A 56,506-nucleotide genomic window follows, 5' to 3' on the forward strand; every position below is an offset into this window, starting at 1 on the left:
ACGTTCTTCCCCCATTAAAACCAAAAACTTACTATGCGCAAAACGAGGGACAACTTCCACGAAACCGTTGTTTCTATACCTAACCGGGACGAGATCATCCTGAGTGCCGAGCGGTTTCCGTTCAAGGCGACCCTCAGCCTGTCACCGCTGGTGTCTTACTGGGAAAACAAGATCAAGACCGACCCGAATTGCAATGTGGCCCGTGTAAACGAGCTGGCCGGGCTGCTGCGCCAAACCCCCGAGCTGCTGGAGCCTATTGAAGACGTGTCGATCATCGACAAATACATTGACACAGTCGACATCCTGATGGAAGACATTTTCCCGAGTGCGCTCTGGGAGAATGACCTGCGCGCCACGGTGCTGCCCTTTCACTTCGACAGCTTCTATGCCACGCCGCGCCTGGAGGAACTGGACCTGCTGGGAGGTGGCAACTATACCCAAAAGCTGAACCTCGACCTCAAAACCCTGCTTTTCCGACAGACACTCTCGGCCTATACCCTGATACTGGAGAAGTTCTACAATGCCAATTTCTTTGTGGACGAGCCCTTTATCTTCAGCATCAAAGACAAGTTTACCAGGCTGGACCGGCACTACAAACTCATCACCGACCTTAAGTTCATGAAAGTGAAGGCCAAAGGCCCGATCAAGAAACTCAGCACCCAGGAGATCAACTTCCTGATCAACCGCTACAACGACCTGGACCTGTGGATGCAAAAGATCCCGCCGGAAAACTTTGAGTTCAGCGGCTTTGCCATTTACGATTTCACGGACGTGACCAACGAGGCCACCATCTCCTCGCTGCGCTACGACCTGCTCGACCAGGACTCTGTGACTACCACTGAAGGCTTTGATAGCCTGCAGCAGAAGCTGCGTGTGCTATTTGGGCTGCCGGGGCTGCGGCTGGGCCTGGCTTCGCTGCCTGCCCTGCACGAGTTCGACACCAACTATACCCGCAAAACCTGGAACGGTTTGGTGCTGCAGAAAGACTCCCGCATCAAGCTCGAAGACCTGACCGAGTCCATTTACGCCCCTGTGCTTATCAAAGGCAACACCATTATAGTAGACGACCTGGAGCAGTTGGACGAACCCAACCGACTGGAGCAGGAACTGATCAGAACCGGCCTGCGCAACCTCATCATCGCACCGCTGCAATACGAAGGCCAGACGATCGGGATGCTGGAGTTGGCCTCGCCTATACCTGGCGAACTGAATGCCCTTTCCACGATCAAGCTTAAGGAGATACTGCCACTCTTTGCGCTGGCACTCAACCGCATGCTCGACGAGTTGCGCAGCAGCATCCAGAACATCATCAAAGAGAAGTATACCGCCATACACCCCATTGTGGAGTGGCGCTTCACGCAGGCTGCCATTAACCTGCTCGATAAGATGGAGCGCAACGTGCCGGCCGAGATAGAGCCCATTGTGTTTCGCGACATCTATCCGCTTTATGGCGTATCGGACATCCGCAGCTCGGCTTCGGAGCGCAACAAGGCCATACAGGGCGACCTGCTCGACCAGCTGGTGCTGGCCAAAGAGGTGATTCTGGCCGCCAAGGACAAGCTGCCGCTCTCCATCCTGGATGAGCTGGTGTATAAGATCGATAAGTATTCGCAAAACATTGTGCAGGAACTGAGTTCGGGCGATGAGGCGGTCGTGCTGGAGTTTTTGCGCAGCGAGATCGAGCCGCTCTTCAACCACTTTACCCAAAAGTACCCCTCTACCCAGCAAGCTATTGAGGCTTACCGCAAGGCCACCAATAACCCGAACGGAGTGGTATACAACAAACGGCGGGCCTATGAGGAGAGCCTATACCTGATCAACGACACCATTTCCAGCTTCCTGGACCGGGAGGAAGAAAAGGCGCAGCATATCTTTCCGCACTATTTTGAGAAATACAAGACCGATGGACTGGAGTATAACATTTACATCGGGGCATCGCTTCTGAACAGCGGCCATTTTGAGGAGCTATACCTGAAGAACATGCGCCTCTGGCAATTGATGCTCACCTGCGAGATTGCCCGCCGCATACACAAGCTACGCGCTAACCTGAAACTGCCACTCGAGATCACACAACTGATCCTGGTGCACAGCAACCCGATCTGCATCCGTTTCCGGCTAGACGAGAAAAAGTTTGACGTGGAGGGCGCTGACAACATCCGCTACGAGATCATCAAAAAGCGCATCGACAAAGCTACCCTGCGCGGCACCGAAGAGCGCCTGACCCAGCCTGGCAAAGTGGCCATTGTGTACACACAGCCAAAAGAGGCGCAGGAGTACCGCCGCTACATCGACTTCCTGCAGGCAGAGGGCTACATCGAACCGGAGGTAGAAGACCTGGACATTGAGGAACTGCAGGGAGTGCAGGGCCTGAAGGCGCTCCGTATCTCTATCAACTTCCAGGAGCAGTTGCGCCACGACATAGATGCCGGCGACGAGTTGCTGCAGATCGCTCAAGAGGCTTCGCTCAATTAAAATTGCACTTTTATACGCAACGAAACTTTTTTCATCAGAAACCACAAACAACAAACAGCTAAATATCAACATCTTACAAAAATTAACAGATTGTAAAATTCTATCAATCATAGCTTTTACTGTAATTTTATCAGCAGCAGTGCAATTATTTTAAAGAAAAGGGCGTTTTACCTGAGACTGCCGGGGAAGCGCCCTGTGCTGTTTATTTATTTTCACTTTTCAACTTTTAGCCAAATGAAATTGAAAAACCGTTTTTTACCCGCCATGCTCGTATGTGGCGTGGTAGCCCTATCGTCTTGCGAGAAAAATGACCACGAGTCTGCAGCACCTACTTTCGACAAGGGCAGCCTGTCGCACATCCTGCTGGACTCTACTGAGGTTACTTCTTACAAAGTGGTGAGCAAGCAGCTTAGCCAGGTGAACCACTACAACCAGGAAACCGGCGAGGTGGAGAGTGTGGACAAGTACGAGCGCGACGAAAAAGGCCGACTCATCAAGAGCACAACCTACGGCGGCAAAAGCCAGACACTCCTGACAGAGCAGCACTATACCTACAACGACAAGGGCGAGTTGAGCAAGTCGGTATCAACCTACTACACAGGCGGTAAGCCGGAATACCAGACTTACAGCACGTACTCCTACGACGCTGCCAACAAACTGAGCAAGAAATCAGTGTATGAGGGCACCGAGGAGAAAGGCAAACTCAAGTCTTTCACGACCTATGAAGTATTGCCGAATGGCAACTATGCCCAGGAGAAGCAGTTTGTGATCGACGGTAGCGGAGAAGCCAAGCTTTACGCCACAACTACGAACTCTTACGATTCTAACCCGAACCCACTGCATGATTTCGCAGAGCCAGGCTCGGCCAGCAGCCCAAACAACCTGGTGCGCTCTTCTATGGCGGTACACAACAGCCAGAAGACCTTTACCCGCTCTTACTCTTATAAGTACGACGAAAGCGGCATGCCGACCAGCCAGACGGTAACGCTACCAAATGGCCAGTCTCAAACGTTCAATTACGTGTACAGCAACTAATTTTGCACGCTACAACGTGAACGCCACAGCCTCCGGCCACCATGGTCCGGGGGCTGTGGCGTTTCTGGCCCTCCCCTTCTGCAAGTAGTCCGCTGGTAATTATGCCGCAAAAAAGCTATATTTGTTTCTATACTAAACACAAGATAATGGCGAAGACAAAAATAACAGTGAACAGCAACGGCTCACTGCGCGTGGAAGGTGAATTTGAGATTGTGGACAAACATGGCAACGTCTATGGCCTGGGCGGCCGTGAGCTAGTCTCGATCTGCCGCTGCGGGATGTCCAAGAACAAACCTTTCTGCGATGGCTCGCACAAAGGGCATTTTGAGCACGAGGCCGAGGCCTTTGATCTGCCGCCGAAAAAACAGTAGCCACACCCCGACCTAACACTACCTGTACACCATGGCAGAGCGCCTTATCACCGTCGCCACTTTCAGCCAACCCACAGAAGCCCACATTCTCAAAGGCCGCCTCGAAGCGGAGGGAATTCTGTGCTTTCTGGGGGACGAGCAGATCATTGCGGCGCAGCCACTTTACTCGCTGGCGGTGGGCGGCGTGAAGCTACAGGTAACGGAAGGCGATGTGGAAGAGGCCCTGGAATTACTCGCGCGCATAGAGCGCGGCACCAGCGAGTACATCCTCGATGATAACATTGAACTAGCGGCTCCCGCTCAGGTATACCCGGAAACCGAGGCCTGCCCCATCTGCGAGTCAAAGAACATGTCGGCCCGTGGCTTTCTGGGTGGCACACTCGGCATCAGTTTGCCTTTTTTGAGTCGGCGCTACGGGTGCCACGATAGCGGCTATACCTGGAAAGAAAACTAAAAAAGCGCCCCGTGGGGCGCTTTTTTTATACCTGCTGCTTTTAGCGGTTAAGCATTCCGCAGGCTGTTTACCAACTGCACATACTGCGCACGGGCATCCTCCTGGCTCGTTCCCTGCAGGCTTTTCCAGGCATCCCATTTGGCAATGTTCTTAAAATCAAAGCCACCCGGACGCTCCGTGTTCACATCTCCTTCGGTAGCCTGCTTAAATAGGCCGTAGAGTTGCAGCAAAATGTTGTTCGATGGTCGTTCCGTCAGTTCCTTTGACTGAGCCACTGCCTGCTCAAATTCTTCTTGTGTTGCCATAGTGCGTCTGAATTAAGTTTTAAGGTATAGCAAGGTATAAAAATTTACGCTGCATGCATAACTTTTATTTCTGTTTAACTTCTCTGTTTTTTCCTTATTTTTATAATCTGTATAAAAAATACTCTCTATGAAAAAAGCACAGAACGGCACAACGGCTCCGGCCCTACTGCTATCCGCCTGCCTGCTGGCGGGCACAGCCTGCAGCACCACGCAGCCAGGCACAACAACTGAGACCGCCACAACCGAGCAAACCACCGAAGCCCCGGCAAAAGCAGATGCGCCGCAGCCACCGGTAGCTGCCAAAAAACCAAAAGAGCTCACCGCGCACGGACACACACGCATCGACAACTACTACTGGATGAACGAGCGTGAGAACCCGGAGGTGATTGCCTATCTGAACGCCGAAAACGCATACACCAAGCAGGTAATGGCCGATACCGAGGCGCTGCAGGAAAAACTATTCAACGAGATTGTGGGCCGCATCAAGCAAACCGACGAGTCGGTGCCTTACAAGAAGAACGGCTACTTCTACTATACTCGTTTCGAGGCTGGCAAAGAATACCCCATCTATGCCCGCAAAAAAGGGGGCCTGGATGCCAAGGAAGAAGTGATGATCAATGCCAATGAGCGTGCCGAGGGCAAAAGCTACTACGCAGCGGCCGGCATGAACGTGAGCCCCGATAACAGGCTGCTGGCTTTTGGGGAAGACACCGTGAGCCGCCGACAGTATACCTTGCGCTTCAAAAACCTTCAAACCGGTGAGCTGCTGCCTGACCGTATACCGAACACCACGGGCGGAGCGGTATGGGCCAACGACAACAAAACCGTCTTCTACACCATGAAGGACCCGGCCCTTCGCTCTTTCAAGATCTTCCGCCATACCCTGGGTACCCCTACCTCGCAGGACAAAGAGGTATACCACGAGGCCGACGAAACCTTCAGCACCTTTGTGTATAAGACCAAATCGGAGAAGTACATCATCATCGGCTCCAGCAGCACGCTCTCACAAGAGTACCGTTTCGTGGATGCCGCCAACCCAACCGCCACGCCTAAGGTTATTCAACCACGCGAGCGCGGTCTGGAATACAGCGTCGACCACTACGGTGATAGCTTCTACATCCGCACGAACAAGGATGGCGCGACCAACTTTAAGCTGATGAAAACGCCGGTTGGCAAAACCACCAAACAGAACTGGAAGGAAGTGATTCCGCATCGCCCGGACACCTACCTGGAAGAGGCTGAGATCTTCAAGGATTACCTGGTGCTGCAGGAGCGTAAAAACGGACTGACGGAACTGCGCGTGAAGAAGTGGAACGATCCGAAAACCGACTACTACGTGGACTTCGGAGAAGAAGCCTATACCGCCGGTATCAGCATCAACCCGGACTTCGACAGCAAAGTGCTGCGCTACGTCTACAGCTCTCTCACTACGCCTAGTTCCACGTTCGACTACAACATGGAAACCAAGCAGAAAACGCTGCTGAAAGAACAGGAAGTGGTAGGCGATTTCGACAAGAACAACTACGAAGCCAAGCGCATCTACGCCACCGCTAAAGACGGCACCAAGATTCCGGTTTCGCTGGTATACCGCAAAGGCCTGAAACTCGATGGCAACAACCCGACCTTGCAGTACGCCTACGGCTCCTATGGCATCAGCATGAACCCGGGCTTTAGCTCCGTGCGCCTTAGCCTGCTCGACCGTGGCTTTGTATATGCCATTGCGCACATCCGGGGTGGTCAGGAAATGGGCCGCCAGTGGTATGAGGACGGCAAACTGATGAAGAAAAAGAACACCTTCACGGACTTTATCGATGTATCCGAATACCTGATCGAGCAAGGCTACACCAATCCAGATAAGCTGTTCGCACAGGGCGGCAGTGCCGGTGGCCTGCTGATCGGTGTAGTTGCCAACATGCGTCCCAACCTGTACAAAGGCATGCACGCCGCCGTGCCGTTTGTGGATGTGGTCACGACGATGCTCGACACCAGCATCCCGCTGACTACCGGCGAGTTTGACGAATGGGGCAATCCGGCCAACAAAGACGCCTACGACTACATGCTCTCCTACTCGCCTTACGACAACGTGGAGGCCAAGGACTATCCGAACATGCTCGTGACCACTGGTCTGCATGACTCGCAGGTGCAGTATTTCGAGCCGGCCAAGTGGGTCGCTAAACTGCGTGAGATGAAGACAGATGATAATCTGCTGCTCTTCCAAACCAACATGGAAGCGGGCCACGGCGGCGCCTCCGGCCGATTCCAGCCTTACCGTGAGACGGCTTTGCAATACGCCTTCTTTTTGAAGTTGGCCGGAATAACGGAGTAATCAGTAATGAATAGAGTAGGCTTCTTCCTGCTCAAATAAACAGGCGACCCCGCTGCAAAGTCATTTGCAGCGGGGTCGCCTGTTTTTAGCCCTATCCTGTCATTTCGAACCGGGGTAGGGGCCCTCTACTGGTGAGAAATCTGAATTGCTGGTTCGGCTTTCGATCATTCAGATCTCTCCTTTCGTCGAGATGACAAAGGGAGTCGGGATATTCGTGCGAATGCTAATAATGAAAGAAACCTAACTCACCTTCACCACAATTTTGCCGAACTGTTTGCCGGCTTCCATGTAGCGCATGGCTTGCTCGGTTTCTTCGAGCGGGAACACAATGTCCACTACCGGCTTCACTTTCTTTTCGGCTACAAAAGCGATCATCTCTGCAAAGTCCTGGTTAGTGCCCATGGTGCTGCCGTGAATGGCCAGTTGCTTCCAGAAAATCTCGGCCGGGTTGATCTGGCCGATCATTCCGGTGGTGCCCCCGTAGATCCCGATGCGGCCTCCTGGCTTGGCCAGCTTTACGAGTTGCACAAAGCCTTCGCCTGCAGCGCCGTCGATGCTCACGTCGAAACCGCCTACTTCGGCTTTCAGCTCTTTGCCCCAGTTTTCTTTTTTGTAGTTGATGCCGCCGGTTGCGCCCAGTGCTTTGGCTTTTTCGATCTTCTCGTCTGATCCGGACGTCACCCATACCTCTGCTCCGGCCGCTACCGCAAACTGCACGGCAAACAGGGCCACGCCGCCTCCTGCACCTGTTATCAGCACCCGCTCACCGGCTTTCAAACCGCATTTCGTAAACATGGCGCGCCAGGCTGTTACGCCTGCCAGCGGCAAAGCAGCGGCCTCTTCAAAGCTCAGGTGGGCGGGTTTGCGGTGCAGGTTAGTGGCTTTTACTTTCACGAAGTCGGCAAACGTACCATCCTCTGGCATGCCCAGCACTTTGTACTCCTTGCTGTGGGCCTGCGGGTTGTCTCCCCAGTCAGTAGAGGGGTCGATGACTACTTCCTGTCCCAGCCAGTTCTTGTCCACGCCCTCTCCTACTTCCGTCACCACACCGGCTCCATCCGAGCCCAGTATGGCGGGGTAATCTTTGGTGAAGTACCGGCCGTACTGTATCCAGACGTCACGGTGGTTAAGGGCGGCAGCTTTCACCTGCACTATCGCTTCACCAGGTCCGGCGGTAGGTATCGCTTTCTCGATCAGTACAAAAGGGCTGTTAATGGCTTCCAGGTAGATGGCTCTCATAGTTGATGGTTTTAAGGTATGCATACAAAGGTATAACTTCTGCCCTTAGTGGAAAATCTCTGTTGCCAGGCACTGGCATTTTATACGGGAGCGACTATCTTCGTTGTCAGCACCATAACGTCACAATCTATGCGCCGTAATTTCAGCATACGCGAAGCTTCCACCGCCGACATTCCGACCATCAACCGGTTGGCTGCCGCCATCTGGGAACCTACATACCGCCCTATACTTTCGCAAGAGCAGATCGACTATATGTTTGAGGTGATCTATACTCCTGAAGCCCTGGAACGCCAGATGCAGGAAGGTCAGACTTTTCTACTGCTGCTTGATGGCTCGGGGCCCATCGGCTTTGCGGCCTTTTCTCTGAAAGACGCTGCCGACCAGGTATACAAGCTGAACAAGATATACCTGCTTCCGTCGCGGCAGGGCGGTGGGTTGGGCAAACTTCTGCTCGAAAACGTTGAGGAAAAAGTGAAGCAGGCGGGTGCCCGCTACCTCGATCTGAACGTGAACAGGTATAACCAGGCGAAAGCATTTTATGAGCGCTGTGGATATCAGGTACACCAGGAGGAGGACATCCCGATCGGCCCTTACTGGATGAACGACTATGTGATGCGTAAGCAACTGGCATAAAAAAAACGGGCAACTTTTCAGCTGCCCGTTTCTTATCACCTTCCTTAACAGTTCGGATTACTTGATCGCGATCGGATCTGGGTTTCCGTCCGGATCATTCTTCACAGTGCCGCTTGTTTTTAGAGGACCGTGCAGCAAAAGACCCGCTACGTGCGGAGATGCCATAGATGTACCGCTAATCGTGTTATAGCCACCACCTTTCCAGGTAGAGTTGATGTTCACACCAGGTGCGCAAACGTCTACTGGCGGGTTGCCATAGTTAGAGAAGCTAGCCCATGAGTCAGAAGAGTTCATGGCAGAAACAGTGTAGATGTTAGCGTGGTTAGCGCGGGCTGGAGATGAGTTGCCAGCATGTGTAGACTCATTACCAGCAGCCAAAGCGAACTTGATGCCTTTGCTGGCAGCTGCAATCACAGCATCATCCAGTGCCTGCGATGCCGGGCCACCCAAGCTCATGTTGGCCACGTCGCCTGACTGAGCAGCAGAAGCCACATAGTCTACACCAGCGATTACGCCAGAGTAAGAGCCGCTACCGCGGGAGTCAAGTACTTTAACAGCTACCACGCTTGCATCGTGGGCTACACCGATCACACCGATCGAGTTATTTTTAGCAGCGATTGTACCTGCTACGTGCGTACCGTGGCCGTTGCCATCGTTTGCATCGCTGGCATCTCTTCCAGAAGTGAAGAAGGTTCTGCTTCGGGCTACGTCCACATTCAGGTCAGGGTGCGTCAGGTCTATACCTGAGTCAATTACCCAGGCAGTTTTGCCAGTGCCGTCGCCATAACCCACACGGGCGATGCCATAAGGTACTGTCTGGCCTGTAGAGCCACCGCCACCTGTTCCAGGCTTGGCCAGCATCACTACTCTATCTGGCTCGATATAGGCTACACGGCTATCACGACGGAGCGCATCCACCTGATCGTCTGTCAGTCTGGCTGCCACACCAACAATCGCCTGGCCATAGGCCTGCTCTATCGTTGCATTGGCAATGCCATTAGAAGAAAGCAGTTCGCGGCCCATCTCACGCACTGCACCCACGCGCTCGGCATAAGTGGTAGTACCATCGAGACGCTGATTTCCGTCTTTCTTAAATACAACAATGTACTGACCTTTGATGATGGCCCCGTTCTGGGTATCGGTCTGTAGATTTTCCGCAACCTCAGTCGCTTCAGGAGCTTCAGAGTCGCAAGAGGTAAAGGATACGGCAGCAGAAGAGAGGGCTGCGCCAAATAGTACAGAACGCAGGACGTTCTTTACGCGTAAGGTGTTTTTCATACTTGTAAAAGATGTTAGGTTAGTTAAAGTTTTAAGGTTTATTATAAGGATAGTGAAGTCTAAACTATTGAACAGGATTTATATATCCAAATAAAAGTATAATTTTTTTTAACGATTTTTTTGAAAAGGCACCTGGCGCTGGCTACAAGCCGCACGCTGTTGCAACATTTAAATTGCACGGATTTCAGACACTTTAATTGCCTATACAGCTACTCAGGATAGTTTTGAGAGAATAAACAAAGAAGCATCTGCAGAAAGCCCGCCTTATACGCTTTAGGAAGTATCCGGTTTGTATAGACTTTGCATTATCTTTGAATAATCAAATTTTAATCCTGTTTTAACAGGCTAACAATACAATTTTATTTGTACTTCGTTCTTAACTTTTGCTATATTAACAGACGCACAAACTCTCACCTTATGAACTACATGAAAAAAACAATCACCATCGATGCACTGCTATTGATGATCTTTCTCTTGATAGGTATAGCAGGATGCCAGCCCAAGACAGAAGAACAAGCCACCGCAGACAACCGCGAGACCGACACGGCAGAAAAACTTGAACCACTCACCTCCGAGAGCGCCGTGGAAGTGCTTACCGCTTACGAAAAGGCACACCCCGATAGCCTGATCCTTATTAGCACCCGTCATGGCGACATCAAACTACGCCTGTATCCCGAAACGCCACTGCACCGTGCCAATTTTGTGCGCCTCACCAAAGCAGGTTTTTATGACCAGGGCGAGTTTTACCGGGTCGTAAAGGGTTTTGCCGTGCAGGGTGGCGACTCCGATACACGCACCATGAAAAACGGAGCCTACAAGATTCCGCAGGAGTTCAACCCCAGGTACATTCACAAACGTGGCGCCCTGGCCATGGCCCGCTACGGCGACGAACGCAACCCCGAAAAAGAGTCTTCTTCCCACAACTTCTACATCGTGCAGGGTGAGCCCCAAACCGTACAGGAGTTGAGAGCCTTTGAAGCCAAGCACAACATTAAGTATACCCCGGAGCAGATTAAACTTTATACTACCATTGGCGGAGAACCTTCGCTTGATCAGGAGTACACGGTATTCGGAGAGGTGATAGAAGGCATGGAAGTGATCGACAAGATAGCGGAAGAGCCTGTAAACGGGCAGAACTGGCCGCACAATATCGTGCCGCACAAAATCAAGACGATTGCGCAGTAACTGCTTTGATAACCCGGGTATAAACAAAGAGCCCCGACCTGTATTGGCCGGGGCTCTTTGTTTAGAAAGCAAGGTATAGCTTGGCCTTACTGCACCTGACGGTTCTTCACATAAGTGTTCAGCCAGGTATCCATTTCCCACAGCATGTGCAGAATGGACTCGCGCGCAGCGTAACCGTGACTTTCGTGCGGCAAAAACACCAGGCGGGTCGTGGCACCATGGCCTTTCAGGGCATTATAAAAACGTTCGCTCTGGATCGGGAAGGTACCGGAGTTGTTGTCGGCCTCCCCGTGGATGAGCAGAATCGGTGTTTTTACTTTATGGGCAGCTGAGAAAGGCGACATACGGTTGTATACCTCCGGCGCCTGCCAGTAGGTGCGCTCCTCCTGCTGGAAGCCAAACGGTGTGAGTGTACGGTTATATGCACCACTGCGGGCTATACCTGCAGCAAACAGGTCGGAGTGTGCCAACAGGTTACCGGTCATGAAGGCGCCGTATGAGTGTCCGCCTACGGCAATGCGCTTCGGATCGGCTACACCCATGCTCACGGTTTTGTCAATGGCGGCTTTGGCGCTGGCTACCAGCTGCTCTACATAGGTGTCGTTTGGCTGCGCTTCGCCTTCTCCTACAATCGGGAAGTCGGTGCGGTCGAGTACGGCGTAGCCCTGCGTTACCCAGAACAGCGGCGAACCGGAGCTGATGCGGGTGAACTCGTAAGGCGAGCTCTTCACCTGGCCAGCGGCGGCGGCGTTCTTGAACTCACGCGGGTAGGCCCACATTAGCATCGGCAATGCACCACTTCCTTTTTTATAGTCTTTTGGCAGGTATAGCACGGCCGTCAGTTTCACGCCGTCGTTGCGCTCGTACTGCAGCATCTCTTTCTGCACGCCCTGCAACTGCGGGTATGGGTGCGGGAATTTGGTTACCTGTGTGAGTTGCTTCTTGTTGAGGTCGCGCACAAAGTAGTTAGGCACCTCCTGCTCCGACTCGCGACGGGTAATGATGCGTTTGCTGTTCAGGTCGATGATATCCACCGGACGTTCGTAATAAGGCGCCTCGGAACGGAACAGAATCTTCGCCTTTTTCGACTTCAGGTTGAACTCGCTCAGAAACGGACGGTTGCCTTCCGGCGAGCCGCCTTCGCTGATCATGTAAATGTTGTCGCCCTTCTTATCGGTGAGCAACACGCTGCGGCCGTACTGGTTCTGGGTGAACACCGGGCTGCCCGGATCGTTGTAGCCATCCTCGTAAGAGCGCTCGATCAACACGGTACCGGCCTGGCCTGGCTTGGACGGGCTTACACGCAACACACGTTCGGTACGCGTCTTCCAAAGGCGTTCGTTCACCAGGGCCAGGTCGTTGTTGCCCCATTGCACACCGCGGTAGCGGTACTTGGTACCCGCCAGTTTTGCAGGCTTTCCGGAAAAAGGCGCATCAAGCATGAACACCACATCGCGCTCAGCCACTTCTTTAGTAGCATCGCCGCCGTCCTGTGCCTCAGCCCAATAAAGTGTGGCAGGCTTGTCAGGGCGCCAGTTGTAACCACGCGGGCCTTTAGCCACGTTGTCGAATCCGATCGGAATATCTTCGGCTAGTGGCAGTTGGGCGAGTTGTTTTACCACCTTGCCGTCGCGGCCCCATACCTCCACATTATAAGGGAAGTAATAGTGCGGCACCAGGTATGAATAAGGTTTCTGGATAGTTTCCACGAGTAAGAACTGCCCGTCCGGCGACACGTCGGCACTCTTGATGATGCTGGCCTGCCCAACAGGTTGCTGCTTGCCATCGAGGCTCACCAGTTTCAGCTGGGTTTGCGTGTAGTAATCGAATAACTGCTCGTCGTACTTGTTCTTGAGCAGATCCTGGTAGGTGCGCGATGGGTTGGCCTTGCCGATGTTCTCCTGAATGTTCGGACCATTTGGCACCAGGTTGGCTTTCGGCATCTCGCCGCGTTTCTCATCCACAATTTTCACGAGCAGCGACTTGCTGTCCGGCATCCACGAAAACGGACGTCCGCTATACGCATCGTTCAGCGTAGCTTCGGTGAGTTTACGGGCCTGGCGGTCGGCTATACCTGCCACCCACAACTCAATGCCGTTGGCCTTGGTAATAGTAAAAGCAATCTGCTTCTCATCCGGCGACCAGGTCACGTAAGAGATCTGCGCCTTTTGCGGTATACCTGCCAGCTCAAACTCCTGCCCGCCATTCACCTGCTTCAGCTTGATGTTGTTGATGAAAGTGGCCCGGCTCTGCCCATTTGTGGCAGGATTTATGCGGAGGCCAGCCAGACGACTTTCGGGTTGCGCCAGCTCCTCTATGCTGGGGTAACCTGCCCGCTCGAGCAGCAACATCCAGTCGCCTTTGGAGTTAATGCTGACACCCGGCGTAGAGGGTGCGTCAATGATAGAGGCGATGGCCTCGGGTGGTCGCTGGTAGCCGGTGGTGGTCTGTTTTCCGTCCTGCGCCAAAACGACAGGAGCCGGCGAACCCGCCAGCAGCAACAGGCTCAGCATCGAAGCGGCTAATCGCTTCGAGTTTCTCAGAGTCTTGATGTGCATGTTTCTTTTAAGGTTAAGATAGGTTAGATGTGGGGTTAGACAATAGGTATCGTGTAAGGTTTAAACTTGTATAACCGCCACTGCTGAAAGCAATTATAGGTTTGATGCGGCGTCCCGAACAATAGCATACAATATAATAGATATACTCTTAACTTTATACTATGCCGAAAACATTACTCATACCCATCGCCTCTGCCCTGCTGGCGCTTTCTTTTTCCACCACATTTGCGCAGCAACGTCCACTCTCTAAACTGGTTGTAGCCAAAGGCGAAACCTATGTGGCAGGTCCAGACAATATTATCCTGGTTGACACCCTGATCATGCAAGATAGGGCTACGATCAAATTTGACCCTTCACAGTATGGTGTACTAGAGGCCAAAGTAGCTTATATCGGTCAGAAGTGCCTCATCAGCTCTAAAGGCACGAACGGGAGCAAAGGCAATCGTGAGAATGCTGGCAGTAATGGAGCAAACGGAGGGGATCTAACGGTATCCGTTCACCTTGCAGCGCTGGGTAGTCTTATTATTGATACCAGCGGAGGGGACGGTGGTAGAGGTGCCGACGGGAATAATGGTGCCGCAGGTATAAAGGACCGCCATGAAACGCGCACTGTAACTGACCCTGTTACAAAACAGACCACAACGACTACCGTATTGGTGCCCGGGCAGCCCGGCACCGCCGGCTCTGATGCCACCATGGGTGGCAGTGGAGGCAATGGCGGTAATCTTACCCTGCAATACAGCACCGGTGGCTTCATCCCGATCTTTAACAACGAAGCCGTTAAAAAGAACAGTATCAGGATACATACAACAGGCGGTAGGCAGGGACAATCCGGGCAACCTGGCAAAGGGGGCTTTCAGCGAGCCGATGGAGGTATAAAATTCTCTGAAATCATCCCGAGCAGCGAAGGTAAAATCATGCTGATCAATAGAGATGCTTTATAAATGTGGCCACTGCATCAGGCGCAACTTAAATTAGCTTTTTCGCTCTATGGAAGCCACTGTATTTCATTATTAATTTTTACATATACATGCTGGTGTGCGGTCAATAATTGCTAAAAATTAAATTGCTAAATTGCCTGTAAATCCAGACGACTAAGACTCGAGTATAACTGGTATGGACCCAGCATGAAATGAAAGTACAGGAGCTTACATCTTCCACAGGCAAAACCTACCTCACCATCCACTACGATGAGCAGCACAAGTGGGTGTACAACGACTGGACCGGTTATGTATCGCCTGAAAATGTAAAACAGGGCAGCTTGGCCGTGCTGGAAGCCATCCGGCAATACAATGCCGCCTGCGGACTGAACGACAACAGGAAACTGGTGGGGCGTTGGGACGAGTCGGTGGGGTGGATCGAACAGGAGTGGATACCGATGGCCGCCGAGGCCGGCCTGCGCTACTATGCACATATTGTAAACGAAGATGCTTTTGCGGCGGCCTCTTCGGCCGACATGCTAAGTCGTGTGCAGGGCCGCTTCGAGATGCGTATATTTGAGGATGCAAGCGAAGCGCGCGCATGGCTAACAGCTTGCCAGCAGCAGTAAGCGAAGGTATACAACGTGAACCTGCATGAACTAATTCACAGTTTTTCTCCTTTAAAAGAGAAGCAATTCAAACAGATACATGAGCAAAGGATTTGAGGTACCTGACAAGGTGATCTATGTGTGCACAGGCAGCAAATGCAAGAAAAAAGGCGGGAAGGATATTGGTAAAACGCTGCGTGAAATGATCAAAGACCTGGGCCTGAAAGGAAAGGTGGAAGTTGTGAAAACAGAGTGTACCGACCGCTGCGACTTTGCCCCTGTCATGAGCTTTCAGCCGGACAATGTGTGGTTGCACCACACCACGGAAGAAAAGGCCAAGCAGACCTTTAAAGAACACATTCTGAAGCCGGATCAACAAGTATAGCTGCTGTAACCTACACCTTTTGTGTGCTACTGAGATATAGTGCATAAAAAAGCCTTTGGATTGCTCCAAAGGCTTTTGCTTTTTCTGCTGACGTGGCTTATCCCTCGTAGGTGTCCTCGTACGTGATCTTCGGCACACGCTTGTCGATCTCGTACTGGCCTGTTCCCTCCTCGCCTATCACGTCGAACAGCTCGAGCGCACGGCGGGCCACATATTCTTCTTCTATCTGCTCTTTCAGGAACCACTGCAGGAATGTGAATGTCACGAAATCCTTTGTCTTCATGCATTTGTCAGCCATGCGGTTGAAAGACTGGGTTACGGCGATCTCCTGCTGCAGGGCCTGCTCAAACACGCTTCTGAAAGATTCGAATTCGATCTGGATGCCCGAAATATCCGGTGACACGGCACGGCCGCCCATATCAGACACGTATTTAAACAAGCGCAGCATGTGTTCGCGCTCTTCGTCGGATTGCTTTTTGAAATAGCCCGCGCTGAAGTCGAAGCCATTGCGGTCGCACCACGCCGACATGGCCAGGTACATGGCCGATGCCTCAGCCTCCATTTTGATCTGGTCGTTCAGGACTCTTTCTATCTCTTCTGTTAGCGAAGTTCTTAGCCTTAATAAATCCTTCATAGGTATAGGGGTGTTTTTCGTTCTAAATCCAGGGCACGCTCCGAGTAGAGCATGCGTCCTTTATTCTTACCATTAAGGTAAGTATAATGTTCTGAAAACAGATGAATGAAGCGAAATATGGAAAAAGTCTAAATAAAAAAAGCACGACTGGCGGGCCGTGCTATCAGGTATAAGCCGTGCTATCAAGTATAACTCGTGTTTCGGAGCTAAGCCTCAAGCGGTGTCAGGCACTCGTGCAGCATGCGGTTCAGTTCCAGGCTGAACTTGGCACCTGCCAGCAGGTCACGCAACGCATAAAGTTCCGTCAGCGATAACATGAAGCAACGCTCACAACCACACACCGACACGATTTCGAAATCAGAAGAGCGGGACGGGTTAGCAGCCATCTGCTCGAGGTCGATGCTGGCGACGGCTTGCTTTAAGCGAAGAAAAGTATCTACCTTGAGCACGTTGAACGTTCCGGCGAAGTAGAGCATCAGGCGGTTCTTTCGGTCGCACTGGTAAACGGCTCCGGCTTCGTTTGCATAAATTTCGACTAATTCAGTGGCGGCTGATCTCTTCTCTCCGGGCTTTGCAATCGCTGCTATCATGGTGGTGGCGCTTGTATCAATTATCGAATGACACAAAGGTAAGCCCTATTTAGAATCAGTCCAAATAAATTTAAATGATATTCGTCACCTCACTTAAAACAGGTATACCATGCCACAACAACCAGAGAAAATAAACCTCGCAGAAAAGTTCGCCCTGATACCGGATCACTGGAATCCGCGCATTGCCGGGGAGCTAAACGGGCAGCAAGTCAAGCTGGCCAAATTCAAGGGTGCCTTCGACTGGCACCACCACGAGCACGAAGACGAGTTGTTTCTGGTCGTGAAAGGCAGTTTCGAAATGCAGTTCCGGGATAGGGCCATTACCCTGCAGCCAGGCGAGTTTCTGATTGTGCCACGTGGCGTGGAGCACCGCCCTGTGGCATCCGAAGAGGCCGAGGTGCTGCTGTTTGAACCAGCCACTACCCTGAACACCGGCAACCTAACTGACAGCGAGCGCACCCGCACCAACCTGGAGCGACTCTAACAGGTATGGGAAATTGACAAAGGACTGTTTGATAAAGGACAAAAGACGTTCGCAGGCGATTATACCTTGAATCAAAACAGTCCTTTGTCAAATAGTCTTTTGTCACAAAGTCCTTTACCCTAACACCTACCTGATCTTCGCCTTTTTCATCACGGTTTTGAGGTTGAGTCGCACCAGATCGCCCATACCGCGGCACTTTAGAAACTCGTCGGAATGATGGTGCTGGGCCAGTTCTTTCTTGAGCTGCTCAATTTTTTCGGGTGTAGAGATCGTGTCTTTGCGCATGCAGTCGATCAGGTCTTTGAGGCGGTAGCGGGCCGTGCGCAGGCGCCTGAAGATAAGCGTGCGTTCTTCGTTCTGGTACTGCTTCACTACATCTGGCTTAAGGAGTTTGAGCACCAGATCCACAATCATGTTGTTGTCCTTGAAAAACTGCGGCAGGTACATGCTCTTGCGCCCCTCATAGGACTGCTGGTCAAAGTCGATGGGGCGCACACGGTACTGCTCGTCCTCAAAATCGGGGGTGATGTCCACCACGTAGTTATAGGAGCGCATGTCGCCGAGCAGGCGCACAAAGCAGCGTTCGTTAAACTTCACAAACTCCTTGGCAATGCGCACTTTGTTGGAGGCCGGCCGGTTGAGGAAGTCTTTTATGAAAAGGTCGCCTGGTATACCTGCAATGTGCTCTTCGATGAGCGTATCGCCATCCACGAGGTAATTTATGCGGTTCGGCGACAGAATATACTCCAGCTCCAGCCCGTAGATGCGCGAGGCATCGGCCCGCTTCACATAAAAGTAGTCGTAGTTGTCGTTGAGCTGGTTCATGATCTGCACCCGGAAGGGATTGGAGTTACCAAAGGTGCAGTAATCGATGCGCGACACGTAGAGGTGCTCCATCACCGACATGTCTCCGTCGGTTTTGAGCAGGGCGTAGATCTGGGTGAGGCCGCTGTTTAGTTCTGCCTGCGATTGCTGGTCAAACATGATCGTCTCCCACAGCGTGTCGTGTCCTTTTTTGTCGTAGTACGGGAAGGCGTCGGTATAGTGCACCAAATCCTCGTAGCGCACCGGCAGCTTTGTTTCGCGATCGTACTCGTGCAAGTACTTGCGCAGGCAGGCCGCAATCGGGTAAAACAGCTTCTTCTTGGAGATGGAGTTCAAGGGAGTTTAGGAGTTAGAGAGTTTGGGAGTTTAAGAGTTAATCATCGGGAGTTAACAGTACAGCCCCTGCCGTGCCTTTACGGGAAAGAAGGAAACTATGCTACGAGTTAAGGTATAGAAGTTTTACCTCATTCGCTATACCTGCCTGTGTCGGGCCAATCAATAAAACGGAGTAAACACACTTCGCTTCTGTCAATCCAATTCCTTACCTCTTAAACTCCTAAACTTCTCAACTCGCTAACTTTCCAGCAGGTTATTTTGCCCGAGCACCTGCAGCACTTCGTTTTTGTAGAGGCGACCAATCGGGATTTCGGCTTTGCCTACGTCTACGGCGGTAGCAGAGAAGGCCTGCACTTTGTCGAGCGAGATGATGAAGCTGCGGTGGATGCGGAGGAACTTATCGGTGGGCAATTTTTCTTCCAGAAACGAGATTTTCTGGTAAGAGATGATTTCTTTGGTTTCAGTCTTCACCCGGATATAATCCTTCAGGCTTTCGATGTACAGGATGTCCGCCAGCATCACCTTCACCATTTTCTTATCGGCTTTCAGGTAGATGAAGGCATCTTTGTAATCTGGTTCGGCGGGTGCTATACCTGTGCTTGGCGTGGCTATACCTTTGGGCTCGGTAGGGGTCACCTTGGCCACGGCTTTCAGGAAGCGGTCGAAGGCGATGGGCTTGAGCAGGTAGTCCACGGCGTTGAGTTCGTAACTGTCGAGGGCGTAGTCGCGGTAGGCGGTGGTGAAGATTACCCTCGGCGGATTAGGCAGTGACTTCAGGAAGTCTATACCTGTGAGTTTGGGCATCTGTATGTCGAGGAACATCAGGTCGATGTGCTCGGTCTGCAGGCAGGTGTAGGCCTCCACGGCATTGTTGCAGCGACACACCAGTTCCAGGTTGTCGAGGCGTTCCACAAAAGTCTCCAGCACATCCAGCGCCAGGGGTTCATCGTCTACTATCAGGCAGCGTAGTTTCATGTTTTATTCAGGTATGGCACAAGGTATAGGTATAACAAGGTGTACGAAATTGGTTGTGTGTTAATATTTGGGATGCTGCTTAAGGTATCTATTACAAACCCCGAAGAGCAACGAAAATATCGTGCAAGATTCGGACAGGTCGCGACCTGTCCCTATGGCAAAGCCCTGCTACAAATCAACTCGATATTACCGTGCAACATCGTTCCGACAACTTTCTAACTTCCGAACTTTCTAACTTTCTTACCCTTGACTTAAGTCCAACTCCAGGCGCACAGCATAGCTTTCAGTATCGTCTTCCACCTCCAGGCTATACCTGTTCTCGTAGAGCAGCTCCAGGCGGCGACGCACGTTCTTCAGGCCGATGCCCGAGGCAAAGTCGCGGTTGCTGTCGCTGGCTTTCTCCAGGCATTTGCAGTTCTCGACCAGCACCACCAGGGTATGGCCCTGCACTTTCACATCTATCCGGATCCAGGCGTTTTTGGTTTCGGTGCTCACGCCATGCTTAAAGGCATTCTCCACAAAGGGCAGCAGCATCATGGGTGCAATTTGCTTGCCGGCTATACCTCCCGACTCGGTATAAGTAATGTCCACGCGGTCGCCATAGCGGATGCGCTCCAGGGCAATGTAGTTCTGGATGTAGTTCAGTTCCTTCTCCAGCGGCACCTTGGCGGCAGCGGCGTCATAGAGCATGTAGTCCATCAGGCCCGACAGTTTTAGCACCACCTCCGGCGCATTCTCTGACTTGCGGAGTGTGAGTGAGTACAGGCTGTTGAGCGTATTGAAGAGGAAGTGCGGGTGAATCTGGCCTTTCAGGAACTTGAGTTCCGCTTCCAGTTTGTCCTTTGCCAGCGACTGTGTGGCCTGCTGGTCGCGGTACCAGTTCTTAAGCAGGTATATCGCCGCCGACATCGACACCAAGTAGCCCAGGTTGACGATGTTGCGCACAAAGCGGTAGAGCGTCAGGTTGTCGTTGGTGCAGGTGGTGGGGCAGATGAGCGGGTGGATGAGCAGCGGCATGAGCACGAACTGCATCAGGATGCCGATGGCGCCCATCATGAGAAGCAGGTATACGGCGAACTCCAGGTAGCGCTGCTGCAGCAGGTATTGCGGCATCAGGAAGTACATGTTAAAATACACAAGCAGCATCTTGAAGGGCAGCTCGATGAGCTCGATCATGAAGGCATTGTAGTAATCGTCGATGTAGCTTCCGTAGAGCAGACCGAAAAAGCACACGTATACCGCCCAGAAGAGCAGGTGCAGCAGCAGTCTGTTTTGGGTGATGTTGCGCACATCCGGCAGACCTAAGCTCTTTACCTCCAGTTCACGCGACGCGTCCAGTTTTACTTCCATCCTGCAAAGTTACGTTTTCTGCGCATCAAGTCCTTAACCGACAGGCGCTTTTAGACGAGCAGCTATACCTGCCACCCGAAGTGCAGCCCCGGCGCCGTGTACAGCCTGCGGGGTGCTATACCTGCTGTAAGGGTACGCAAAACGGTCGCTTGTCTAAAATTCAAACTTGCTGCTATGGTGATGCTTATACTTGCATCACTATCGGGGAAGACAGAGCCTCTGTAGTGCTGCATAGACATTTTTTCTGTGATTTCTTAAAAAACCACTGCTGGCTGCGAGTATCGGAGCTCCACCATCAGTGATTTGTTAGAGTGGTAAAAGGCGCTGCCGTAATGGTGGTGCCTTTTTCTTTTTTAAGGCATACGGCCTATCAAAATTATCCATATATTCGTGTAGCACGATGCTCTTAGATAGTGCAAACACTTAGTCCCTCTTTGCATCACATTAACTATAGTGCAGATAGCAGAAGTAGATACTTCTGTTAGCAGGTGGCTGAGCCCGCAACTTGGAAACATTTTACTAACCAAAACACCCATCATGGCATATCCACAAGAAAACGTAGTATGGATAACGGGTGCTTCATCTGGCATTGGCAAAGCGATGGCCTTTGAGTGGGCAAGACTAGGCTATAAAGTAGTGCTTTCCGCCAGACGCAAAGAGCTACTGGATAAAGTGGCCAACGAGATCAGGCAATCCGGTGGCGAAGCAGTGGCGATACCCTGTGATATCATGGAAGAGTCTGCTATCGAAAATGCCGTCCAGCAAATTATAGCTGCTTGGGGGCGTTTGGATGTGGTGGTAGCGAATGCAGGCTTTGGCTTGTTTGGGAGCCTTGAAAAGCTGACAGCCAAAGATTGGAACAGACAACTTCAAGGCAATGTGATAGGCTTAGCCTTAACAGTTAAATATGCCCTGCCACATTTAAAGAAAAACAAGGGAAGAATTGGTTTAGTGGGCAGCGTAGGGGCATTTCTTCCTAGTCCTAATTTAGGCGCATACGGAGCTTCAAAGGCCGCTGTGCACTCTATCGGTCAGACATTGCAGGTTGAATTGATGGGCACAGGCGTGAGTTGCACCACGCTACACCCTGGATTTGTGGAGTCGGAAATTGCCAGAACGGACAATGACGGCGTTTGGCATCCTGAACGACCAGACCCACGTCCGGCAAACCTCATTTGGCCGACTGATAAAGCTGCAAAAGTCATGGTAAAGGCTATTTTGAATCGGAAACGGAATTATGTTTTCACTGCACACGGCAAAGCATTCGTATGGTTACAACGCTGGTCTCCTGGATTAATGCGGTTCATCATTTCAAAAAGCCCAAAGCCAGATTCCTGACTAGACAAACCTGCACATGCAACGACCGCTTTGTGTCAGGTGAGCTGTAGTGCTTAAATTCAAGTGACTAATCAAGTATATTCCATACTTCGGCTGAAGCCTCGCGAGTCGTATATACCATCACCGTTGGCAAAGATCACAAGCTATGAAGAAGGCAGCGTTCCCATTTGTTCTCCTAACGTTACTATTGGTAAGCGGCAGTGCGTTCGGACAGAGCCCGGAAGAAAAAATAAGACTTCATATTGCTCCCTTTAACTTCTTTGACCCGGTCACAGGGGTTCTGCAAGTCGGAGCCCAGAAGAATTTCAGTCAGCGATTCGCTTTGTCCCTGGACCACGGGTTTAGAATGCAAACCTTCCGTAAACTCTTATCGGATGGCGAAAGCGATAGAAAGAACTACAAATACTCTAAAACTAAAGCAGAGCTAAAATATTTTGTTGGAAAAGGCAACCCGGTTACTTCTTCATACCTGTCCATGGAGGCCATGTATTTCCCGCAGAGCTATAGAAAGGAGAATGCATACCTGATCAGAAACGAGCAGCATTATAGGTATACGACTTCGCAGATAGACAGGACGGTTTGGGTAACAAGCTTGAAGTACGGCATAGAGGTCAGGTTCAGCAGCTTTGTGCTCGACCATTTCTTCGGACTGGGCCTGAGGCGCCTTTCGATTGCCCACCAACCTTCCGATTTACAAGAGGCTGAATTTTATGAAGAAACCGATGTGTGGTTTCCGCCCCTTGATCGAAATGAAGGCGTCTTCTACCGTCCGCATGTAGCAATGGGGCTAAAAGTGGGGTACATTTTGAAATAATACTTTTACCAACAACATAGGTATAGCATTTTTTCCGACGCCATACCTATCCTGTTTTCTCAGAAGGTGATTGCCTACCTGAAAAAGTAAAATCTAACGCAATACAACAAAACCAACAGGTATATGAAACGACTTAACTTACTGCTCCTCCTGTTCCTGCCCTTTCTGTTTGCCTGCAAAGATGATTGCGAAGGTATAGACTGCTTGTCGGACGAGGCTTTTGCCTTCACCATAAAGTCTGCTGAAAACGGAGAGGACCTGCTGTTTGGCAACAACGCACAACTCGACCTGGATGACGTGGAGGTTTACTATATGCTAAACGGCACCAAACAGCCTGCTCAGTTTAAAGCTGAGGCCAATTACGTTGTAGTGACTTTGACTCCGGACGTAACGGCATATTACATTACCGCCCTGGACCAGACGGATACGATCAGGCTTGCCATTTCCAGTATCGGCCCATCCGAGTGCTGCCCACGGACTCAACAGGTAGAAGACCTCACCGTCAATAATAAGGCCCCGAACCAAGACAGCTGGGTGATCACGTTACAGCGGTAGATCAGGTAATTGCCCCACGTTTTACTGCCTAACAACTTTCCTGATCTTAAGTTTGCGCCTGTCTCTATACTGGTCGCGCATTATTGCATTATGGTACAACTCTATCAACGCCTCAAGATCATTAAAAGCGATTCAGGTATACTAGCAACTGTCTGCTGCCCCCGCAAGCACTATAATTCATCATTAGTGCGACCAACCCCTCAACTTACAAGAGCTCTTTGGCTGGGTCCCAAAACAGTTTCTCAAACTCCACCACCTGGTCGTTCTCTACCTTAATACCCTCCTGCTCCAGCCGCTCCTGCATGGCGTTGGAGGCTTCGAAGTGCTGCTTGCCCGTGAGCATACCTACCCTGTTCACGACACGGTGCGCAGGTATGGCGGCAAAGGGCTGCGACGCGATCAGGGCCCAGCCCACCATGCGGGCCGATCCTTTGGAGCCCAGGTAACTGGCAATGGCGCCATAGGAGGTCACACGGCCTTCGGGTATGAGCCTAACCACCTCATACACATCCTCAAAAAAGTTTTTCTTGTTGTCGCTCATGCCTTCCTTCATTTTCTTTTAAGCTTATTTTAAACCTCTGCAGCTGCCGTTTGTCTTACAATAGTATCAGTTGGTAGAGTTCATCTGCCACATGCTTTCTTATACCAAGGCAAGCATGTAAATTTAGTTGTTTTTTGCTGTTGTCTATACGTTAAATACAAATCGGAATTCTATACCTTTGAGGTTCAGATTACCAAATTCGAAGTTTAAATTTAAATGAACAAAACTGTCAAAACCATCCTTCTCCTGGTAGTCGCCGCCGTTGTGGGTTACCTGTTGTACAGCAAAGTGTTTACCGGAAGCGAAGAAGTGAAAGCAGCCGGGCCTACGGGCGGACCGATGGCCCAGAAAGTGGCCGTGGACGTGTTCGTGGTCTCTCCCACCGCTTTCCAGAACAAGATCACTTCCACCGGTTCCGTTATACCCAACGAGGATGTAGAGCTGCGCAGCGAAATATCCGGCCGCGTTACAGCCATCAACTTCAAAGAGGGCAGCCAGGTGAAGAAAGGACAGCTCCTGATGACAGTAAACGACGCCGACCTGCGCGCCCAACTGGCCAAGCTGCAATCGAACCAGAAGCTCTACCGCGAAATGGAGGAGCGCCAGCGCACCCTGCTGGAGAAAGAATACATCAGCCGCCAGGAGTACGACCAGGTGAGCAACCAGCTCGCCACTGCCACCGCCGACATACAGGCCCTGCGTGCCACCCTCGACAAAGCCTACGTGCGTGCGCCGTTTGATGGCGTGATCGGTCTGCGCCAGGTGAGCGAGGGTAGCTACGTGACCCCAACCACCCCTGTAGCCCGCATCGTGGACATCAGCCCCGTGAAAATCGACTTTTCTATACCTGGCCGCTACAGCCAGTCCGTGAAAGTGGGCGACAAAATCACCTTTACTTCAGAAGGAAGCGCAGATCGGTACGAGGCTACCATCTATGCCGTGCAGCCAAACATAGACCCGGCTACACGCACCCTGCAGCTTCGCGCGTTATATGACAACAAGAACCAGGAGATCAAACCAGGCGCATTCGTTCGGGTGGAGCTGAGTCTGGAGGACATGGACGAGGCCATCCTGATCCCGACCGAGTCTATCATACCAGAGGCAACGGGCCATAAGATCTTCCTGGCGAAGAGCGGCAAGGCCCAGCCTAAAATGGTGAAGATCGGCCAGCGCTCCGAGACTTTGATCCAGATCATCGAAGGCGTAGAGCCGGGTGACACCATCATCAGTTCAGGTATACTGCAGGCCCGTCCCGGCTCTGACCTGAATATCAGAAGAGTGACAACCTCGGGAGAGGCGCAATAAGGCCACAGGCTGTGCCGCATTTGTTGGGTAGGAGTATAATATAAGTCAGTTTCCGCCGGAGACTGTTTAGCATGAGCGATTTATGGCAAGTTTATCAGATATAAGTATCAAACGCCCGGTGCTCGCCATTGTGATGAGCATTACCATCATGGTGTTCGGGTTTATCGGCATCACGTACCTGGGCGTGCGCGAGTACCCAAGCGTTGACCCGCCCATCGTAAACGTTTCGACGAGCTACGCAGGCGCCAATGCCGAGACCATCGAATCCGAGATCACCGAGCCGCTCGAGGAATCGATCAACGGTATTGCAGGTATACGCACGCTTACATCGACCAGTAGCGAGGGCAGCAGCAACATTACGGTAGAATTTGGCCTGGACGTAGACCTGGAAGCAGCCGCAAACGACGTGCGCGACCGGGTGGCCAGGGCTCAGCGCCGCTTGCCAGAGGATGCCGAACCTCCCACTGTATCCAAAGCAGATGCCGACGCCAACCCGATCATCTTTTTAGGTATACGCAGCGAAACCCGCTCCCTGCTCGACCTGTCAGACATTGGCCAGAACGTGTTCAAAGAGCAGTTGCAGACGATCCCGGGCGTGAGTGCCATCAACATCTGGGGTGATAAGCGCTACTCCATGCGCCTCTGGATGGACCCTGACAAGCTTTCGGCTTTGCGGGTAACACCACTGGAAGTGCGCGATGCCCTGGCCCGTCAGAACGTTGAGCTGCCATCGGGTAGCATCGAAGGCGCCACCACGGAGCTCTCTGTCAGAACCATGGGCCGTATCTCCACACCAGAGGAATTCAATAACCTGATTGTAAGAGAGGATGCCAACAGACTGATCCGTTTCCGTGACATTGGCTATGCACAGCTGGCTCCTGAAAACGAAAAGACCGTGCTGCGTTATAACGGCATCCCGATGATCGGTGTCGTGATCATCCCGCAGCCGGGCACTAACCAGATCGAGATCGCCGACGAATTCTACCGACGACTGGAGTTCATCAAAAAAGATATACCCGAGGACCTGGAACTGACCATTGGCTTTGATAACTCGCAATATGTAAGAGACTCTATTGCCGAGGTGCAGGAAACCATCTTTGTTGCCTTTGGTCTGGTAGTGGTAGTAATCTTCCTGTTCCTGCGCGACTGGCGCTCCACTATCATCCCGATCGTGGCTATACCTGTCTCGCTGGTGGGTACTTTCTTCATCATGTACGTGATGGGCTTCTCTATTAACGTGCTGACGCTGCTGGGTATCGTGCTGGCCATCGGCCTGGTGGTGGATGATGCCATTGTGATGCTAGAGAACATCTACTCGCGGATAGAGGATGGGCAGGAACCAATGAAGGCAGCCAAGAAAGGGGCCAGTGAGATTTACTTTGCCATTATCTCCACTACCGTTGCCCTCGCGGCCGTGTTCATGCCGGTTGCCTTCCTCGAAGACACGACCGGCCGACTTTTCCGGGAATTTGGTATTGTGGTGGCAGGCTCTGTGATCATCTCCTCGTTCGTATCGCTCACACTCACACCGATGATGTCGTCACGGATGCTGAAGCAGCGTGAGCAGCCGAACTGGTTCTACCGCAAAACAGAGCCGTTTTTCACCTCCCTCACCAATATCTACAGAAATAGCCTCAACAGTTTCCTTGCTTACCGTTGGGTAGCTTTCGTGCTGATCATTTTATCTGCCGGCATTATCTGGTGGCAGTTCTCAACGCTGCAATCAGAACTGACTCCGGAGGAAGACCGAAGCGGGCTTCGCATACAGACAACTGGTCCGGAAGGAGCCTCTTTCGAGTTTATGGACCGCTACATGAACGAACTGTCAGCGCTGGTAAATGACTCGGTGCAGGGCATCAGCAGCATGACGACCATGACGCGTAACTCCAACTCGGGCTTCATTCGTTTGCGCCTGGTAGACCCGTCTGAGCGGGACCTGACACAACAGCAGATTGTGGAGCAGCTCCCTGCCCTGCTTAACCAGGTGCCTGGCGCCCGTGCCTTTGCCGCCGGCGACAAAGGCCTGGGGGGTGGCCGTGGTGCCGGTCAGCCAGTGCAGTATGTGGTGCAGGCGCAAAGTATGGCAAAACTACGCGAGATCATCCCTCCTTTCCTGGATGCAGCCCGCCAGGACCCGGCTTTCAACTTCGTGGATGTTAACCTCAAGTTCAACAAACCGGAACTGCGTGTGGAGATCGACCGTGAGAAAGCCCTGTCGATGGGTGTGAGTGTGCGGGACGTGGCCCAGACCATGCAGCTTGGACTGAGCGGTCAGCGCTTCGGTTACTTTGTGCGCGGCGGTAAGCAGTACCAGATTCTGGGACAGGTGGCCCGCGAAAATCGCAGCCAGCCACTTGACCTGCGCACCCTCTATGTTAAAAACAATGCTGGCGAGCTGATACAGCTGGACAACCTGGTTGAGTTGAAAGAAGAAAGCTCTTCGCCTCAGATCTACCGCTTCAACCGTTTTGCTGCCGCTACCTTCAGTGCCACGCTCAACAAGGGCTACACCATCGGCAATGGTATTGAGGCCATGGACGTTATCGCGAAAGACGTTTTGGATGAAACTTTCCAGACATCGCTTACCGGGCAGTCCAGAGACTTCCAGGAGAGCTCGGGCAGTTTGATGTTCGCCTTCCTGCTGGCGCTTGGTTTGATCTACCTGGCCCTGGCTGCCCAGTTCGAAAGCTTCCGCGACCCAATTATCATCATGTTCACGGTGCCGCTGGCCCTGGCAGGTGCACTGCTTAGCTTGTGGTTCTATGACCAGACGCTCAACATCTTCAGCCAGATCGGTATGATCATGCTGGTGGGTCTGGTGACCAAAAACGGTATCCTGCTGGTGGAATTCGCCAACCAGAAAAAAGAACAGGGCCTGAACAAGTTGGAAGCCGCCAGAGAAGCTGCCGTGTCGCGTTTCCGCCCGATCCTGATGACAAGTTTGTCGACTATATTAGGTACCCTCCCTATCGCGCTGGCGCTCGGCACCGGTTCCGAAAGCCGTGTTTCGATGGGTATAGCTGTAGTGGGTGGTCTAATCCTGGCCACAGGCCTTACGCTTTACATCATTCCGGCTATCTATTCTTACTTCTCGTCAGCAGAGGCCAACGTTGCCCTGATGCCCGATAAGGAAGAACAGCACATGGGTAAGCATGCACGCAAGCAGGAAAGGGAGCCTGCTTTAAGCAAATAGTATCTGAAATCTAATCTCTGACGCTAAGATTTAAAACTTTGCATTCTAAAATAATGTCTTCACTTAAAGTTGCAGCACTGTTCCTTCTGGGAGTAGTGCTGCTCTTCCCCAACAAGCTCGCCGCCCAGGAACAGCTGTCGCTACAAGATGCTATCCGGATAGGGCTTCAAAACAATTACGACATTCAGATTGCCGGCAGGCAGGAGGCCATTGCCGAGAACAACGTGACCCGTGGCAATGCTGGCTTTTTACCGAATGTGGAGGCGCGCGGTGGCCGTACTTTTAGTGAAAACAACTCCCGCCAGTCTTTCCAGACCGGGCCAGACCGTACCCGCAACGGCGCCAGTTCCAATAACCTGAACGGTAGCGTGAATTTGAACTGGACAATATTTGATGGCATGGGCATGTTCATCAACTATGAGCGCCTGAAGGCATTGGAAAAATCGGGTATGCTATTCACCCGGGAAACCGTGCAGAACACGCTCGCCAACATTTTCGACAATTACTTTGAAGTGGTGCGCCAGTCCAAAAAAATGCAGGCCATTGAAGACGCCATCGCCATTTCGCAGGCCCGCGTAGACATTGCCCAGGCACAATACGAGGTGGGTGTAAGTGCCAAAGTAGAGATTCTGCGTGCGCAGGTAGACTTCAACACCGACCGTTCGGAGCTGCTGGTGCAACAGGAGGCGCTGCAGAATGCCAAGATCAACCTGAACCAATTGCTCAGCCGCGACCCGAATATAGACTTCGTTACGACCGACTCCATTGTCGTAGACCCTAACATGAACTATGGGAATGCCGGGGATGGCATGCTGGCCAACAACCCCCTGCTGGAGCGCCTCAGACTCAACCAGGAGATTGCCAGCCTGGATATAAAAGCCGTTCGGGCCAGCCGCTTTCCGGTGATCGGCGTGGTGGGAGCCTACAACTTCAACCGCTCAGAAAACGAGCCACTGAACGAGTTCTCGCCTCTGTTTAACCAGAACCGTGGGTATAACTACGGCCTAAGTGTGAGCCTGCCTATTTTCAACGGGCTCAATACCAACCGACTGGCTCAGAATGCGCGCATCAACCTGGAGTCTGCCAATCTGGAGTATAAGCGCCAGCAGAACTTGCTTGACGCCGCCCTTGCCAGAGCCTACAGCCAGTACACCAACCGCATCCAGCTGCTTCGACTGGAGGAGACCAACCTGACTCTGGCCCAGGAGAACGCCGCCATTGCCCTGGAGCGTTACCGGTTGGGGCTTTTGACGGCCATTGAGCTGCGGGAGGCACAGCGAAACCAACTGGTGGCAGAAAACCGCCTCATCGATATTCAATTTCAGGCCAAAGCCGCCGAAACAGAGCTTAAGCGCATTAGCAGCACGCTGCTACAGGAAGAAGTAGAGTAAGGATAACCTTTCCCCTATATTGTCCTTGTCAGATAAAAGTATAGCTATGGCTATACTTTTATCATTTAGGGCTGTATCTTAGCATCATACCTTTCGCCTTTACGACGCCTGCATGGAACAGGAACTCTTCCAGCTACTTGCTATATCACTGGGACTAGGCCTGCTGGTGGGCCTGCAACGACAGCACGACAACGCGCAGATCGCCGGCATTCGCACGTTCCCGCTTATCACGCTTTTTGGATCACTGACTGCCCTGATGGCCCGTGAACTGGGTGGCTGGATAGTGGGGGCTGGCCTGATCGCTACTGCAGCCATTGTAGTGGCGGCCAACCTCATGAAAAAGAAGGAGCCTATACCTGATATTGGCCAAACCACGGAAGCAGCACTCCTGCTTATGTATGCCATTGGAGCCTACCTGGTGCTTGGCAGCGTTACCGTGGCGGTTGCACTGGGTGCTACAGTAGCCGTTCTCCTGCACCTTAAGGCCACACTGCACCGCATCGTTTCGCGCATTGGGCAGCAAGACCTGACTGCCATCATGCAGTTTGTGGTTATCTCCCTGGTTATACTTCCTGTACTCCCCGACAAAGCTTACGGCCCTTACCAGGTGCTCAACCCGAGCAACATCTGGTTGATGGTGGTGCTGATTGTAGGTATAGGGCTGCTAGGCTATTTTGTGTACAAGATCTTCGGCAACAGGGCCGGTACATTTTTGGGTGGCGTGTTGGGTGGCCTAATTTCGAGCACAGCCACCACAGTAAGCTATGCCCGCCGAACCAAGCAGTCCCTGGGCAGCAGCCAGCTGGCCGCCATTGTGATCTTTATCGCCTCGACCGTGGCCTTTTTCAGAATCCTGGTCGAGATCCTGATCGTGGCGCCAGGGGTGATGCCCCAGGTGGCCCCTCCCCTGCTGGCAGTGGTTGGGTTGATGGTGGTGACGGGTCTGATCGCCTACTTTGCCAACAAAGAGGAAAGCGACCACATGCCGGAGCAGGAAAACCCGGCTCAGTTGAAGGCCGCCCTGGTCTTCGGTGCCATCTATGGACTCGTTATTTTGGGCACGGCCGCAGCCAAAGACTACCTCGGCGATAGCGGCCTGTACATAGTCGCCATTATTTCAGGACTTACTGATGTAGACGCCATTACGCTCTCTACTTCCCGGCTAATGAACATGGGCAATCTTTCGCCTGACAGTGGCTGGCGCGTGATTCTGGTCGCGGCGCTCTCCAATGTTGCCTTTAAGGGGGCACTGGTTGGCTTTTTAGGAAACAAGGACCTGCTTGCCAAGATCTCACTCTTATTCGGCATAGTGTTGCTCGGCGGGCTCCTGGTGCTCTGGTGGTGGCCGGAAGGCTATACCTTGCAGGTATAAGCCAGTGCCATAGCTTAACCATGCTCTACGACACACGCTGTAGCAGCCCCTGCTGCTTACGAACCGACTCCTGGTGGATGTGGTCGAACAGCTGCGTAACGAATTCCTTGTCCAGATTCCTGCAAAGGGCATGACGGCTGTGTTTGTCAAGTAGCTCTGCCCATCTCTCCTCCTGCAATACAGCAAGGCCATGTGCCATTTTGTACTGACCTATTTCGGCGGCAACCTGCATCCGGTAGCTCAGCAGCTCGATCAGCTGTTCGTCAATGTAGTCTATGGAATGGCGCATGTGGCCCAGTTCTGCTGCCGTATTGGTTGGCAGGCCAGAGTGGCTAGCCTTTAGCTTTGTCAGCATTTCTTTTAATGCCTGGGGTGTGATTTGCTGGGCTGCATCGCTCCAGGCGGTCTCAGGCTGTAAGTGCGTTTCTATCATCAGGCCATCCATGTCGCGTGCCAATGCCGCCTCGGCTATACCTGCCAGCAGGTGACGGTTCCCGGCAATATGGCTGGGGTCATTGATCAGCACCAGTTCCGGACGCATTTTCTTCAGCGTCATGGGCATGTCCCATGCTGGGTTGTTGCGGTACACAGATGTGCCGAGCGGTGAAATGCCGCGGTGTATTGCGCTCACCTGCTGTATACCTGCCTGCTCCAACCTTTCTATCGCTCCCAGCCAAAGGTTCACGTCCGGATTAACGGGGTTTTTGACCATCACAGGTATAGCTACCCCTTTTAGGGCATCTGCGATCTCTTGAACGGCAAAGGGGTTGGCCGTCGTGCGGGCTCCAACCCAGAGCGCATCAATGCCGTGCTGCAGGCATTGCTCTACATGCGCCGCATTTGCTACTTCCGTTGCTACAGGCAATCCGATCTCCCGCTGCACCCGCTGCAGCCAGCCCAGCCCCGGCTGGCCAACCCCTTCGAAGGACCCGGGACGCGTTCTCGGCTTCCAGATGCCCGCCCTGAAGATTGTCACCCCCACATCTTTTAGCTGATGGGCTGTAGCCAGTACCTGCTCTTCCGTTTCAGCGCTGCACGGACCGGCTATAATAAGTGGCTGTGATTGTTTGGTTATGGATAAAATTGATTTCGTGTTCATATTCGTTTAAGCTAATGTTCCTCTTGATTTAATTTCTGCGCAACCTCTCCCTGAAGATTATGCTATACCTGCTTCCGAACTCCATTTTCTAGGCTGCTGGTTAACTCACTTCGATCAAACAAGCTGGCTTTTGGTAATTGGTTGCAGCAGTCAAAGCTGCGCGGCTTGCTGGCAGTTACAGCAGTTAGATTTCTGGTGAGATGTTCACCGCTGATGATCTTGGCAGGTATAGGCTGTGTATTTCCCAAGCAGTCCGACAGATTCAGCCAGGCTTTCCAGACCCGATAGCACTGCTTGCAATTGCTCTTGTTCCTCATAAAGCAGGTCCAGGTAATAGCGGTAGTGCCAGGGTCGGCCAGGTATAGCCACTGATTCGATTTTAGATACATGGGCGCGCCGTTCCTGCAGCAGGGTCATGGCCTTTGTAAAAACCTCCGGACTAGGCGGCAGCACCAGACTGAGGGTTGCCTTGTTACACGAGGCAACCTGTTGCGGCTGCCTGTCCAGTACCAGAAAGCGGGTGTAATTTTCTTTGTCTCCTTCGAGGCCCTCTCCGAGCACGATCAGGCCATTTTGGGCAATGGCCAGGGCGCTGCCGATAGCTGCCTGCTCTCTGCAGCCCGCTTCGGCCACATTCCGGATACTCAGCGCCGTGTCCTCCGCCTCGATCAGTTCTACCTCGGGGTAGGCATCGAAAAAGGGGCGGCACTGGTTCAGGGCCATGTAGTGCGAGTATACCTTGCGGATGCCCTGGAGCGAGGATCCGGGCACACCACCCAGGTGCTGCCGGATACGCATGATCACTTCTCCGCTTATCCAGAGCCGCTGTTCCCGTATCAGGTCCAGGTTGTGCTGTATGGTACCTGCTATGGTGTTCTCTACAGCCATGATTCCCTTGTCAGCCAACCCGGTGGCAACAGCTGCGGCCAGCTCCGGGAAGGTGAGGCAGGGCACTATTTCTATGCGTTGGTCCTGGAAGTAGAGTTGGGCTGCGGCTTCATGAAACGCGCCTGCTATACCTTGAATTGCTATTCTCATACTGGTCAAAAAAAACGCCCCGAAGCAAGACTCCGGGGCGCTGGTGATACATTATAAAAAAGTATAATCAATACAGCCCCGGGCATTTACCAAAAAAGTAAAAGCTAAAACCAAAGCCGTAAATAAAATTTTGCTGTGTAGGATACATAGGTCCTGCTGGTTTAAAATAAAAAAGGCCCCGCTTGGTGCGGGGCCTCTATAGGTTCATATATACCTCTTCCCGCTTTAGTCCCCGAGAGGAAAAAAGTAAAAAAAGAAGGTATAAGATGGTTGTTGCTTGTTCATTTCAGCTGCCAATATAGAGACTTTTTACAAAACATCAATTTATTTTCAATTTTTTCTTGCAGAGGCAGCTTATCTTAAATATTTAAAAAACCGGAACGGACTTCGGAATTGTAAAATTTTAATCGTACATTGTAAAAAAATAAATGAACCTATATACTCTCTATTATGTAGTTAGTATATAATTAAAAAACACAGAATGAATAACGGAACAGTAAAATTCTTTAATGACCTGAAAGGTTTCGGTTTTATTAAAGAAGACAACACAGATCAGGAGTACTTTGTACACGTGACTGGCCTGGTACACGAAATCCAGGAAAACGACAAAGTGACTTTTGAGCTGCAAGAAGGAAGAAAAGGACTGAACGCGGTTAATGTTAAGCGTGCTTAGTTTTCAGATATAAGTCATTCCGAAAAAAGCCTTGCCTGCGGGTGAGGCTTTTTTTAATGTTGATGGGCATGTTTTCGCCCTGCTCCCCCGTTATTAGTAATGCCGCCCTGGCAATGTTTCACCTAACTCCTCCCTACGATGAATAGAAAATACCTGGTAGACACTACCACCCGCGAGTACATCTGCGTAGCCCTCCAGAAAGGACAGGATTGGACCCCAAACAATCAGGATTCCCTCCCAAAGTTCATGAACTCCCGTACAAATAAAGACCAACCCGATTTTGAGCTTGTGACCGGCGAGTACAACGACAATACGTTTTTTGAGAAGTGGATTCGCAACGGCACTAACTTCCTGTTCAGGTACTAACAACCCTGCACTCTGCATACCATCATTTTATTAGATCATTTAACAGCATATATGGGTAGATCACAAGAAACCTTCAGCAAAAAAGAAAAAGAGAAGAAGAAACTTAAGAAGAGACAAGACAAAGAACAGAAGCGCGAGGAGCGCAAAGCCAATTCCGACAAAGGAAAAGACGTAGAGGAGATGTTCGCCTATGTGGACGAGTTCGGCAACATCACCGATACGCCTCCAGACCCTACGAAAAAGAAGAAAGACATTAAGCTGGAGGACATCCAGATCGGTGTAAGCAAGCAAGCCGAGCTAGACCCGGCTGACCTGATCCACAAAGGAACGGTTTCTTTTTTCAACGAGTCGAAAGGCTATGGCTTTATTCAGGACCATGCAAGCCAGGAGCGCATCTTTGTGCATCAAAACGGGTTGGTGGATGCGATCAAGGAAAATGACCGGGTGACTTTTGAAGTCGAGAAAGGCCCCAAAGGATTGAACGCCGTTAACGTAAAACTCGCGTAAGCTTTAGAGCACCAAAAGCCTGTAGATACGGCACCTGACCGTTTGCCTACACTTAGGCGATATGCTACGATCTCCTGCATTTGTCAGTTCAATACTGACTGCAGGAGATTTTTTTATCGTATAAAGCTTCCCGGTCTCAGCTGTGCTGTTGTTACCTTTGCAGCCAGACCGGTGAACATGAAGCACGCACCCTACGAGTATGGATACGATTAACAGCCCCAAAGCCCTGATTCTGCAGGAAGCACAACAACAATTTTTCGATCAAGGTTATAGCAAAGTACTGATGGCCGACCTGGCCAAACAACTGGGCATGAGCAAAAAAACGCTCTACCAGTATTTTAGAGGAAAGGAAGAGTTGCTCCACGCGGTCATCAAGCACTACCTCGAAGAATTGCAGCATGATGTGGAGCACCTGCTCCAGCAGGAAGAGGCCGACTTTAACTACAAGGCGGAGCAGGTCTTTCGCACAGTTGGCCAGCGCTTCGCCCGCATAAACGGACAGCTGCTTAAAGACATCAGAAAACACACGCCCAAGACCTGGCAACTGCTGCAGCAGTACCGGACTGAGGCGGCCTTTAAGCGTTTTAAAACACTGTTGGAGGAAGGCAATCAGAAAGGCTTTATCCGCAAAGACGCCAACACCTCGTTGGCAGTGCTGCTGTATGCCAGTGCGCTGGAAAAGATCCTGGACCCGGAATTTATAAGCCAGGTACCGCCGGAACTAATGGAGACGATCGACTACACGCCCTCTGCCGTGTACGAGGGCTTGGCTAACCTGATTTTTCATGGTTTGCTGGAGAGGAAATAGCCGATGCTGAAAATAGCACCAAGACAGCTTTAGCACAGCAAGAATGCATAAAACAAAAAGCCCATCAATCGGTGATTGATGGGCTTTGCTCTTTGGTATCGCTACCAGCAGAGAGTGAGGGATTCGAACCCCCGGACCTGTTACAGTCAACGGTTTTCAAGACCGCCGCGTTCGACCACTCCGCCAACTCTCTGTAATTGAATCGAGCACAAAAGTATAGTGCCGCACTCAATTTTCAAAACTATACGCAATTATTTTTCACCGGTTCGGGCATTTAAGGTATAAGCCCCTGATTTAGAAGCGCAAAATTTTTCGCTTTATTGTTACTATACCTGTATACGGCTCGCTGTACCTACCCTTGCCTTTGCTAAGCTGCTGCCGAAGTGGCTTTCTCTGCGTTTTGTGCCGTCTTGCGGGTGAGGCGCTTGGTAACAGTGTCGATACTCACATTGATCTCAAAGCCCAGGATCAGGATCATCGACACAAAGTCCAGCCAGATCATGAGACCGATAAGAGCGCCGATGGACCCGTAGAACTTGTTGTAGGTGTCGAAGGCGCTGATGTAGAGCGAGAAGATGAGCGACACCATGAAGATCAGCACCGTGGCCACCACCGCGCCAGCCGAAAAGAAAGGCCACTTATCCTGTATGGCCGGCACGTAGTAATAGATGAGCGACGTTGCCAACAGGAAAAGCAATATAATCGCCACATACCGCAGTATCACGATCAGGGTATAGGTATAGCTTTCCGTCACTACCTCGTAGAAAACCAGCACATCTAGGATCCATTGCCCAAAGAAGATCGCAGCCACCGCCAGAAACAGAATTGATGAAAGTGTCACCGTGAGCACCGTGGCAATAACCCGCTTCTTCAGATAGGGCCGTTTATAAAAGGTGTGATACTTCTTATCAAAGGCATCCATCAGCGACATAATGCCATTGGTAGACAGGATCAGGGCAAACAGGAAACCGAAAGAAAGTAGTCCCCCGCGCGGCTTGTTCACGATGTCGTCGATGGTGCTGTAGGCCACGGTATACATCTCCTCCGGTAGTATCTCGCCCAGGAAGTTGAGGATGCTCTCGCCCAGGTCCAGCGACAGAATGCTGGGCATGTAAGGTATGAGCGTGAACAGGAAGATGATGGTCGGGAAGATGGCCAGCGTAAAGTTGAAGGCCATGTAGGAGGCCCGCTTGGTAATGGAATCCAGCCTGAGTTCGCCCAGCAGCACGTCAGCCACATCGTACACCGAAGATTGGCCGTTATTGAAACGCCACCGCTTCAGGAACACGATGAATTTGCGATACGCCCTGCGGCGCTTCAGGTATTGCTGGTTCAGCCTCATTCGCTATAGTATCCGTCCAACTTCTGGTGTATGAGTTCAGGTATAGCCGTCGGCCTCCCCGACTTCATATCGACAAACACCATGGTGGTTTCGCCCACGTTCAGCAGTGTCTGTTCTTCGTTATACACCTCGTACCCAAACTTTATACGCGAGCCGTGCGGCTTGTGCTTAAGCAGGAGCTTTACGGTTAGCAGATCGTCGTACTTGGCCGGGCGGATATACTTGCACTTAAGCTCCAGCACAGGCATCATCGTACCTGTCGCTTCCATCTCTTTGTAATGTATACCTAAGCGGCGAAATACTTCCGTGCGGGCCACTTCGTAATAAGCCGCATAGTTGCCATAATAGACGTAGCCCATCTGGTCGGTTTCGGCGTAACGCACACGTATCTGTACTTCGGATTCAAACATGTTGATTGCTTATTGTTGGTTGTTGATTGTTAATTGATGAAGGATGATTGCGGAGAGTATAGCGTAGTTAGCGCACTTGAGTTTCAGCGATGCTATACCTGCTCGAGATTAGAAAACAACAACCAGCAATTAACAATCAACAATTTACCTTAAAATATTCCGCTCCGTCAGGGCGCGCTGGTAGCGGCGGGCGTTAGCGATATGCTCAGCGTGCGTCACGGCGAAGCTGTGGTAGCCCGAGAAATCTTCTTTGGCACAGAAATAAATGTACTTGTGCTGTTCCGGGTTCAGAACTGCATCGATGCTGGAGATATCCGGCACGTTGATTGGGCCCGGAGGCAGACCGGCATAGCGGTAGGTGTTGTAAGGCGAGTCATGCTGCAGGTGCACGTTGAGCACGCGGCGGATGCTGAAGTCGCGCACCGCGTATACCACGGTTGGGTCGGCCTCCAGCTTCATACCTTTCTGCAGACGATTCAGGTATACGCCGGCTACACGCGGTTTCTCGTCGTTCTTGATCGTCTCGGCCTGCACAATAGAAGCCAGCGTGGACACTTCTTTCGGCGAGAGTCCCATCTTCTCGGCCTTAGCTTTGCGCTCGGCGGTCCAGAAGCGGTCGTACTCGGTCTTCATGCGCTGCATCAGTTCTGGTGCTGTTATGGTCCAGTATACCTCGTAGGTGTTTGGTATGAACATGCTCACCACCGTGGTCGTGTCGAAACCCAACGTCTGCAGATATTCCTGGTCGTTGAGCAGGCTGTCGATTTCTGCAGCAGAGGGCTCTACGGCAGCAGCCAGTTTTTCGGCCAATTGGCTGCGCAGCCTGATGTTGTTGAATGTGAGCTTGAGCGGCGACTGCTCACCCAGTCTCAACACACCTATGAGTTGGCGGTTGCCCCATCCGCTCTCGATCTTATACCTGCCGGGCTTCACCAGTTCGTCGTAATCCATGAGCTTGGCCATGAAACGGAGCGAAAGGCGGTCAATAATGGTGCCGGTAGCCTCTACTGAGTCGAGAGCCTGTTCGTATGTGGCGCCGGTGGGGATGTATACATAGGTGTCCTGCCCTTTGGTGTCTACGTTGGCCGTATACACGATCTGGTAGGCATAATAGGAAAAGCTCACAAACAGGAACAGCAGCAGCACAATGATGCCGGGTATCCACATGCTTTTCTCTTTCTTGACGCGTCTGCGCGGGGTGACTTCGTTAGCCATAGTGTAAATTAAAAAGTCCGGAAAAGAGTGTAAGGTACCGGACCTGATTAGTTTAGGCTACAAAAATAACACTAATCTTGCTTATGTGACTAATTTTGAGTCGGCAACTGTGTTAATCGCCTTATTTGACAAATGAGAGGGCTATACCTGCAACGGAGTGCGCTTTTATACAGTATGCCATACTTATTGCACAACCTTACACGATAAAACTATGGCCAACGCTGTTTTCCTTACCATACATCCGGACAATCCACAACCCAAAAAAATACAGGAGGCAGTCGAGATTCTGCGCAACGGCGGCGTGATCATTTACCCCACCGACACCATTTACGGCCTCGGTTGCGACATCCACAACACCAGGGCGGTGGAGCGTGTGTGCCAGATCAAGGGCGTGAAGCCTGATAAGGTGAACCTCTCCTTCATCTGCTCCGACCTCACCCACATCTCCGACTACGCCAAAATCGATACGCCTACTTACAAGGTAATGAAAAAGGCACTACCCGGCCCCTTCACCTTCGTGCTCGACGCCAGCAGCCGCGTGCCCCGCTACGCCGGCAGTAAAAAGAAAACGGTAGGTATACGCGTGCCCGACAACAGAATTGCCCTGGAGCTGGTAAAGGAACTCGGCAACCCGATCCTCTCGACTTCCATTCACGACGAAGATGAAGTGCTGGAGTACAGCACCGACCCCGAACTGATCTATGAGAAATACCGCAACCTGGTAGATGCCGTGATCGACGGTGGCCCTGGCAACAACGTTGCCTCTACTGTGGTCGATGCCGCCAACAATTTTGAAGTGTTACGTGAGGGAGCTGGCGATATTGAGGAATACCTTTAGGAGTTCTGAGTCTCGAGTTCTGAATTATGAGTCGATTTCCACTAACTCAGAACTCGAGACTCAGAACTCAGAACTAGCCGCCTGCGGCCTACGGCCGCCGATGTTTCCACCTTTTATGTGTCCAGAGGTAGTTGGCGGGATTGCGTCGGATGGCGGTTTCCAGTTTTCGGGCAAAGGCTTCGGTGATCGGGAATGCCCCTTCTTCGGGTTTGGTGCTGCCGTCAGAGAGGACTTCGAACGTAAGGCGATAGTAACCGCGTTTGACTCTCTGGACATCCAGAAACAGCACCGGGCAGCCAAAGGCATGGGCCAATTTTTCGGCTCCGACAAAGAAAGGGGTGTCCTGATTTAAGAAAGTGGTCCAGAATTGTATCTCGCCGTAAGGAGGCGTCTGGTCCGAGAGCATGGCCACTACACGTGGTGTTCTCCTGTTGCGCACAAAGTCGCGCATGGTGTCTTTCATTTCGATCAGGCGGGCACCGAGACGACTGCGCAGGTATAGCATGAATTCCTCAAAGAATTCGTTTGTGAGCCGCTTGTAAACCCCTTCTGCCGGAAAGCTGAACTGCACGGCTCCAGCTGACAAGATCCACTCCCAGTTGCCGGAATGGGAGCCCATGGTGATGACCGTCTTGCCTTGCTGTACAAAGTCGTCAAGCACTTCCTGGTTGGAAAACACAATGCGGCGGCGCATCTCGGCTTCGTTCATCGAGGCCAGTTTCAGTATCTCCACGATCAGGTCGGGGAACTGCCGGTAAAAGGCCTTGGCTATACCTTGAATCTCTTGTTCTGACTTCTCCGGAAAGGAATTGCGCAGATTCTGGAGAACCACTTTTTTTCGGTAGCCGATGACATAGTAGACCAGCACAAACAAAAAGTCAGCGAGCAGGTATAGCACAGGCAGCGGCAGCAAGGACAGGCCTTTGAGCAGCCACCACAGCGGGTAATAAAGCGTGGGTATGTTCGGAGATTTCTTCACAGGTATAGATCGCCTGCAAAGGTACAACCTATACCTGCATTATGAAATTAAAGAAATCATGCTTATTTCGCAGGTAACTCTAGACAAAAGATCCCTTGACAAAAGACAAAGGACTATTTTTAATTTACCCGGTATTTTATCCTTTTTCACAAAATCAATTGCCTAACTTTTTAACTTTCTAACTTCCAAACCGTCTTGCTTCTCCTCACCGAAATAATGTACCACCCGCCTATCCAGTACTTCGCACAAGCACTGCAATCGAATGGGCTGATCCTGGAAAAACACGAAAACTACGTGAAGCAGAGCTACCGTAACCGCTGCCATGTGCTCACGGCGCAGGGCATGGTACCGCTGAGCGTGCCGGTGCTGCGGGGCAACAGCAAGGACAAGACACCGATCACCGAGATTGAGATTGACTATACTCAGAAATGGTACAACGTGCACTGGCGCACGATACAGGCAGCCTATGGCCGGGCGCCCTATTTTGAATTTTACAGTGACTACATCCGGGAAGTATATGAGCGGCAGCCCAAATATTTATTCGAACTGAACGTTGATTTTTTGCGGCTTTATCTTAAATTTCTGAAACTGGATCGGACAATAGGGTTCACGGACAGCTATCAGACAGAGCAGCCGGAGGGGGTGCTCGACCTCAGAAATAGGATACACCCTAAAATCATTCCTGACAACTTGTACGTACAACCCTATACGCAAGTATTTGGCAAACAATTTGTACAAGACCTTAGTATAATTGACTTGTTGTTTACACAGGGTCCGAAGTCGCTTATCTACTTACAGTAACGCCCCGGCAAAACTAAACCTTTGCGGACCAGGGCTTGTTAACAATCAGGGGCTTTTCCTGTTAGCCTCAACGAGTTACAACATTTTTAGACCTTTACATTTTTTTTATAGAGTATACATGGAAGCTAAATTCTCGAACAGAGTGAAAGAGGTGATCTCACTCAGCCGTGAGGAAGCTATCCGACTCGGACATGACTACATTGGCACTGAGCATCTGGTGTTAGGCATGATCCGGGAAGGAGAAGGAACTGCCATCGCCTTGCTCAAGAAGCTGGGTGTTTCGATAGATGAACTGAAGTACGCTTTGGAGCAGGCTACACGAAACACCGCTTCACAGAACAGCAACATTACCGGCAGCATCCCGCTTACCAAGCAAACTGAGAAGGTGCTTAAAATTACTTACCTGGAGGCCAAGATCTTCAAAAGTGATATAATAGGTACTGAACATCTCTTATTATCCATCCTTCGGGATGAGGACAATATTTCTTCACAAATCCTAGCGAAATTCAACGTGAACTACGAAGCAATAAGAGACTCCCTGGATTATCACAGCAATAATCCACTGGCATCGTCTGACACAGACGATTCTGATGATTCTGACAAGTTGTTTGGCTCTTCTTCACGCGCTGGCAGCAGCTCGAGCAAGAAGCCCGGCGAAAAATCGCGCACCCCGGTGCTCGATAACTTTGGCCGCGACCTGACCAAACTGGCAGAAGACGACAAGCTTGACCCGATCGTGGGCCGTGAGAAGGAAATCGAACGTGTGGCCCAGGTACTGAGCCGCCGCAAAAAGAACAACCCAATCCTGATCGGTGAGCCTGGTGTGGGTAAAACCGCTATTGCTGAAGGCCTTGCCCTGCGCATTGTGCAGAAAAAGGTGTCACGCGTGCTCTTCAACAAGCGTGTGGTAACCCTGGACCTGGCCTCGCTGGTGGCGGGCACGAAGTACCGTGGTCAGTTTGAGGAGCGTATGAAAGCCGTGATGAACGAGCTCGAGAAGTCTCCGGACGTGATCCTGTTCATTGACGAGCTGCACACGATCGTGGGTGCTGGTGGTGCCTCTGGCTCGCTCGACGCCTCCAACATGTTCAAGCCGGCCCTGGCCCGTGGCGAAATCCAATGCATTGGCGCGACTACGCTTGACGAGTACCGCCAGTACATTGAGAAAGATGGCGCGTTGGCCCGTCGTTTCCAGATCGTGATGGTAGACCCTACCACACCGGAGGAGACCATGGAGATCCTGCACAACATCAAGGACAAGTACCAGGACCATCACCACGTGAACTATACCGACAAGGCGATTGAAGCCTGTGTGAAGCTTTCGGACCGCTACATGAGCGACCGTTTCCTTCCGGACAAGGCCATCGACATCCTCGATGAGGCAGGTGCGCGCGTGCACATCAACAACATTGTGGTGCCGGAGGATATCCTGAAGCTCGAAGAGCAGATCGAGAACATCAAGGTAGAGAAAAACCGCGTAGTGAAGAGCCAGAAGTACGAAGAGGCTGCCCAACTGCGTGACAAAGAGAAAAAACTGATCGACCAGCTCGAAGCAGCTAAAAAGAACTGGGAAGAAGAGACCAAGAAGAAGCGCTATTCGGTAAAAGAGGAAAATGTGGCAGAGGTTATTGCCATGATGACAGGTATACCGGTGAAGCGTATCGCCCAGAACGAAGGTCAGAAGCTGTTGAACATGGCCGATGAACTGAGCGGTAAAGTGATTGGTCAGGAAAAAGCCATCAAGCAATTGGTAAAAGCGATCCAGCGCACACGCGTTGGTTTGAAAGATCCGAAGAAGCCAATTGGCTCGTTCGTGTTCCTGGGTCCGACGGGTGTAGGTAAAACCGAGCTTGCCAAAGTGCTGGCCACTTACCTGTTCGACAAAGACGACGCACTGGTGCGCATCGACATGAGTGAGTACATGGAGAAATTCAGTGTATCTCGCTTGGTGGGAGCGCCTCCGGGCTACGTGGGCTACGAAGAAGGCGGTCAGTTGACCGAGAAGATCCGTCGCAAGCCATACTCTGTGGTTCTGCTCGACGAGATCGAGAAAGCGCACCCGGATGTGTACAACCTGCTCTTGCAGGTGTTGGACGATGGTATCCTGACCGACGGTCTGGGCCGCAAGGTGGACTTCCGCAACACGATCATCATCATGACCTCCAACATCGGTGCCCGCGACCTGCAGGACTTTGGTGCCGGTATCGGTTTTATGTCGAAGAGCAAGCAGGAGAACGTGGACGACATCATGAAAGGCACAATTGCCAGCGCCTTGAAGAAAACGTTCTCACCTGAGTTCCTGAACCGTCTTGACGACGTGATCGTGTTCAACTCACTTGGTCGTGAGGACATGCACAAGATCATCGAACTGTCGCTTGGTAAACTGTTCAAGCGCATCGAAACGCTTGGGTACAAGATCGAGCTCACTGACAAAGCCAAGGATTTTGTGGCCGAAAAAGGCTACGATCCGAAGTATGGTGCCCGTCCGCTGAACCGCGCTATTCAGAAGTATATCGAAGACCCGATTGCGGAGGAGATACTGAAAGCCGAGATCGCGCAAGGCGACACCATGCTGGTAGATTACAAGGAAGGCGAGGAAAAATTGACTTTCACGTCTAAGAAGAGCAATGGCAAGAAGCCGAAAGGCATTGCCAACGACGGGGAAGAAGAGGAAACAGAGCCAACCAAGTCGTCGGGCGACGGTGAGAAAACCGACAAATAAGGTATAAGACCTAAGGTATAAGGGCTGCTCCTACTGGGGCAGCCCTTATTTTTTGGCTGGTTTATAGCTGTTTTCGGCTGATAGTTTTTAAATTTGACAATTAATCAATTTGAATTAGACAAAATAGCTATACCCCATTTCATGGCAGGAGAAATCAGAAAGAGCCAGATCGAAACGCTGGAGCGCAAAAATGCCGAGGCCCTACTAGGCGGCGGACAGGACAGAATAGAAGCACAGCACAAAAAAGGCAAACTGACAGCCCGTGAGCGTATTCACCTTTTGATGGACGAGAACTCGTTCGAAGAGATCGGCAAGTTTGTGATGCACCGCTCCAAGGACTTTGGTCTGGACAAGCAGTACTACCTGGGCGACGGTGTGGTAACCGGCTACGGTACCATCAACGGCCGCTTGGTATACGTCTTCTCACAGGACTTCACTGTGCTGGGCGGTTCGCTTTCTGAAACCCATGCCGAGAAGATCGTGAAGATCATGGAGCTGGCTATGAAAAACGGTGCTCCGGTGATCGGTCTGAATGACTCCGGCGGTGCCCGTATTCAGGAAGGCGTGGTTTCGTTGGGTGGCTATGCGGATATCTTCTACCGCAACACGCTGGCCTCAGGCGTCATACCTCAGATCTCAGCTATCATGGGCCCATGCGCGGGTGGCGCAGTGTACTCCCCTGCCATCACCGATTTCATCATGATGGTGGAAGACACGTCGTACATGTTCGTTACTGGCCCGAATGTGGTGAAAACCGTAACCCACGAAAACGTAACCTCAGAAGAACTGGGCGGCGCAAGCACGCACAGCACCAAGAGCGGCGTGACGCACTTCTCCTGTGCCAATGAAGTGGAGTGCATCAACTACATCAAGACTTTGCTGAGCTACATCCCGCAGAACTGCGAGGAATTGCCACCTGCTATACCTTACGAGGAAGGTCAGGACGAAACACGCCCTGCGCTTGACACCATTATACCTGAAAACCCAAACCAGCCTTACGACATCCGTGAGGTGATTGAGGGCATCATCGACGCGGACTCTTTCTTCGAGGTGCACAAAAACTTCGGTGAGAACATTGTGGTAGGCTTTGCCCGCCTGGGTGGTCGTAGCATCGGCATCGTAGGCAACCAGCCTGCTGTGCTTGCCGGCGTACTCGACATCAACGCCAGCACCAAGGCAGCCCGCTTTGTGCGCTTCTGCGACTGCTTCAATGTACCGTTGCTGGTACTCGAAGACGTGCCGGGCTTCCTGCCAGGTACCGACCAGGAGTGGCGCGGCATCATCACCAACGGGGCCAAACTGCTTTATGCATTCTGCGAAGCGACTGTGCCGCGCATCACGGTGATCACCCGCAAAGCCTATGGCGGTGCCTACGACGTAATGAACTCCAAGCACATTGGTGCCGACATGAACTATGCCTGGCCAACTGCCGAGATCGCGGTGATGGGTGCGCAGGGTGCTGCCGAGATCATCTTCAAGCGCGAGATCGCCGAGGCAGAGGATCCTGCAGCGAAACTGGCGGAGAAGGTACAGGAGTACAAAGAAAAATTTGCGACGCCATACCGTGCCGCCCACCGTGGCTTCATCGACGAGGTGATCATGCCGCACGAAACCCGCGCCAAGCTGATCAAAGCCTTCAAAATGCTGGAGAACAAGGCAGTAACATTGCCACGTAAGAAGCACGGAAATATTCCGCTTTAACTGGATTAAACAACGGGCATGTGCAGCCACAGAACATCTGGCTACACATGCTCGTTATGTTTAACAACCATTGTGTATACATTACTGATAAAAACCTGATGAGAAAAGAATCTTTCGATTTTCTAGAAAAGTACCTGAATAACTCCTCTCCTACCGGCTTCGAGTCAGAAGGCCAGAAACTGTGGCTGGAGTACATTAAACCCTACATTGAGGATTATTTTGTTGACACGTACGGCACAGTGGTGGGTGTGATCAACCCGGAGGCTGAGTACAAGGTGGTGATCGAAGCCCATGCCGACGAGATTTCCTGGTTTGTAAATTACATCACGCCGGAAGGATACATCTACCTGAAGCGCAACGGTGGTTCCGACGCCCTGATCGCCCCTTCTAAACGCGTGAACATCTATACCTCCAAAGGTATTGTAAAGGCAGTTTTCGGATGGCCGGCCATACATGTGCGCAAAGTCGAGAACGACAAAGCCCCTACCATCGAAACTGTGTTCCTGGACTGTGGCGCCAGCAACCGCGAAGAGGTAGAGAAAATGGGTATACACGTGGGCTGCGTGGCTACCTTTGAGGACGAGTTCACAGTGATGAACGACAAGTTCTACGTAGGCCGTGCGCTGGACAACCGCGTGGGTGGTTTCATGATCGCTGAGGTCGCCCGTATGATCCACGAGCGCAAGCACAAGCTGCCATTCGGCCTCTACATCGTGAACTCGGTGCAGGAAGAGATTGGACTGCGCGGCGCTGAGATGATCGCCCACCGCATTAACCCAAACGTGGCCATCATCACGGACGTGACACACGACACGCAGTCGCCGATGTACGACAAGAAAAACAGCGGTGACATCCACTGCGGCAAAGGCCCGGTGATCGCTTACGGTCCGGCAGTGCAGAATAACCTGCGCGATCTGATCATCAATACGGCGCAGGAAAAAGAAATTCCTTTTCAGCGCTCCGCCGTTTCACGTGCAACCGGAACCGACACCGATGCGTTTGCATACTCTAACGCCGGTGTGGCTTCGGCTTTGATTTCCCTGCCACTGAAGTACATGCACACCACCGTAGAGACCGTGCACAAAGACGACGTAGAGAACGTGACAAAACTGATATACGAAACACTGCTAAAAATTGAGGACAATCAGGATTTCCGATACCTGAAATAGAAATCACTTTTAGCCTTGGAGAAACCACACAGCCCTGAGCGGCTCGTGTGGTTTTTTGTTTTAAAGCCATCCCGAATTGTTTACTTTTGACTATGCACTTTCCCTATACCTTCACCGACCAGATGGGCCACACCATTACGTTGCCGCAATACCCGCAACGCATTGTGTCGCTGGTACCTTCGCAAACTGAGTTGCTCTTCGACTTGGGACTGGAAGACCGTGTCGTAGGTCTCACGAAATTCTGTATTCACCCGGAAACAAAAGTAAAGCAAAAGACGGTTATTGGTGGCACCAAGAACTTTAAGCTGGAAGTAATTGAGGAACTGCAGCCCGACCTGATCATCGGAAACAAAGAGGAAAACTACCAGGAAGGTATAGCGGCGCTACAGGGGAAATACCCGGTTTGGATGAGCGACATCTATACCCTGGAAGATGCCCTGCAAATGATCAAGCAAGTAGGCCAACTGACCGGCACCGACGTAAAAGCGCGGGAAATAGCACAAGGTATAGCCTCTGGATTTGAGAACCTGCGCCCTTTGCAGCCGGCTATACCTACTGCTTATTTTATCTGGCGCAAACCTTACATGGCGGTAGGGAGCAACAATTTTATAGACCACCTGATGCAGCGCTGCGGCTTTGCTAACATTTTTGCCAGTCAGGACCGCTACCCGGAGGTGTCGTCGGAGCAACTGCAAAAGGCCGCTCCGAAATTAGTTCTGCTCTCATCGGAGCCCTATCCTTTTCAGGAAAAGCACTTTGCGGAGTTTCAGGAGCTGTGCCCGGAGGCAACCATCAGCATAGTGGATGGGGAAATGTTCAGTTGGTACGGCAGCCGATTGCTCAAGGCACCGGCTTACCTGCAGGACTTGCTCGCTCAGGTATAGCACTAACTTATTTCAACCTCCCTAACACCGCAAGCGCTTTTTCAGAAACCGCTTCGAAGTAAGCTGCATCAGCACTAAGCTGTGCCAAAGACTTACCTTTTACAGGGCGCTTGTTGGTCGGATCGGTCAGTGAGGTGAGCGTGATGCATTGGCGTATGCGTTGCTTTCTATCTGGAGCTATACCTGGCAGGTCTAACTGATCGAGCCGCTCCACAAGCAGGTGCCGGAAGTCCTTGCCTTCTACTGCTTCTTCATCCAGCAGGCGCATGATCGCGGCCACTGCTTCGTCTTCGTGGGGAGTTTCCAAAGCAACAGCAATCAGCTTGTCTGTGGAGGGGAGCGGGAGCCTGATGAGTAATTCGTAGCCGCCGCCAAGCTGCTCGCCAGCGGAGGTATAGCACTTCATCCAGAAAACGTTCGAGGCTTTGTCTTTGAACACGGCAGCCCAACCGCCTTCGGCTTCTTCCATCAGTTCCAGCTGCGGCAACAGCCGTTCAATCAGGCTGGCGTCTCCGTACAAATAGCGCTCTACCATCTCCTATACCTCGCTATACCTGACTTCGAAGCCCATTTTCTCCAGGTCTTCCCAAAAACGCGGGTATGACTTGCGCACCACTTCCGGCTCCTGAATCTGGATGGGCTGCAGCAAAGCGATTGGGGCAAAGGCCATGGCCATACGGTGATCCTGGTACGTTCGGAAGCACAGCGCTGATTTGGTAAGCAGGGTCGGTTTCATTTGAAAAACACCTGGTGTTCGTTCTTCCAGGGAGGCGCCCATGCCCAGCACCTCGATCTGCAATGCCTGAATGCGGTCAGTTTCCTTGATGCGAAGGCTCTCCAGCCCGGTCATCTCAACGGCTATACCTTGGGCAGCGCACAGCGCCACCACCGTCTGCGCCAGATCGGGGCAATCACTAAAATCGAAAGCAACTCTTTTTTCGGCGTGCTTCTTGGTGAGGCGCACTCCTTCCGGCTTAAACTCCGTGTGCACACCCAAACGGCGCATGATATCCACGATGGCTTTGTCGCCCTGGTGAGAATTCTCGCGCAAGCCCAGCAAGGTAACATCCGCCTCTTTGGCCAGCGCCACCATGCTATACCAGTAACTGGCCGCAGACCAATCCGACTCCACGGCAAAGGTAGCTGGCTGGTAATTTTGGTGCGGCACGCTGATGGTGTTTCCTTCAAACTGAGCCTCCGCCCCAAAGTGTTGCATCAAAGCCAGTGTCATTTCGATGTACGGACGGGAACCGATTTTGCCTTCGAGTTCCAGTTGCAACCCATTCGGAAGCAGGGGCGCCACCATCAGCAAAGCCGAAATGTACTGGCTGCTGATATCGCTGCGCACGTTCAGATGTTTTTTACCTGTGCCTTCAAAATGGCTGATCCTGAGAGGTGGGTAGCCTTCTTCTCCAAGATAGGCAATACCTGCGCCCAGCTCCTGCAGCGCCTCCACCAGCACTTTGATTGGTCGCTGGCACATGCGTTCGGTTCCGGTGAGCGTCTTCTGCTGACCGGTAATGGCATAGTAAGCCGTCAGGAAACGCATCACAGTGCCGGCATCTTCGGCGTCGATCACTTCGGAGTCGCTTTTCAGGAGCCGCTGCAGCAGTTGGGTGTCGTTAGCTTCGGAAAGGTTTTGCAGTTTAGACTCGCCTCCAGCCAGTGCCGCGATGATCTGCGCACGGTTGGCCTCGCTTTTGGAGGCTGGCAGTTGCACATGGCCCTTCAGTATACCTGTCGGGTGAGAGATGGTAACGGTTTTTGTCATAGTAGTTGGTAATAGCGCAAAGCATCCTGTATTTCGGTAAGCGTAATGGGCTGGTCCCAAACGGCCTTGCCTATACCTTGCAACAGGGTGCAATTAATAGTAGAGTGAGTATTCTTCTTGTCTTGCAGCACGAGCCGGGTAATCGCCTGAATGTCGTCTTCGGTCAGTTTCACTTTCTCGTAAACCGATACCAGAAAAGTCTCAATTTGCTCCAATTCACGCTTGGAGAGCAGGTCTTTTTTCATAGACAGGTATGCCTCGCACAGCATACCTACGGCAATGGCCTCGCCATGCAGCAGCGCACGACCAGGCTGATCCATCAGGTAACTTTCTACGGCATGCCCCACCGTATGGCCAAAGTTGAGCACCTTCCGGTAACCGCCCTCTAAGGGATCAGCTTCTACCACCGCTGCTTTTATACCCACCGAATGGCGGATCAGCGTGTCCCAGTCTTCCGTGAGAAGGCCAATGTGGCGCTGCTCCTCAAAGGCGGCAGCATCGGCAATGAGCCAGTGCTTGATGATTTCGGCATAACCTGACTTGACCTGGCGCTGCGGAAGCGTACCAAGGAAAGTCGGGTCGATGAGAACAGCATGCGGCTCTTTGTACACCCCGATGTGGTTTTTAAGTCCGTGGAAGTCTATACCTGTTTTGCCGCCTACGCTGGCATCTACCTGCGCGAGCAAAGTGGTGGGCACCTGCACAAAGTATAGTCCGCGCTTAAACGTGGCTGCGCAAAACCCGCCCATGTCGCCAATCACGCCGCCGCCCAAATTTACCAGCACCGACCAACGGTCCAGGTTTAGGTCGGTCATACGCTGCCAGATGTACTCGCAGGTTTGAAGGGTTTTGTGCGCCTCGCCGCTTTGTATTTGGATGATGTCGTGCGCGGGCAGGTATGGCTTTACCTGCGGATAGCAATGGTGCAGGGTGTTTTCATCCACCAGCACGGCTACTTTCGAAAAGGCCAGGTTTTGCAGCGCCGCTTTCAGCTGCGGTAGCACGTCTCGCCCGATGTATATGTTTTCTGTCACGCGAATCTTCTTTTTGGCAGGTATAGATTAAATAACGCCCTAGATGGCCAGTCGTTCAGGTATACGCTTACGAAACATGGCCCGGGTTAGTATCGGTTTTTGCTCCCGGATTGCCGGCCTGCATAATGGCGGTCTGCTTACGAATGGACTCCACGTGGATCAGTTTGTAGAGCTCTTCGACAAAGGCCGTGTTTATACCTGCTTCGGCGGCCCAGTCGGCCCGTGTCCGGAAAATCTCTTTCCAGCGTTCGAGCTGCAGCACCTGCACGTTGTTCTGCTTCTTGTACTCCCCTATCTGCTCTACCAAGGCCATACGCCGAGCCAACGCCCCGATCAGGTCATGGTCTGCAGCATCTATTTTCAGGCGCAGTTCCTCCGCCCGGCTTACCAGCTCGGCATCGTCGTAATTCGTTTTGCGCACCTGCAGCTTGTCTAGAATGTCGGCCAAGGCAGCTGGCGTTACCTGCTGCTCCGCATCACTCAGGGCCTCCGCCGGGTTCGGATGCGTCTCGATCATCACGCCGTCGCAGCCCATGTCGAGCGCACGCTGCGACAGCGGGAAGATCAGGTCGCGGGTGCCGCCGATGTGGCTCGGGTCCACGATCACGGGCAGGTTCTGAAAACGGGCCTTCAGCTCAATCGGAATCTGCCAGACCGGTGCGTTGCGGTATTTGGACTTCTGATACGATGAGAAACCCCTGTGAATGGCGGCCAAATCGGTTATACCTGCCTGGTAGATGCGCTCGATTGCCCCGATCCAAAGTGCCAGATCCGGGTTCACGGGGTTTTTCACCATTACTGGCACCTGCACACCCTGCAGCGCATCGGCTATTCCCTGCACGGCAAAGGGGTTCACCGTAGTGCGGGCACCAATCCACAGCACGTCTATACCTTGTTTCAGGGCCTCTTCTACGTGGCGGCCGGTCGCTACTTCGGTCGTCACGCGCATGCCCAGCTCCTCCTTCACGCGGGCCAGCCAGGCCAATCCCTGCAGGCCTACCCCCTCAAATGTGTTGGGGCGGGAACGTGGCTTCCAGATACCGGCTCTGAACAGGTGCACATTCAGTTTTTTCAGGGCCTCGGCCGTCTGCATGACCTGCTGTTCGCTCTCGGCGCTGCAAGGGCCGGCAATCACCAGCGGCCTGCCCCGTTCGGCCAGCAAATTAGAAAAAAAAGTGTCTTTGTTATTGAAGTTCATCCGTGTCAATTGTCCATACAAAGGTACGACAATTAGAACAGATATGCAGCGGATCTGGTTTAAGGGATGACCTACTCCGAAAAACAGTACAAAAATATGCCGTAAGTACCAGGCCGCTATAGTGTATAACGTTAACACTTACATTATCTTTGCGCCGTTTAACACCCTATTACATGAACCCGGTTACCAACGTTTCTTTTGACGATACAGCTGTTGCGTTTTCATCCAAATCCGACACTGAGCTTTATAAAATGTACCTGCTGTTCAAGTCCATGAACAGCAACACCTTTGTGAAAGTGGGCGGCGGCCTGCTCAACACAGCCATCAAACTGCACCTGCCGGTTAAGTTTATCATCAAGCCAACTATTTTCAACCATTTCTGCGGCGGCGAAACGATCGAGGAATCGGAGCGTGCCATCCGGGAGCTGGCCAGGTATAACATCGGCACCATCCTCGATTACTCAGTGGAGGGAGAAGGTTCCGACAAAAGCTTCGATGATACCCGCGACGAGATTCTGCGCACCGTGGAGAAAGCCCGTGGCAACAAGTCGATCCCTTTCTCGGTGTTTAAAGTGACGGGGCTGATGAGTACGGCGCTACTGGAGAAAGTACAGGCAGGCGAAAAATTAACAGTCGAGGAGCAAGCCGCCTATGACCGTGGTCTGAAGCGCGTGCAGGCTATTTGCCAGCGCTGCCACGAAGCCGATGTGCGTGTGTTTGTGGATGCCGAGGAAAGCTGGTTCCAGGACACGATCGACAACATGGCCTACGCCATGATGGAGCTCTACAACAAAGAGAAAGCCATTGTATACAATACCTACCAGCTCTACCGCCACGACCGCCTCGAGGCACTGGCTCGTGACTACGAAAACGCGGTAGCCAAAAACTACATACTCGGAGCAAAACCTGTGCGTGGCGCCTACATGGAAAAAGAACGCAAGCGCGCCGAAGAGCAAGGCTATCCAAGCCCGATCAACCCGACCAAAGCCGCTTCTGACAAATTATACAACGACGGCCTCCGCTTCTGCATCGAGCACATCGACCGCATTTCGCTTTGCGCCGGCACCCATAACGAGGACAGCTGTTACCTGCTGATGGAGCTGATGGAGGAGAAAGGTATAGCTCCAAATGATGAGCGGGTGTATTTCGCCCAGCTTTTCGGCATGAGCGACAACCTGTCTTACAACCTGGCCAATGCCGGTTATAACGTGGCCAAGTACGTGCCTTATGGTCCTGTGGAGGCTGTGATGCCCTATCTACTGCGCCGCGCCAACGAAAACACGGCCATCGCCGGACAGAGCAGCCGCGAGTTTGGCCTGATCAGCAAAGAGATGGAGCGCCGCAAAAAGGCGAGGCGCTAACCGTTGCTTCACTGAAAACAGTGAAAGCTGCTTTGGCAATTGGTCGCCTGGTTTGCGGCAAGTCAGCTTAAGAAGCCTCGCCTGCTCTGACTAGCGATTTAGAAAAGAAGGAAGGCTCAGCTGAGCTGTACAAAAAATAAGAAGGCCCTGCATTGCTGCAGGGCCTTCTTATGTGTTTAGAACTATAAGGTATAATCCGTAGTTCTGCTATTGATTACTGTACAGTTACAGTAGAGTCAGTCTCAACAGTTGTAGTCTCAACAGTAGAGTCAGCTTCAACTTCTTCAGTAACAACTTCTTCTTCAGTAGTTACTTCAGTTTCTACAGCTTCAGTTTCAGTTGCAGTTTCTTCAGTGTTGCAAGCTGTGAAAGCTACCAGGGCGAATGCTACGAAAGCGAATTTGAACAAATTTTTCATTTTGTGTTTGTGATTAAGTGTTTTGGTTTCGAATTTGAACTTCATACCGGAAACCCGGATAGGTAACCCGGCTTTTTTTATTTTTTTAAAATATTTTTTTTGTTGGGTTACAAAAAGGGGCCTGGCGTATTAAAATCAGAACGGCATGAGGAAGAGTTTGTATGAGACGGATGAGGCGATCATGGAGGGAATCCGGAATGACGATGACCGCGCACTCGCACATCTGTATAAGCTGCACTTCCCGATGATCTCTCATTTCATCATCAGTAACAGTGGAACTGATGATGAGGCAAAAGACATTTACCAGGAAGGCGTGATCGTCTTTTACGAGAAGATCAAAGGCAACAGCCTGGAACTCAGCTGCCAGATCAAGACGTACCTCTACTCGGTGTGCCGCCGGCTGTGGCTCAAGCGACTGGCTGAGAAGGGCCGCTACGCCAACCGCATAGAGGACTCTGAGAACTATCTGTCGCTGGAAGAGGACGTGCCGCAGCACGAGGAGAACGAGCGGCAGTTTGGCGTGATGGCCGAAGCGCTGGACCAACTGGGCGAACCCTGCCGTACCTTGCTCGAGGACTTTTACATTCGGGCAAAAGGCATGCAGGATATTGTGGAGAAGTTTGGCTACACGAACACAGACACGGCCAAAAACCAAAAGTACAAGTGTCTGCAGCGCCTCAAGAAGCTGTTCTTCACCTCTTACAAACCAGAGGTATAGCATCGGCGAGATTGAATTTCAGCACCTTGTAAAAAAGGTATTTATATAAAACCATGTTTGACCACCGCATATACGAGCAAATAGAGCGCTACCTGGCCGGCACGATGCCTGCCGAGGAGAAAGCCGCCTTTGAGGCGCTGTTGCTCACCGACCTGCGGCTTGCTGACCAGGTACAGGAACACCGCCAAGTACTGCAGGCCATGCAACATTATGGCCAGCGCCAGCAGTTGCGCCATAAACTCAACCGCATCCATACAGAAATGGAGACCGGCTCGACAACCATCGCCAGCGAACTGACTGCCTGGAAGGTTTTCTTCAGAAAGCACGCGCAAACCATGGCCGTTGCCGCCAGCGTTTCGCTGCTGTCTGTTTTTGGCACGCTGTGGAGTGTGCAGCAAATGAAGAAACCGGTACAGCAGCAGACAGCCCGCTACGTAGAACTGCGTCGTGAAGTAGAGAAGATCAAAAAAGAACAGCGTGCCATTATCAATGGCATCGCCAGCGCAGATGCCGCCGCACCGGCTCCGCGTTCGGCACGCTTCAGTGGAACCGGCTTCGCCATCAGCCCAGACGGTTATATCGTTACCAGCTCGCACGTTATCCAGGGCGCCGACTCTATCCTGATCGAGAACAAGGCTGGCCTAAAGTATAAGGTAACGGAAGTGCATCGCAACACCGACTACGACCTGACCATCCTAAAAGTGGAAGATCCTGCCTTCGCTGGTTTCGGTAAGCTACCTTATACCTTCAAAACGGCATCTTCTGATCTGGGCGAGCGTGTGTATACCCTCGGTTTCCCACGCGAGGACATCGTATTTGGTGAAGGCTCGCTGAGTTCTGCTTCTGGTTTCGAGGGCGATACCACTTCCTATCAGATCTCTATCCCGCTCAACCCGGGTAACAGTGGCGGACCGCTGCTCGATGAAAAAGGTAATATCATTGGTGTTATCAACGGTAAGCAGGCCGGACAGGAAGGTGCCGCCTTCGCCGTGAAATCATCTTACCTGCTGCAAATGGTAAGCGAAATGAAGGAGAGAGAAAACGGCCTTACCGTAACCCTGCCGCAGCAAAATAACCTGAGCAACGCTTCCAGAACCCAGCAATTAAAGAAACTTCAGGACTATATCTTTGTCGTGAAAGTTTATAATTAAGACACGACAGTATTGCTTTATTGCAATACCATAGAGGACTATCTGTTATCTAAACACAGATAGTCCTCTTTTTTTATAACTTTTTTAAAAAGATGCAGTTAAATAGACAATGTATATCCTGACAAAAGGTGTACAATTTATTTAATCATGAACCATAAAGTAACGACTATGAAAATGCGAATGCTAAAACCTCTTGCCGCTGTATTTGCCGCCGGCTTTTTATACAGCTGCGCTAGCACAAACGACTCCATGGACACCACTGCCATGGATGAGACCACAACCATGAGCGAAACCACCACCATGGCCGGTGATGATACTACTACAGAAACAGAGGTAAGTACTGAGACTACTACCACAACCAATACGAATGCTACTGGCACAATGGGCGCCACTGCCGAGACAAGCTCTATGGCTATTCTGGACGCCGCCAGAACGAAGAGCGAAATCTCTACTTTTATGGAGTTGATACAGGCAGCCAATATTGCAGCCGCTTTTCAGCAGGAAGGTGAGTTTACCATCTTTGCTCCAAACAACGAGGCTTTCAAGCAGCTTCCTGCCGGTCAGCTGGAGTACCTTAAAAAGCCAGAAAACAGAAACGAACTGATCCAGATACTGCAGGCCCACATCATTTCGGGCAAAGTGACCACTGCTCAGCTGGAGACTAATCAGCGTATCCAGGTTGGACAGGACGACTATATTGAAGTGGCTTCCTCAGGTGCCAACCCGAATGCATTTACCATTGGCGGTGCCAACATTGTAGAGTCTAACATTGAGGCAAACAATGGTGTGATTCATGTGGTAGACCGTGTACTGGTAACTGCCGACCAGGTG

Annotated in this window: 53 protein-coding genes and 1 tRNA gene (1 of these 54 running past the window's edge); 32 read left to right on the forward strand and 22 right to left on the reverse strand. The window is 51.8% G+C overall.

Going from position 1 to position 56,506, the window contains the following annotated elements; all coding sequences use genetic code 11:
- Nucleotides 1–33 precede the first annotated feature (33 nt).
- The 4 genes from BD749_RS15335 (at nucleotide 34) to BD749_RS15350 (ending at nucleotide 4,332) form a co-directional block, all read left to right on the forward strand.
- Nucleotides 34–2,472 (forward strand): GAF domain-containing protein, encoded by a 2,439-nt coding sequence (locus BD749_RS15335; protein ID WP_101445947.1) that lies wholly within the window; start codon nucleotides 34–36, stop codon nucleotides 2,470–2,472.
- Nucleotides 2,473–2,706: 234 nt separating this feature from the next.
- Entirely contained in the window at nucleotides 2,707–3,507 is an 801-nt protein-coding gene (locus BD749_RS15340; protein WP_101445949.1) for a hypothetical protein, read from the forward strand.
- A 146-nt stretch (nucleotides 3,508–3,653) separates the two neighbouring features.
- Nucleotides 3,654–3,878, forward strand: a complete 225-nt coding sequence (locus BD749_RS15345) for a CDGSH iron-sulfur domain-containing protein (RefSeq protein ID WP_101445951.1) — start codon at nucleotides 3,654–3,656, stop codon at nucleotides 3,876–3,878.
- 31 nt (nucleotides 3,879–3,909) lie between these two features.
- Nucleotides 3,910–4,332: a putative signal transducing protein gene (locus tag BD749_RS15350; RefSeq protein WP_101445953.1), complete on the forward strand. Its 423-nt coding sequence runs from the start codon at nucleotides 3,910–3,912 to the stop codon at nucleotides 4,330–4,332.
- A gap of 47 nt (nucleotides 4,333–4,379) precedes the next feature.
- On the opposite strand, the gene BD749_RS15355 is transcribed toward BD749_RS15350, so the two are convergent.
- The gene (locus BD749_RS15355; protein ID WP_101445955.1) at nucleotides 4,380–4,637 is read right to left on the reverse strand and encodes an acyl-CoA-binding protein; all 258 of its coding nucleotides are present in this window, start codon (nucleotides 4,635–4,637) and stop codon (nucleotides 4,380–4,382) included.
- A gap of 127 nt (nucleotides 4,638–4,764) precedes the next feature.
- On the opposite strand from BD749_RS15355, the gene BD749_RS15360 reads away from it, so the two are divergent.
- A complete protein-coding gene (locus BD749_RS15360) occupies nucleotides 4,765–6,963 on the forward strand; it encodes a S9 family peptidase (protein WP_101445957.1) in 2,199 nt (732 codons plus the stop codon).
- Nucleotides 6,964–7,203: 240 nt separating this feature from the next.
- Here the strand turns inward: BD749_RS15360 and BD749_RS15365 are convergent, their stop codons facing one another.
- Nucleotides 7,204–8,202, reverse strand: coding sequence for a zinc-binding dehydrogenase (locus BD749_RS15365; RefSeq protein WP_101445959.1), 999 nt, complete (start codon nucleotides 8,200–8,202; stop codon nucleotides 7,204–7,206).
- Between the two features lie 129 nt (nucleotides 8,203–8,331).
- Here BD749_RS15365 and BD749_RS15370 point away from each other — a divergent pair, with 129 nt between their 5' ends.
- Entirely contained in the window at nucleotides 8,332–8,835 is a 504-nt protein-coding gene (locus BD749_RS15370) for a GNAT family N-acetyltransferase (RefSeq protein ID WP_101445961.1), read from the forward strand.
- 57 nt (nucleotides 8,836–8,892) lie between these two features.
- On the opposite strand, the gene BD749_RS15375 is transcribed toward BD749_RS15370, so the two are convergent.
- Nucleotides 8,893–10,113: a S8 family peptidase gene (locus BD749_RS15375; protein ID WP_101445963.1), complete on the reverse strand. Its 1,221-nt coding sequence runs from the start codon at nucleotides 10,111–10,113 to the stop codon at nucleotides 8,893–8,895.
- 426 nt (nucleotides 10,114–10,539) lie between these two features.
- On the opposite strand from BD749_RS15375, the gene BD749_RS15380 reads away from it, so the two are divergent.
- The gene (locus BD749_RS15380) at nucleotides 10,540–11,298 is read left to right on the forward strand and encodes a peptidylprolyl isomerase (RefSeq protein ID WP_101446668.1); all 759 of its coding nucleotides are present in this window, start codon (nucleotides 10,540–10,542) and stop codon (nucleotides 11,296–11,298) included.
- A gap of 86 nt (nucleotides 11,299–11,384) precedes the next feature.
- Here BD749_RS15380 and BD749_RS15385 read toward each other — a convergent pair whose 3' ends face one another.
- Entirely contained in the window at nucleotides 11,385–13,856 is a 2,472-nt protein-coding gene (locus BD749_RS15385) for a S9 family peptidase (protein ID WP_101445965.1), read from the reverse strand.
- Nucleotides 13,857–14,017: 161 nt separating this feature from the next.
- Here BD749_RS15385 and BD749_RS15390 point away from each other — a divergent pair, with 161 nt between their 5' ends.
- The 3 genes from BD749_RS15390 to BD749_RS15400 all read left to right on the forward strand — a co-directional run bounded on the left by BD749_RS15390 (nucleotide 14,018) and on the right by BD749_RS15400 (nucleotide 15,769).
- Nucleotides 14,018–14,800 (forward strand): hypothetical protein, encoded by a 783-nt coding sequence (locus BD749_RS15390; protein WP_101445967.1) that lies wholly within the window; start codon nucleotides 14,018–14,020, stop codon nucleotides 14,798–14,800.
- A gap of 188 nt (nucleotides 14,801–14,988) precedes the next feature.
- Complete coding sequence (locus tag BD749_RS15395; protein WP_101445968.1) at nucleotides 14,989–15,405, forward strand: STAS/SEC14 domain-containing protein; 417 nt, start codon at nucleotides 14,989–14,991, stop codon at nucleotides 15,403–15,405.
- A gap of 79 nt (nucleotides 15,406–15,484) precedes the next feature.
- Entirely contained in the window at nucleotides 15,485–15,769 is a 285-nt protein-coding gene (locus tag BD749_RS15400; protein WP_101445969.1) for a (2Fe-2S) ferredoxin domain-containing protein, read from the forward strand.
- 97 nt (nucleotides 15,770–15,866) lie between these two features.
- Here the strand turns inward: BD749_RS15400 and BD749_RS15405 are convergent, their stop codons facing one another.
- Both BD749_RS15405 and BD749_RS15410 read right to left on the reverse strand, forming a co-directional pair.
- Nucleotides 15,867–16,403, reverse strand: coding sequence for a ferritin (locus BD749_RS15405; protein WP_101445970.1), 537 nt, complete (start codon nucleotides 16,401–16,403; stop codon nucleotides 15,867–15,869).
- Nucleotides 16,404–16,609: 206 nt separating this feature from the next.
- Nucleotides 16,610–16,993: a hypothetical protein gene (locus BD749_RS15410; protein ID WP_101445971.1), complete on the reverse strand. Its 384-nt coding sequence runs from the start codon at nucleotides 16,991–16,993 to the stop codon at nucleotides 16,610–16,612.
- 109 nt (nucleotides 16,994–17,102) lie between these two features.
- On the opposite strand from BD749_RS15410, the gene BD749_RS15415 reads away from it, so the two are divergent.
- Nucleotides 17,103–17,477: a cupin domain-containing protein gene (locus tag BD749_RS15415; RefSeq protein WP_101445972.1), complete on the forward strand. Its 375-nt coding sequence runs from the start codon at nucleotides 17,103–17,105 to the stop codon at nucleotides 17,475–17,477.
- 126 nt (nucleotides 17,478–17,603) lie between these two features.
- On the opposite strand, the gene BD749_RS15420 is transcribed toward BD749_RS15415, so the two are convergent.
- From BD749_RS15420 to BD749_RS15430, 3 genes are all read right to left on the reverse strand, one after another.
- Complete coding sequence (locus tag BD749_RS15420) at nucleotides 17,604–18,638, reverse strand: hypothetical protein (protein ID WP_101445973.1); 1,035 nt, start codon at nucleotides 18,636–18,638, stop codon at nucleotides 17,604–17,606.
- 237 nt (nucleotides 18,639–18,875) lie between these two features.
- Nucleotides 18,876–19,613 (reverse strand): LytR/AlgR family response regulator transcription factor, encoded by a 738-nt coding sequence (locus tag BD749_RS15425; protein ID WP_101445974.1) that lies wholly within the window; start codon nucleotides 19,611–19,613, stop codon nucleotides 18,876–18,878.
- Between the two features lie 240 nt (nucleotides 19,614–19,853).
- Nucleotides 19,854–20,963 (reverse strand): sensor histidine kinase, encoded by a 1,110-nt coding sequence (locus BD749_RS15430; RefSeq protein ID WP_101445975.1) that lies wholly within the window; start codon nucleotides 20,961–20,963, stop codon nucleotides 19,854–19,856.
- Between the two features lie 537 nt (nucleotides 20,964–21,500).
- On the opposite strand from BD749_RS15430, the gene BD749_RS15435 reads away from it, so the two are divergent.
- The 3 genes from BD749_RS15435 to BD749_RS15445 all read left to right on the forward strand — a co-directional run bounded on the left by BD749_RS15435 (nucleotide 21,501) and on the right by BD749_RS15445 (nucleotide 23,670).
- Entirely contained in the window at nucleotides 21,501–22,301 is an 801-nt protein-coding gene (locus BD749_RS15435) for an SDR family NAD(P)-dependent oxidoreductase (protein WP_101445976.1), read from the forward strand.
- 145 nt (nucleotides 22,302–22,446) lie between these two features.
- Nucleotides 22,447–23,115 (forward strand): hypothetical protein, encoded by a 669-nt coding sequence (locus BD749_RS15440; RefSeq protein WP_101445977.1) that lies wholly within the window; start codon nucleotides 22,447–22,449, stop codon nucleotides 23,113–23,115.
- A 123-nt stretch (nucleotides 23,116–23,238) separates the two neighbouring features.
- Nucleotides 23,239–23,670: a hypothetical protein gene (locus BD749_RS15445; RefSeq protein WP_101445978.1), complete on the forward strand. Its 432-nt coding sequence runs from the start codon at nucleotides 23,239–23,241 to the stop codon at nucleotides 23,668–23,670.
- Nucleotides 23,671–23,875: 205 nt separating this feature from the next.
- On the opposite strand, the gene BD749_RS15450 is transcribed toward BD749_RS15445, so the two are convergent.
- A complete protein-coding gene (locus tag BD749_RS15450) occupies nucleotides 23,876–24,223 on the reverse strand; it encodes an MGMT family protein (protein WP_245869289.1) in 348 nt (115 codons plus the stop codon).
- 204 nt (nucleotides 24,224–24,427) lie between these two features.
- On the opposite strand from BD749_RS15450, the gene BD749_RS15455 reads away from it, so the two are divergent.
- From BD749_RS15455 to BD749_RS15470, 4 genes are all read left to right on the forward strand, one after another.
- Nucleotides 24,428–25,516 (forward strand): efflux RND transporter periplasmic adaptor subunit, encoded by a 1,089-nt coding sequence (locus BD749_RS15455; RefSeq protein WP_101445980.1) that lies wholly within the window; start codon nucleotides 24,428–24,430, stop codon nucleotides 25,514–25,516.
- Between the two features lie 82 nt (nucleotides 25,517–25,598).
- Nucleotides 25,599–28,709: an efflux RND transporter permease subunit gene (locus tag BD749_RS15460; RefSeq protein WP_101445982.1), complete on the forward strand. Its 3,111-nt coding sequence runs from the start codon at nucleotides 25,599–25,601 to the stop codon at nucleotides 28,707–28,709.
- A 53-nt stretch (nucleotides 28,710–28,762) separates the two neighbouring features.
- Nucleotides 28,763–30,100, forward strand: a complete 1,338-nt coding sequence (locus BD749_RS15465) for a TolC family protein (protein ID WP_101445984.1) — start codon at nucleotides 28,763–28,765, stop codon at nucleotides 30,098–30,100.
- A 112-nt stretch (nucleotides 30,101–30,212) separates the two neighbouring features.
- On the forward strand, nucleotides 30,213–31,472 hold the full coding sequence (locus BD749_RS15470; protein ID WP_101445986.1) for an MgtC/SapB family protein: 1,260 nt from the start codon (nucleotides 30,213–30,215) through the stop codon (nucleotides 31,470–31,472).
- 25 nt (nucleotides 31,473–31,497) lie between these two features.
- Here BD749_RS15470 and BD749_RS15475 read toward each other — a convergent pair whose 3' ends face one another.
- Both BD749_RS15475 and BD749_RS15480 read right to left on the reverse strand, forming a co-directional pair.
- Nucleotides 31,498–32,571, reverse strand: coding sequence for a bifunctional 3-deoxy-7-phosphoheptulonate synthase/chorismate mutase type II (locus tag BD749_RS15475; RefSeq protein ID WP_101445988.1), 1,074 nt, complete (start codon nucleotides 32,569–32,571; stop codon nucleotides 31,498–31,500).
- Between the two features lie 204 nt (nucleotides 32,572–32,775).
- On the reverse strand, nucleotides 32,776–33,609 hold the full coding sequence (locus BD749_RS15480; RefSeq protein ID WP_101445991.1) for a prephenate dehydratase: 834 nt from the start codon (nucleotides 33,607–33,609) through the stop codon (nucleotides 32,776–32,778).
- Nucleotides 33,610–34,090: 481 nt separating this feature from the next.
- Here BD749_RS15480 and BD749_RS15485 point away from each other — a divergent pair, with 481 nt between their 5' ends.
- The 4 genes from BD749_RS15485 (at nucleotide 34,091) to BD749_RS15500 (ending at nucleotide 35,963) form a co-directional block, all read left to right on the forward strand.
- Nucleotides 34,091–34,282, forward strand: coding sequence for a cold-shock protein (locus tag BD749_RS15485; protein ID WP_101445993.1), 192 nt, complete (start codon nucleotides 34,091–34,093; stop codon nucleotides 34,280–34,282).
- A gap of 138 nt (nucleotides 34,283–34,420) precedes the next feature.
- Nucleotides 34,421–34,648 (forward strand): hypothetical protein, encoded by a 228-nt coding sequence (locus BD749_RS15490; RefSeq protein ID WP_101445995.1) that lies wholly within the window; start codon nucleotides 34,421–34,423, stop codon nucleotides 34,646–34,648.
- A 51-nt stretch (nucleotides 34,649–34,699) separates the two neighbouring features.
- Complete coding sequence (locus tag BD749_RS15495) at nucleotides 34,700–35,155, forward strand: cold-shock protein (protein WP_101445997.1); 456 nt, start codon at nucleotides 34,700–34,702, stop codon at nucleotides 35,153–35,155.
- 199 nt (nucleotides 35,156–35,354) lie between these two features.
- On the forward strand, nucleotides 35,355–35,963 hold the full coding sequence (locus BD749_RS15500) for a TetR/AcrR family transcriptional regulator (RefSeq protein ID WP_101445999.1): 609 nt from the start codon (nucleotides 35,355–35,357) through the stop codon (nucleotides 35,961–35,963).
- Nucleotides 35,964–36,071: 108 nt separating this feature from the next.
- On the opposite strand, the gene BD749_RS15505 is transcribed toward BD749_RS15500, so the two are convergent.
- The 4 genes from BD749_RS15505 to mltG form a co-directional block, all read right to left on the reverse strand.
- Nucleotides 36,072–36,156 (reverse strand) — tRNA-Ser (locus BD749_RS15505).
- A 174-nt stretch (nucleotides 36,157–36,330) separates the two neighbouring features.
- Entirely contained in the window at nucleotides 36,331–37,305 is a 975-nt protein-coding gene (locus BD749_RS15510) for a YihY/virulence factor BrkB family protein (RefSeq protein ID WP_101446001.1), read from the reverse strand.
- Nucleotides 37,302–37,715: an acyl-CoA thioesterase gene (locus tag BD749_RS15515; RefSeq protein ID WP_101446003.1), complete on the reverse strand. Its 414-nt coding sequence runs from the start codon at nucleotides 37,713–37,715 to the stop codon at nucleotides 37,302–37,304. Before BD749_RS15515 ends, BD749_RS15510 begins: the two co-directional genes overlap by 4 nt.
- A gap of 144 nt (nucleotides 37,716–37,859) precedes the next feature.
- Nucleotides 37,860–38,930 carry an endolytic transglycosylase MltG gene (mltG, locus tag BD749_RS15520; protein ID WP_245869291.1) on the reverse strand — a complete coding sequence of 357 codons (1,071 nt, stop codon included), beginning with the start codon at nucleotides 38,928–38,930 and terminating at the stop codon, nucleotides 37,860–37,862.
- Nucleotides 38,931–39,141: 211 nt separating this feature from the next.
- On the opposite strand from mltG, the gene BD749_RS15525 reads away from it, so the two are divergent.
- Nucleotides 39,142–39,768 (forward strand): L-threonylcarbamoyladenylate synthase, encoded by a 627-nt coding sequence (locus BD749_RS15525; RefSeq protein ID WP_101446006.1) that lies wholly within the window; start codon nucleotides 39,142–39,144, stop codon nucleotides 39,766–39,768.
- Nucleotides 39,769–39,856: 88 nt separating this feature from the next.
- Here the strand turns inward: BD749_RS15525 and BD749_RS15530 are convergent, their stop codons facing one another.
- Nucleotides 39,857–40,747, reverse strand: coding sequence for a lysophospholipid acyltransferase family protein (locus BD749_RS15530; RefSeq protein WP_245869293.1), 891 nt, complete (start codon nucleotides 40,745–40,747; stop codon nucleotides 39,857–39,859).
- 195 nt (nucleotides 40,748–40,942) lie between these two features.
- Here BD749_RS15530 and BD749_RS15540 point away from each other — a divergent pair, with 195 nt between their 5' ends.
- From BD749_RS15540 to BD749_RS15560, 5 genes are all read left to right on the forward strand, one after another.
- Entirely contained in the window at nucleotides 40,943–41,548 is a 606-nt protein-coding gene (locus BD749_RS15540; protein WP_245869296.1) for a WbqC family protein, read from the forward strand.
- A 118-nt stretch (nucleotides 41,549–41,666) separates the two neighbouring features.
- The gene (locus BD749_RS15545) at nucleotides 41,667–44,270 is read left to right on the forward strand and encodes an ATP-dependent Clp protease ATP-binding subunit (protein WP_101446013.1); all 2,604 of its coding nucleotides are present in this window, start codon (nucleotides 41,667–41,669) and stop codon (nucleotides 44,268–44,270) included.
- Between the two features lie 141 nt (nucleotides 44,271–44,411).
- A complete protein-coding gene (locus BD749_RS15550; RefSeq protein WP_101446015.1) occupies nucleotides 44,412–45,971 on the forward strand; it encodes an acyl-CoA carboxylase subunit beta in 1,560 nt (519 codons plus the stop codon).
- 98 nt (nucleotides 45,972–46,069) lie between these two features.
- Nucleotides 46,070–47,140, forward strand: a complete 1,071-nt coding sequence (locus tag BD749_RS15555) for a M42 family metallopeptidase (RefSeq protein ID WP_101446677.1) — start codon at nucleotides 46,070–46,072, stop codon at nucleotides 47,138–47,140.
- Nucleotides 47,141–47,232: 92 nt separating this feature from the next.
- Nucleotides 47,233–48,024: an ABC transporter substrate-binding protein gene (locus BD749_RS15560; protein ID WP_245869297.1), complete on the forward strand. Its 792-nt coding sequence runs from the start codon at nucleotides 47,233–47,235 to the stop codon at nucleotides 48,022–48,024.
- A 7-nt stretch (nucleotides 48,025–48,031) separates the two neighbouring features.
- Here BD749_RS15560 and BD749_RS15565 read toward each other — a convergent pair whose 3' ends face one another.
- From BD749_RS15565 to BD749_RS15580, 4 genes are all read right to left on the reverse strand, one after another.
- Nucleotides 48,032–48,559 carry a hypothetical protein gene (locus BD749_RS15565; RefSeq protein WP_101446017.1) on the reverse strand — a complete coding sequence of 176 codons (528 nt, stop codon included), beginning with the start codon at nucleotides 48,557–48,559 and terminating at the stop codon, nucleotides 48,032–48,034.
- Between the two features lie 3 nt (nucleotides 48,560–48,562).
- Nucleotides 48,563–49,795, reverse strand: a complete 1,233-nt coding sequence (locus BD749_RS15570) for a 3-phosphoshikimate 1-carboxyvinyltransferase (RefSeq protein WP_101446019.1) — start codon at nucleotides 49,793–49,795, stop codon at nucleotides 48,563–48,565.
- The gene (gene aroB, locus BD749_RS15575; protein ID WP_101446022.1) at nucleotides 49,792–50,829 is read right to left on the reverse strand and encodes a 3-dehydroquinate synthase; all 1,038 of its coding nucleotides are present in this window, start codon (nucleotides 50,827–50,829) and stop codon (nucleotides 49,792–49,794) included. The genes BD749_RS15570 and aroB overlap by 4 nt, the downstream gene beginning before the upstream one ends.
- Before the next feature lie 67 nt (nucleotides 50,830–50,896).
- Nucleotides 50,897–52,027: a bifunctional 3-deoxy-7-phosphoheptulonate synthase/chorismate mutase type II gene (locus BD749_RS15580; protein ID WP_101446024.1), complete on the reverse strand. Its 1,131-nt coding sequence runs from the start codon at nucleotides 52,025–52,027 to the stop codon at nucleotides 50,897–50,899.
- Nucleotides 52,028–52,200: 173 nt separating this feature from the next.
- Here BD749_RS15580 and BD749_RS15585 point away from each other — a divergent pair, with 173 nt between their 5' ends.
- Nucleotides 52,201–53,388 (forward strand): proline dehydrogenase family protein, encoded by a 1,188-nt coding sequence (locus tag BD749_RS15585; RefSeq protein ID WP_101446026.1) that lies wholly within the window; start codon nucleotides 52,201–52,203, stop codon nucleotides 53,386–53,388.
- Nucleotides 53,389–53,602: 214 nt separating this feature from the next.
- On the opposite strand, the gene BD749_RS15590 is transcribed toward BD749_RS15585, so the two are convergent.
- Entirely contained in the window at nucleotides 53,603–53,851 is a 249-nt protein-coding gene (locus tag BD749_RS15590; protein WP_245869300.1) for a hypothetical protein, read from the reverse strand.
- 100 nt (nucleotides 53,852–53,951) lie between these two features.
- On the opposite strand from BD749_RS15590, the gene BD749_RS15595 reads away from it, so the two are divergent.
- The 3 genes from BD749_RS15595 to BD749_RS15605 form a co-directional block, all read left to right on the forward strand.
- Nucleotides 53,952–54,524, forward strand: a complete 573-nt coding sequence (locus tag BD749_RS15595; RefSeq protein WP_101446028.1) for an RNA polymerase sigma factor — start codon at nucleotides 53,952–53,954, stop codon at nucleotides 54,522–54,524.
- Between the two features lie 53 nt (nucleotides 54,525–54,577).
- Nucleotides 54,578–55,675, forward strand: a complete 1,098-nt coding sequence (locus BD749_RS15600) for a S1 family peptidase (RefSeq protein ID WP_101446030.1) — start codon at nucleotides 54,578–54,580, stop codon at nucleotides 55,673–55,675.
- A 180-nt stretch (nucleotides 55,676–55,855) separates the two neighbouring features.
- A protein-coding gene (locus BD749_RS15605) for a fasciclin domain-containing protein (RefSeq protein ID WP_101446032.1) crosses the window boundary here: on the forward strand, nucleotides 55,856–56,506 show its 5' portion. Its footprint extends 15 nt past the window's final position; 651 of the gene's 666 nt are visible here — the first part of the coding sequence; it begins with the start codon at nucleotides 55,856–55,858; the stop codon falls past the right edge of the window.

The organism is Pontibacter ramchanderi (assembly GCF_002846395.1).
Lineage (GTDB): Bacteria > Bacteroidota > Bacteroidia > Cytophagales > Hymenobacteraceae > Pontibacter > Pontibacter ramchanderi.

Bases quoted from the DNA above. Each gene is read 5' to 3' on its own strand.
- BD749_RS15335 (WP_101445947.1), top strand. From the start codon at position 34: ATGCGCAAAACGAGGGACAACTTCCACGAAACCGTTGTTTCTATACCT.
- BD749_RS15340 (WP_101445949.1), top strand. From the start codon at position 2,707: ATGAAATTGAAAAACCGTTTTTTACCCGCCATGCTCGTATGTGGCGTG.
- BD749_RS15345 (WP_101445951.1), top strand. From the start codon at position 3,654: ATGGCGAAGACAAAAATAACAGTGAACAGCAACGGCTCACTGCGCGTG.
- BD749_RS15350 (WP_101445953.1), top strand. From the start codon at position 3,910: ATGGCAGAGCGCCTTATCACCGTCGCCACTTTCAGCCAACCCACAGAA.
- BD749_RS15355 (WP_101445955.1), bottom strand. From the start codon at position 4,637: ATGGCAACACAAGAAGAATTTGAGCAGGCAGTGGCTCAGTCAAAGGAA.
- BD749_RS15360 (WP_101445957.1), top strand. From the start codon at position 4,765: ATGAAAAAAGCACAGAACGGCACAACGGCTCCGGCCCTACTGCTATCC.
- BD749_RS15365 (WP_101445959.1), bottom strand. From the start codon at position 8,202: ATGAGAGCCATCTACCTGGAAGCCATTAACAGCCCTTTTGTACTGATC.
- BD749_RS15370 (WP_101445961.1), top strand. From the start codon at position 8,332: ATGCGCCGTAATTTCAGCATACGCGAAGCTTCCACCGCCGACATTCCG.
- BD749_RS15375 (WP_101445963.1), bottom strand. From the start codon at position 10,113: ATGAAAAACACCTTACGCGTAAAGAACGTCCTGCGTTCTGTACTATTT.
- BD749_RS15380 (WP_101446668.1), top strand. From the start codon at position 10,540: ATGAAAAAAACAATCACCATCGATGCACTGCTATTGATGATCTTTCTC.
- BD749_RS15385 (WP_101445965.1), bottom strand. From the start codon at position 13,856: ATGCACATCAAGACTCTGAGAAACTCGAAGCGATTAGCCGCTTCGATG.
- BD749_RS15390 (WP_101445967.1), top strand. From the start codon at position 14,018: ATGCCGAAAACATTACTCATACCCATCGCCTCTGCCCTGCTGGCGCTT.
- BD749_RS15395 (WP_101445968.1), top strand. From the start codon at position 14,989: ATGAAAGTACAGGAGCTTACATCTTCCACAGGCAAAACCTACCTCACC.
- BD749_RS15400 (WP_101445969.1), top strand. From the start codon at position 15,485: ATGAGCAAAGGATTTGAGGTACCTGACAAGGTGATCTATGTGTGCACA.
- BD749_RS15405 (WP_101445970.1), bottom strand. From the start codon at position 16,403: ATGAAGGATTTATTAAGGCTAAGAACTTCGCTAACAGAAGAGATAGAA.
- BD749_RS15410 (WP_101445971.1), bottom strand. From the start codon at position 16,993: ATGATAGCAGCGATTGCAAAGCCCGGAGAGAAGAGATCAGCCGCCACT.
- BD749_RS15415 (WP_101445972.1), top strand. From the start codon at position 17,103: ATGCCACAACAACCAGAGAAAATAAACCTCGCAGAAAAGTTCGCCCTG.
- BD749_RS15425 (WP_101445974.1), bottom strand. From the start codon at position 19,613: ATGAAACTACGCTGCCTGATAGTAGACGATGAACCCCTGGCGCTGGAT.
- BD749_RS15430 (WP_101445975.1), bottom strand. From the start codon at position 20,963: ATGGAAGTAAAACTGGACGCGTCGCGTGAACTGGAGGTAAAGAGCTTA.
- BD749_RS15435 (WP_101445976.1), top strand. From the start codon at position 21,501: ATGGCATATCCACAAGAAAACGTAGTATGGATAACGGGTGCTTCATCT.
- BD749_RS15440 (WP_101445977.1), top strand. From the start codon at position 22,447: ATGAAGAAGGCAGCGTTCCCATTTGTTCTCCTAACGTTACTATTGGTA.
- BD749_RS15445 (WP_101445978.1), top strand. From the start codon at position 23,239: ATGAAACGACTTAACTTACTGCTCCTCCTGTTCCTGCCCTTTCTGTTT.
- BD749_RS15450 (WP_245869289.1), bottom strand. From the start codon at position 24,223: ATGAAGGAAGGCATGAGCGACAACAAGAAAAACTTTTTTGAGGATGTG.
- BD749_RS15455 (WP_101445980.1), top strand. From the start codon at position 24,428: ATGAACAAAACTGTCAAAACCATCCTTCTCCTGGTAGTCGCCGCCGTT.
- BD749_RS15460 (WP_101445982.1), top strand. From the start codon at position 25,599: ATGGCAAGTTTATCAGATATAAGTATCAAACGCCCGGTGCTCGCCATT.
- BD749_RS15465 (WP_101445984.1), top strand. From the start codon at position 28,763: ATGTCTTCACTTAAAGTTGCAGCACTGTTCCTTCTGGGAGTAGTGCTG.
- BD749_RS15470 (WP_101445986.1), top strand. From the start codon at position 30,213: ATGGAACAGGAACTCTTCCAGCTACTTGCTATATCACTGGGACTAGGC.
- BD749_RS15475 (WP_101445988.1), bottom strand. From the start codon at position 32,571: ATGAACACGAAATCAATTTTATCCATAACCAAACAATCACAGCCACTT.
- BD749_RS15480 (WP_101445991.1), bottom strand. From the start codon at position 33,609: ATGAGAATAGCAATTCAAGGTATAGCAGGCGCGTTTCATGAAGCCGCA.
- BD749_RS15485 (WP_101445993.1), top strand. From the start codon at position 34,091: ATGAATAACGGAACAGTAAAATTCTTTAATGACCTGAAAGGTTTCGGT.
- BD749_RS15490 (WP_101445995.1), top strand. From the start codon at position 34,421: ATGAATAGAAAATACCTGGTAGACACTACCACCCGCGAGTACATCTGC.
- BD749_RS15495 (WP_101445997.1), top strand. From the start codon at position 34,700: ATGGGTAGATCACAAGAAACCTTCAGCAAAAAAGAAAAAGAGAAGAAG.
- BD749_RS15500 (WP_101445999.1), top strand. From the start codon at position 35,355: ATGGATACGATTAACAGCCCCAAAGCCCTGATTCTGCAGGAAGCACAA.
- BD749_RS15510 (WP_101446001.1), bottom strand. From the start codon at position 37,305: ATGAGGCTGAACCAGCAATACCTGAAGCGCCGCAGGGCGTATCGCAAA.
- BD749_RS15515 (WP_101446003.1), bottom strand. From the start codon at position 37,715: ATGTTTGAATCCGAAGTACAGATACGTGTGCGTTACGCCGAAACCGAC.
- mltG (WP_245869291.1), bottom strand. From the start codon at position 38,930: ATGGCTAACGAAGTCACCCCGCGCAGACGCGTCAAGAAAGAGAAAAGC.
- BD749_RS15525 (WP_101446006.1), top strand. From the start codon at position 39,142: ATGGCCAACGCTGTTTTCCTTACCATACATCCGGACAATCCACAACCC.
- BD749_RS15545 (WP_101446013.1), top strand. From the start codon at position 41,667: ATGGAAGCTAAATTCTCGAACAGAGTGAAAGAGGTGATCTCACTCAGC.
- BD749_RS15550 (WP_101446015.1), top strand. From the start codon at position 44,412: ATGGCAGGAGAAATCAGAAAGAGCCAGATCGAAACGCTGGAGCGCAAA.
- BD749_RS15555 (WP_101446677.1), top strand. From the start codon at position 46,070: ATGAGAAAAGAATCTTTCGATTTTCTAGAAAAGTACCTGAATAACTCC.
- BD749_RS15560 (WP_245869297.1), top strand. From the start codon at position 47,233: ATGCACTTTCCCTATACCTTCACCGACCAGATGGGCCACACCATTACG.
- BD749_RS15565 (WP_101446017.1), bottom strand. From the start codon at position 48,559: ATGGTAGAGCGCTATTTGTACGGAGACGCCAGCCTGATTGAACGGCTG.
- BD749_RS15570 (WP_101446019.1), bottom strand. From the start codon at position 49,795: ATGACAAAAACCGTTACCATCTCTCACCCGACAGGTATACTGAAGGGC.
- BD749_RS15580 (WP_101446024.1), bottom strand. From the start codon at position 52,027: ATGAACTTCAATAACAAAGACACTTTTTTTTCTAATTTGCTGGCCGAA.
- BD749_RS15585 (WP_101446026.1), top strand. From the start codon at position 52,201: ATGAACCCGGTTACCAACGTTTCTTTTGACGATACAGCTGTTGCGTTT.
- BD749_RS15590 (WP_245869300.1), bottom strand. From the start codon at position 53,851: ATGAAGTTCAAATTCGAAACCAAAACACTTAATCACAAACACAAAATG.
- BD749_RS15595 (WP_101446028.1), top strand. From the start codon at position 53,952: ATGAGGAAGAGTTTGTATGAGACGGATGAGGCGATCATGGAGGGAATC.
- BD749_RS15600 (WP_101446030.1), top strand. From the start codon at position 54,578: ATGTTTGACCACCGCATATACGAGCAAATAGAGCGCTACCTGGCCGGC.